Origin of the sequence: Mycobacterium simiae (assembly GCF_010727605.1) — a bacterium.
GTDB classification, from domain to species: domain Bacteria; phylum Actinomycetota; class Actinomycetes; order Mycobacteriales; family Mycobacteriaceae; genus Mycobacterium; species Mycobacterium simiae.
The window spans coordinates 2697200-2753935 of record NZ_AP022568.1 but is presented as its reverse complement, the minus strand read 5'-3'; the positions used below and the strand labels follow the sequence as shown (position 1 = coordinate 2753935).

Below are 56736 nucleotides of genomic sequence, written 5' to 3'. Positions count from 1 at the left end.
CCTGCCAGGTGGTGGCGGTGCGCACCGGCACCGATACCCGGCGCTGGGTGTACCTCGACATCGGCCGCTACGGCGGCCTGGCCGAGACCGAGAACGAATACATCCGATACCAGCTGCGCACCGACCGCGACGGCGATCGGCTCGCCGACGCGGTCATCGCCGGACCGACCTGCGACGGCGACGACGTGCTGTACCGCAGCTATCCGTTGCCCGTCACCCTGGCCCCCGGTGACCGGGTCGAGATCCCGGGCACCGGCGCCTACACCGCCAGCTATGCCTCGGTGTCGTTCAACGGATTTCCAGCACTGCCAACATATTTCGCCGACACACCCGACGTCGCGCCGCGCCGGGAGATCGTCGAGCCGCTGGCCCCGGGATTGACGCGATGTTGGCGGATCACCGAGGTCATCTGCGACGTGGACACCGGTTTCCAGCATCTGGTTATCGGCCGTACCCAGCAAGGCGTCACACTATTCAGCGACGACGAACGGCAGAGTACCGAATTCAGCCAGCTCGTCTATCACGAAGCGCTGCTGGTTCCCGCCCTGCTGTTGGCCGGTGCGGTGACTCGGGTCCTCGTCATCGGCTCGGGCGAAGGGGTGGTCAGCCAGCTCGCCGTCGCGGCCGGTGCCGCCCGAGTCGATCACGTCGACATCGATCGCGACGCGGTGCGGCTGTGCGCACAACATCTGCCCTACGGCTACAACGCCGACGAATTGTACAGGGCCGAAAGGGGATTCGGCCCGATCGCGATGCATTATTGCGACGGCTGGGAGTTCGTGGAGCGCGCCGACGCATGCTACGACATTGTGGTCATCGACCTTCCCGACGAGCGAGTCGAACCCGCCCAGCACAATCGCCTCTACGACACGGCATTTTTGCAGCGCTGCCGCGACATTGGTCGCGTTGTGGTCACACAGGCCGGCTGCCCCACGCTGTGGCGCAACGAGTCACTACGCCTAGCGTGGCGACGCTTTCGTGAAACCTTCAGCACCGTAAGTTATTTCGGCAGCGACGAACACGAATGGTCATTTCTCTGCGGGCTGGCCGATGCCGCCGCCGATCCCGTCGCAATGATGGTGGCGCGCTTGCCGTCACTACCCTACCGGCCGCGCAGCATCGACGCCGACACCCTCCGAGCGGCCTGCGTGCCGCCGAAGAGCCTGCGCGCGGGCTAGATCGACCTGCGCGCGATGTCCTGCAGGATGGTCCTCATCTCGTCCCGAGTAGCCTTTCCCGACTCGCTTTCCGCCTTGGCCAGCCTGATCAGCAGCCACCCCGACAGGCCCACGAACCCGGCCAGCAGGGTCTGATAACCCTCGGGGCCCTCATCGAGGTAGCCCTTCGCCCGGCCGATCGCGAAATCCACGTTGTCCGGATCCGTCGTCCACGCCGTCATCACATCGACGGCCACGCGAAGCTGCTCACCCGCTTCAAACATGTTGGTGCATCAGAGGATTGCGACGGCAACCACGATGCCCAACGCGACCTGCGCGGCGGCCACCATGAGCGCCTCGTACTCGAATGCATCGGCATTGAACACCGCGTCCATGTCGATGCCAATCACCAACGTCGCGATCCGCATCATCACGACCTGAGCGACGATCCCGACCAGGCCGAACACTGCCGACCCCGCCAGTCCCTCGAGTAGTTTTCCGGACGACGAGTAGATGGCCAGCACCACGATCAACGCCATGCTCACCATGCCCGCGGCTGAAACGACGATCGCATTGGGCTTGCCGGCGCCCACCATCCGGCGCAGCGGGCCCGGGGTGGTCAGGTCGATGGCATAAAACCCGACCAGCATCAGGATCAGGCCGACCACCGCGTACAAGACGATGGCTCCCGCGCCCCGGCCGAGCACGGACCAGTAGCCGTGATCCCAATAACCCGGATTCAGCGCCACGATGGTTGTTGTCATCCTCGATCAACTCCGTTCACTTGCTCAGCAGTTCACTGCGGGGGAATCCGGTGTGGGACAAAGGCCGCGCCGTCGTCGGTGATCAATCCCGCGGTCTCGCGGATACCGAGACCGGCCGCCGAATCGCCGACGATCCAGGCCCCCAGCGCGGGGCGCATGTCGTCGAACTCCGGCAACGGGTCGAGCAACTGATACACGTAGCCCTCTTCGCCGTACACACCACCGGTCGCGGTCTCCAGACCGGCGCCCACGACGGTGATGTTCGCCCCCTCCCGGCCGAGCTTGGGTTTGCGTACGTACTCGGTCAGCTCGTGCGGATCATCGATGTAGGCGGGCAACAGGTTCGGATGTCCCGGATACATCTCCCACAGCACCGCCAGAATCGCCTTGTTCGACAGCAGGGTCTTCCATAGCGGTTCGATCCACGCCGTCTGCGGCAGGCTGGACACCACGTGTTTGCCGAAGTCGTCATCGAGCACCCACTCCCACGGGTAGAGCTTGAAGACCGCGTCGATCGGGGCCTCTTCCAAATCGACGAAACGCTCCAGGGCGGAGTCCCAGCCGAGGTCCTCGATCACCAGGCCCACGGTCTGAAAACCCGCCTCCGCCGCGGTTTCCTGCATATAGGTGGTGGTGATCTGATCCTCACCGGTGGCTTCCACCCCGGACCAGCTCAGGTGCAATTCGTCGCTGGGCAGCACATCCCGCAGCTGCTTCCAGCGGTCCACCAGTTGCTCGTGCAGTGAGTTCCACTGGTCATCGTCGGGAAAGACGTCCTTGAGCCAATACCATTGCAGGATCGCGGCTTCCAGCAGTGTCGTCGGGGTGTCGGCGTTGTACTCAAGCAGTACCGCCGGCCGGCGCCCGTCGTAACGCAAGTCGAAACGCCCGTAGACATGTGGGTCGGAGCGGCGCCACGACTCGGCGATGGGCTGCCAACTCCATTCCGGCAAACCGAAATCGGCGAACCGTTCCATCAACACCACCTGCTCGACGGCGTTCAGGCACATCGAGTGCAGCAGTTCGACATCGGCTTCCAGCGCCAAGATCTCGTCCATGTCGAACACGTAGTGGACCGATTCGTCCCAATACGGCCGAGCGCGGCCCCTCGCGTCGCGCGCGGGTGTCCCGTATACCAGCCCTTGGGATTCCACGATCGTCTGCCACTTCGGCCGTGGCTGGTGCCTGGCGCGCTTCACGATCCGCTGCTCTTACTCGATGAGCCACCAAGACCGCCGCGCGAGATGGTGGTTCCGGACTTCGTGGTGATGGTGGCGCCCTTGGGTGCGACGGTGGTGCCGCCGCTGGGCCGCGACCCTATCGTCCCGGAACTGCCGTAGTAGTACCGGTATTGGTGTCCACCGAAGAAGAAGAAGCCGTTGAGCCCCGCGGTGTGGCCGGTGCAGTAACTGTCCGGCACGATGATCGGCTGACCGCTCGGATCGTCCTGGACGCATTGCGCGGTGACGGTGGGCGAGGAAAACATCCAATACCCCAGGCCGGCCACCAAACCGACGACACCGACGCCCGCCGCGGCGCCGATCAATATCCGGCGCTGGCGGCGGCGCTTCTCCTCGGCTTCCAGCCGTGCCTGCTCCAGCGCCTTCTGCTTCTTGGCGTACTTGTCTCGCGCGCGCAGCTCGGCCGGTGTCGGAGGTCGCGGCTTGGTCGTCTGAGCATCCTGGAATTCCATGCTGCCGCCGGAGGAAAAGTCTTCGGACCCTTCCTCATGGGTCGGTTCCTCATCCGGCTCGGCCGGGTCGCCGGCGCTGGGCCGCGGTGTCGGCGACTTGTCGTCCGCCGGCTCGCCGCCCTTGGTCGGGTCTTCGTCGGATTCCACTACCGGTCCTTCGGCCCGGACCCCACGCCGCGCGCGGCATCGCCGCCGGTCAGGCGAGCGAACACCTGACGACAAGCGACGGGCCGGAAGGCGGGCACGCGGGCAGTCTGCCACATTTTGCTACGGCTGGGGCGGAGCTCGGCGGGGCTACCGCCACCGCTGGTCGCTAGCCCCACCAACGCTCCAGCACGCGTCCCACTCCGTCGTCGTTGTTACGCGCGGTCACCTCGTCGGCGGCGGCCAGCACGTCGGGATGTGCATTGCCCATCGCCACGCCGCGCCCGGCCCAGCGCAGCATCGGCAGATCATTGGGCATGTCACCGAACGCCACCACCTGGTCGCTGGCGATCTCCAGCGGCGCGGCCACCTCTTCGATGCCGGTGGCCTTGCTGATGCCCAGCGGCACGATCTCCACCAGCCCGTTGTTGGTGGAGTAGGTGATGTCTCCCTCGATGCCGACGTGTTTGGCGAGCTCGGCCGCCATGTCGGCGCTGCGGGCGCCGGCCTGCCGGATCAGCAGCTTGATCGCCGGCGCGCTGAGCAGGTCATCAATCGACACCTCGGTGTTGTCCGGGTTCAGCCACGCATGCTCGTAGCCCGGGGAACTGACGAACTGCGGCGTGGCGGTGTCGTGAGCGCTGCGACCGATGCGCTCCACCGCCAGACCGGCACCCGGGATGACACGCATCGCGAGCTCGGCTAATTCGGCCAAGGTGTCCACCGACAAGGTGCGCGCCGATACCACCCGATCGTGGGCCGGGTCGTAAACGACGGCGCCGTTGGCGCACACCGCCATCGGCGCGAATCCCAGCTCGTCGACGATGGGGCGTATCCACCGTGGCGGGCGCCCGGTTGCCACCACGAAGGTGGCGCCCGCGGCGACGGCGGAGCGCACGGCGTCGCGGGTGCGCGGAGTGATGGCCTCGCTGTCGTCGAACAGGGTGCCGTCGACATCGCACGCGATCAGCGCCGGCCTCGAAGTCGGCCCTGTCATCGAGGTGTCATCGAGCCGTCACTGAGCCGATCCGACCGTCAGCCGCACTCGTCAATGCCGTCCGCTTTGCGACTGTCCGGGCCGGGTCACCCCATCGGTTCCGTATTTCTGCACCCGCTGCTGCAATTCGGCCAGCCGGATCGCCTGCGAGTCATCCCGGGTCGGCGCGCTGCCGCCCAATCGCCGCGGCACCCAGAACTCGCCCTCGGGGTGCGGATACTCCTCTTGCACTTGGTACAGCAGCGCGTTCATGGCCTGGCGCAGCGTCACATTGAGCTGCTCGACCGTCCCGTGCGGCGGGATCGGCCGTCCCGCGGCCACGGTGATCGGAACCTTGTTGCGGAACACTTTCTTTGGATGATCCTTTGGCCAGATCCGGTGGGCCCCCCAGACGATCACCGGGATGATCGGCACCTGGGCTTCCAGCGCCATCCGCGCCGCCCCGGTCTTGAATTCCCGCAGCTCGAAACTGCGGCTGATGGTGGCCTCGGGATGCATGCCGATCAACTCGCCGGCACGCAGCCGCTGCACCGCCGCGGTCAGCGCGTCGTGGCCGTTGCGGCGGTCCACCGGAATGAGCCGGGCGTGCTTGATCACGTAGTCGACGGCCTTCACGTCGGCCATCTCGGCCTTGATCATGAAATACATCCGCCGGCCCCGCTCGCGCGCGGCGAACAGCGCCGGGAGCCAATCCAGGTAGCTGGTGTGGTTTTGCGCGAGCAACGCGCCACCCCGCTGTGGAATGTTCTCGAGTCCGCGGAACGTGAACTTGGTCCCGTTCATCGCGACAAGTGAGGGAACGACTAATTCCCCGAACCGATAGAACGGCTCTGCCATCTCTTCTCCTTCGCCCCCTAAGGCTACTGGCGCGGGCCCCGGTTTGCCGCCCTGGCCGCGGCCTCGTCGGCCTCGATCCGAGCCGCGCCGGTCAACGTCGGCGCTCCGCCGCCGAGCCGATGCGGCACCCAGTATTCTCCCGCGGGGTGCGGGTAGTCCCGCTGCGCCGCGTGCAACAGCTTGGTCATCGATGCGCGCAGCGCGTCATCGGTGCGCGCGACGTCGTCCTCGGCCCGCAGCGGCGGGCCCACGAGGACGGTGATCGGGATGTGGTGGCGGCCTAGGCGTCGGGGATGGTCCTTGGTCCAGATTCGTTGCGCGCCCCAGACGATGACCGGGACGATCGGCACGTCGGCCTCACGTGCCATGCGTGCGGCGCCGGTCTTGAACTCCTTGAGCTCGAAGCTGCGGCTGATCGTGGCCTCCGGATAAACCCCGACGAGTTCGCCCGCGCGTAGCCGTTCCACCGCCTCCGCGTAGGCACTCGCGCCGGCTTTCCTGTCCACCGGGATAGTGCCAGTGCGCTTGATGAGCGAGTTGACCACTCTGACTTGCTGCATCTCGGCCTTGATCATGAATCGCAGCCGGCGGTTGCGCCGGCGCATGGCCAACCCGGCCGGCAGCCAGTCGACGTAGCTGGTGTGGTTGATCGCGACCACCGCCCCGCCGCGTTCGGGAATGTGCTCGATTCCGCCGTAGGTGATTTTGGTTCCGGTGGCCAACACCGCCAGCTGGGCCAGTATCTCGAGGGTGCGGTAGGTCGGCTCCACCATCGGCGACTACTCCGGCGCCCCCGCGGCTTGGGCGCGCCGGGCCGCCCGCGCGGCCGCTTCCTCGGCGTCCAGCCGGGCGGCCTCGGCCAGCGACGGGGCACCGCCGCCCAGCCGGTGCGGCACCCAGAACTCGCCGGCCGGGTGCGGTCCGTACTGCTCTTGGGCTCGTTCCAGCAGATGCTGCATGCGCGAGTGCAGCAGGCCGCGTAACTCCGGCACCTCCAGCGTCGGTTCGATCGGTTCGCCGACGAGCACGGTGATCGGCACCTTGGGCCGGATCAGCTTCCTGGGGTGCCCCTTGGTCCAGATCCGCTGGGCGCCCCACACGATGTGCGGAATGATCGGCACGCCGGCCTCGACGGCCATGCGTGCGGCGCCGCTCTTGCATTCCTTGATCTCGAAGCTGCGGCTGATGGTCGCTTCGGGGTAGACGCCGACGAGTTCGCCGTCCTTGAGGTTTCTGACCGCGGCCTCGTAGGAGGCGGCGCCGTCCTGCCGATCCACCGAAATGTGACGCAGACTGCGCATCAGCGGTCCGGTGACCTTGCTGTCGAATACCTCTTGCTTGGCCATGAACCGCACTTTGCGGCCGAGGCCCTGTTGGTAGGCCGGCAGCCCGGCAAAGGTGAAGTCGAGGTAGCCGGTGTGGTTGATCGCGATGACCGCGCCGCCGGTGGCCGGCAAATTCTCCACGCCCGAGACGGTGATCTTCAGCCCCTGAAGCCGCCAGATCGTGCGAGCGAGGAAGATGACAGTCCCGTATACCGGTTCCACAGGTTCTTAGCGTAGTGCTACCACCGGCGCGCCGGCGAAAGTGGGGAAAACAGACCACCGGCCGGATCGGTCACCGCCGGTGCCGGTACCGGGCCGGCGGTGACGCCGCACGGTAAGCTGCAAGCAATTCCCGAACCCTCTTGAAAGGCATTTGTGCAGGTCACGAGCGTAGGCCACGCCGGATTTCTGATCCGGACCCGGGCAGGCAGCATTTTGTGCGACCCCTGGGTCAACCCGGCCTACTTTGCCTCCTGGTTTCCGTTCCCGGACAACTCGGGCCTGGACTGGGACGCGTTGGGCGACTGTGACTACTTGTACGTCTCGCACCTGCACAAGGATCACTTCGACGCCAGGCTGCTGCGGGACCACGTCAACAAGGACGCGGTAGTACTGCTACCCGACTTTCCGGTCCCCGACCTTCGGAATGCGCTGCAGGAGTTAGGGTTCTGGCGCTTCTTCGAGACCAGCGATTCGGTCAAACACCGGTTGGACGGGCCCCAGGGTGGGCTGGACGTCATGATCATTGCGCTCCGGGCGCCTGCCGACGGACCCATCGGCGACTCGGCTTTGGTCGTATCCGACGGCCGGACAACGGTTTTCAACATGAACGATGCCCGGCCGGTCGACTTGGAGATGCTGGGAACCGAGTTCGGGCACATCGACGTGCACCTGCTGCAGTACTCCGGTGCGATCTGGTACCCGATGGTCTACGACATGCCCGCCCGGGCCAAAGAATCGTTCGGTACCCAGAAACGGCAGCGTCAGATGGACCGCGCCCGTCAATACATCGCGCAGGTGGACGCGACCTGGGTGGTTCCGTCAGCGGGCCCGCCGTGTTTCCTGGATCCAGAGCTGCGTCACCTTAACGACGACCACGGGGACCCGGCCAACATCTTCCCCGATCAAATGGTTTTCCTCGATCAAATGCGCCGTCACGGGCACGATCGCGGCCTGCTGATGATGCCCGGCTCAGTGGCGGATTTCGCTGGCAAGCAACTGAATTCGCTGCAGCATCCGCTGCCCCTCGACGAGGTGGAGGCGATCTTCACCACCGGTAAGGCCACCTACATCGCCGATTATGCCGAGCGCATGGCGCCGGTTCTGGCCGCCGAGCGGCGAAGCTGGGCACCCGCCACGGGCGAGCCGCTGCTGGAACCGATCCGGGCGTTGTTCGAGCCGATCATGCTGCAAAGCGACGAGATCTGCGACGGCATCGGCTACCCCGTCGAACTGGTGATCGGCCCGGAGACCGTGATCTTGGACTTCCCGAAACGAACAGTGCGCGAACGGATCGCTCACGAAAAGGTCCGCTACGGGTTTGAGATAGCACCGGAGTTGGTCCGCACGGTGTTGCGAGATCGCGAACCGGATTGGGTCAACACCATCTTTTTGTCCACGCGGTTCCGGGCCTGGCGGGTCGGCGGCTACAACGAATACCTGTACACCTTCTTCAAGTGTCTTACCGATGAACGGATCGCGTACGCCGACGGCTGGTTCGCGGAATCCCACGACGATTCCGCGTCGATCACTCTGGATGGCTGGGAGATTCAGCGTCGTTGTCCGCACCTCAAGGCGGATCTGTCGAAGTTTGGTGTGGTAGAAGGCAATACACTGACGTGCAATCTGCACGGCTGGCAGTGGCGACTGGAAGATGGTCGCTGCCTGACCACCCGCGGTCACCAGCTGCGAAGCCGTCGTACATGAGCAAGACCTACGACGACGGCGTGGTTCAGCTTGACCGCACGGCGATCACGTTGCGGCGGTATCACTTTCCGGAAGGCACGTCGAAGATCATCGCGCTGGACGCGATCCGCGGATACAAGGCGCAGCCGCTCGGCTGGTTCACCGCCCGCTTCACCTTCTGGGGCGGTACTGACCCGCGTTATTGGCTGCCGCTGGACTTGCACCGGCCCCTCAAGTCGCGATTGATCATCCTGGATGTGCCGGGGACCCGGCCCAGCCCGGCGTTCACCCCAGGACGTCCGGACGAGTTCATCGCGCTGTTCGACGAGCTGCTGGCGCGTTAACGGTCGTCGAGGGCAGCGCGGGCGGCGTTGTATCCCGGGGTGAAGGTGATGCCCGGACCGCCGTGGCAGCCCGCACTGCCCAGGTACAGGCCCTTGATCGGGATAGGCTGGCCGAGAAAGCCTTTCGGGCCGGGCCTGTTGGGACCGATCTGGTTCGCGTTCAACAGCCCGTGGCAGTAGTCGCCGCCGGGTGCGCCGAACATCACACCCATGTGCCGGGGTGTGAATGTGGTGTGCCGGATGATGCTGCGTTCGAAGTTCGGTGCGAGCCGGGTGATCTTGTCGATTACGCGTTGGCCCATCTCCATCTTGGCCTGCCCGTAATCGACCTCGCCCTCGATCGGGAAGAACAGGGCGAAGGCCGACGCGGCGTGCTTACCCGGCGGGGCCAGGTCCGGATCGTTCTGCGAGGGAATCTGCAAGACCACCGTCGGGTTCGCCGGGACGATCCCGCGCCGAGCGTCCTCCCACTGCTGCTGCACCTCCTCCGGTGTGCAGAACAGCCCGATCGACGCCTGCATCGCCGGATCGTTGAGGGCCTCGTAGGGCGGGGCGAAGGCGGGGGCCTCGCTCAGTGCGAAGTGCATCTGCAGGTAGCTGCCGCGATGGTCGATGCGGGCATAACGCTCGCGCAGGTCAGACGGCAACGCGGCGGGATCGATCAGCTCGTTGAGCGTGAGGTCCGGGGCGATCCCCGAGACCACGATGGGGGCCGTCAGCGTCTCGCCGGCTTCGGTGCGCACACCGGTCACCTGCCCGTCGTTGATCAAGATCTCGGTCACCTTGGTGCGCAACCGGAGTTCGCCGCCGTGGCTGACCAGCAGGTCGCACAGATGCGAGGTGAGTGCGCCGATGCCGCCGCGCAGCTTCTTCATCTGCATGGTGTCGCCGTCGGGAACGCCGAGCCCGAACGCGAGCGCGGCGGCGCTGCCCGGGGTGGCGGGGCCCCGATACAGCGTGTTGACCGCCAACACCGTCATCGACCCGCGCAGCGCACCGTGCTTTTCGCGGTCCGGGAGATAACGGTCCAGCACGTCGGTCACCGAAGCGAACAGCATGTCGTCAATTGCCGAGCGTTCGAATTCGCTGGTGGCGCAGGCGTACATTTCGTCGATGCTCTTGGGCGGTGTCCCGGCCTCGAATCGGCCCAGGGCGCGAGTCGGGCCTTGGCTCCAGGCCATCAGGCCCGCCATCCCGTTGACGGCGTCGGCGCCGTGCACCTCGTTGAGGTGGGTGAACAGCTTGATGGGATCGCTGTATTGCACCAGCGGGTCGTCGCCGACACCGCGCACCGCCACCGACATCACGTCGAGGTCGATGGTCGGCAGGGTGTCCAGGCCCAGCTCGTCGACCACCACCTGAGACGTCGGGAATTGCACCGAGCCGGCGATCTCGAACTGGTAGCCGTCGAAAAGCTCGACGGTGGAAGCCATTCCGCCGGCGTAGAGCTTCGGATCCAGGCACACCGTTCGCAGTCCCGCCTTTTGCAACAGGACCGCGGCGGTCAGCCCGTTGTGCCCGGCACCGATAACTATCGCGTCAAAGTCAGTCATGTCCTGCCCTCCGCAAAGGAGGCTCGCACGACCGCAAAGTTTTGTCAATTATGACGAAACTTTGCGGTCCGTTGCCGTCCGCCAGGTATCGGTAATTCCCACCCGCAGCGCCTCCAAGGCGACATGGCACAACCGCGCGAGTTCCCCGAGCGACCGGTCGTCGCCGGTCATCCATACCTCCATCGCGCCGAAAACCGCGGCCGCGACGCAGTGTGCGGTCACCGCGATGCGGACCTGATCGTCGGCCGTGCGAGCAGTGCCGTTCACGATCTGGGTGCGCCGCTGCAACTGTGTGGCAATGGCATCTGCGAAGTCGGCCTGCACCTCCCGGATATGCCGGACGATGCGGACCGGGTCCAGTTCGTCCTGGCGCAGCGCGGCGATTTTGGCTACCGCGTCAACGTCATACGGGAACGAGAAGACGGCGGCCTGTACCGAATCGATGATCGCCTCGTCGGCCGGTCGAGCATCCAGGGCGGCGCGGAACCAATGCAGCCCGGTGTAGTCGGCAAACAGCAGGTCATGCTTGGAACTGAAGTGCCGGTAGAACGTGCGCAGCGACACTCCCGCATCGGCCGCGATCTGTTCGGCCGAAGTGTCCTCCACGCCCTGGGCCAGGAATCGCACCAGGGCCGCTTGCCGCAATGCCTCGCGCGTCCGTTCGCTGCGCGCGGTCTGTGCCGGCCTGACCATGTCAGTAAGGTATCAAGCCGCCCGCACCGGTACCGCACTTGTTGTGTCAATATTGACAAAACTTTGCGTTCGGGGTGAGACTGCGCCCATGGTCTCGCTACTCACTCACGCGGTACTCGGGCTCGCGGTCATCACCTGGATCGTCCGGGCCAACCCAACGGTTTTCGCCCGCCCCACCAACGGCGGCCTCTTTTCACCGATGGAGATCGTCTACTACGTCGTCGGCATCGCGTCGGTCGTGCTCGGCTGGTACTTCAACATCACCTTTGTGCGGGAGTACTCCCAAGGCTCCACCAACCCGCTGTGGGGTGAGCACGGCAGCTGGCTGGAGTACATCCGGTTGATGTTCACCAACCCCGCTGCCAGTTCGGCCAGCCAGGACTACACGATCGCGAATGTGGTGCTGCTGCCTATCTTTACGATCGTCGACGGTTACCGCCGCGGGCTGCGCCACCCCTGGTTGTATTTCGTGTCCAGCCTGTTTACCAGCTTCGCGTTCGCGTTCGCCTTCTACTTCGCGACGATGGAGCGCCAGCGCCGCCACGAACAAGACCGCGCGACCGTAAACGCTTAGGGCTCAAGCACTTCGGTGCCGACGAGAGGCGCCAGCGCTGCGGGGACGCGCACGCTGCCGTCGGGCCGCTGGTGGTTCTCCAGGATGGCGACCAACCACCGGGTGGTGCCCAGCGTGCCGTTGAGCGTGGCCGCGGTCTGCGGCTTGCCGTTCTCGTCGCGGTAGCGCGTGGACAGCCGGCGTGCCTGGAACGTGGTGCAGTTTGATGTCGACGTCAGCTCGCGATAGGTGTGCTGAGTCGGCACCCAGGCTTCGCAGTCGTACTTGCGAGCGGCCGACGACCCCAAATCGCCTGCGGCAACATCGATTACCCGATACGGCACCTCGATGAGGGCGAGCATCTCGCGCTGCCAGCCCAGCAGCCGCTGGTGTTCTGCCTCGGCGTCGGCGGGCGTGCAGTAGACAAAGGCCTCGACCTTGTCGAATTGATGGACCCGGATGATGCCGCGGGTGTCCTTACCGTAGCTGCCGGCCTCCCGGCGAAAACAGGACGACCAGCCCGCGTAGCGCAACGGCCCGCCGGACAGGTCGATGATTTCGTTCCAGTGATAGCCGGCCAGCGGGACCTCCGAGGTTCCCACCAGGTACAGATCGTCGGCCTCAACCCGGTAGATCTCGTCGGCGTGGGCGCCCAAGAACCCCGTGCCGGCCATCACCTCCGGTCGCACCAGCACCGGCGGAATCATCGGCGTGAACCCATGCTCGACGGCCAGCCGCAGCGCCAGCTGCAGTAGGCCCAGCTGCAGCAGCGCACCCTGCCCGGTCAAAAAGTAAAACCGCGAACCGGACACCTTGGCGCCGCGCTGCATGTCGATCAGACCCAGCGACTCACCCAGCTCCAAGTGATCCTTCGGGTTCTCGATCGCAGGGGGCTCGCCCACGACGTCCAGCACGGCGAAGTCGTCCTCGCCACCGGCGGGCACTCCGTCGACGACGACGTTGGAGATTGCCATGTGGGCGGCGGTGAACGCCGTCTCGGCGTCGGCCTGCGCGGCTTCGGCGGCCTTGACCTGCTCGGCGAGCTCCTTCGCGCGCGCCAGCAGGACGGGGCGCTCGTCCGGTGCCGCCGCGCCGACGCTCTTGCTGGCCGACTTCTGCTCGGCGCGCAGCGCGTCCGCGGTCGAGATCGCGGACCGGCGGGCGGCGTCGGCCGCCAGCAGCGCATCCACCAGCGCCGGGTCTTCGCCACGGCTGAGTTGGGAGCGGCGGACGGCGTCGGGGTCTTCCCGGAGCAGCTTGAGGTCGATCACGGCCTGAAGACTACTTTTTGCCCGGCACCGGGCGCGCGCAGTACCCGCGACCGCTCCCCAGGACTCACATCTGTAACTTTTGTCACGACTGCCGGGGGGTGCTGTCAGAATGGAGGCGATGTCGGACGCCCTCCAAACGGAAGTCGCTGCCCCCAGCCCACCCGCCGCCGAGGCGGGGGAACAGCTGGCCAGCTTCCGGTGGCCGCGCACGTTGCAGGCGACCGCGACCCGGCGGGCGCTGCTGCTGTTCGCCCTCGGCGGGCTGTTGATCGCGGGCCTGGTAACCGCACTGCCGGTCGGCGGTCCGGGCCAGGGCCGGCTCGCGGGCTACCTGGACAGCAATCCGGTACCCAGCACCGGAGCCAAGAGCGACGCCACCTTCAACCGCGCGAAGCCGGGCGACTGCCTGATGTGGCCGGACGTCACACCGGAGTCGGCGACCATCGTCAAGTGCTCCGACGATCACAAGTTCGAGGTCGCCGAGTCCATCGACATGCGGACCTTCCCCGGCTCGGAGTACGGGCCCACCGCCGCGCCGCCATCGCCGGCTCGGATTCAGCAGATCAGCCAGGAGCAGTGCGAGGCCGCGGTGCGCCGCTACATGGGCCCCAAGTACGACCCCAACAGCAAGTTCAGTGTCAGCCTGCTGTGGGCGGGTGACCGCGCTTGGCGTCAAGCCGGTGAGCGCCGCATGCTGTGCGGGCTGCAGATGCCCGGCGCCAACAACGAGCAGGCGGCGTTCAAGGGCAAGGTCGCCGACGTTGACCAGTCCAAGGTGTGGCCCGCCGGTACCTGCCTGGGCATCGATACGACCGCCAACCAGCCCATCGACGTCCCCGTCGACTGCAAGGCACCGCACGCGATGGAGGTCACGGGCACGGTCAACCTGGGTGAGAAGTTCCCGGGCGCCCTGCCGGCCGAACCCGAGCAGGACGGCTACATCAAGGACGCCTGCACCAAGATGACCGATGCTTACCTTGCGCCGGTCAAGTTGCGCACCACCACGCTGACGCTGATCTACCCGACCGTGTCGCTGCCGAGTTGGTCGGCGGGTAGCCGCGAAGTTGCCTGCAGCATCGGCGCGACGCTGGGCAACGGCGGCTGGGCCACGCTGGTCAACAGCGCCAAGGGGCAGCTGCTGATCAACGGCCAGGCACCGGTGCCGCCGCCGGACATTCCCGAGGAACGGCTGACGATGCCGCCGATCCCCGTGCAGGTGCCAGCGAGCCCGCCCCAGCAGTCCAACACCCCGCCCGAGATGCCGCCCGGCAACCAGCACCTCCCCCAGCAACAACCCGTCGTGACGCCGCCGCGGGCGCCTGCCGCGCAGGCCCCGGATGCTCAGGCACCGCAGGACGTGCCGCCGCCGCCCGCCGACGCCGGTGCACCCCCGCCGCCGGCCAACCAGGCGCCGCCGCCGATGCCGGATGCCCCCGCCCCGGGCGCGCCGCCTGCACCGCCCGAGCCGGCATCGGGAGGCTAGCCGGGTGGCGGTGCGGATGGCTCCGCGGCGGTTCGACGAGCTGGTCGCCGATGCGCTCGACCTGATCCCGCCGCAGCTGGCGGCCGCCATGGATAACGTCGTCGTGCTCGTGGAAGACCGCAATCCCGACGAGCCTGATCTGCTCGGTTTGTACGAGGGGGTGGCGCTGACCGAACGCGACTCCGATTACGGCGGCTCGCTGCCCGACGCCATCACGATCTATCGCGAAGCGTTGCTGGACATCTGCGACGACGAGGATGCCGTCGTCGAGGAGGTGGCGATTACCGTGATCCACGAAATCGCACACCACTTCGGCATCGACGACGCTCGCCTCGAGGAGCTGGGCTGGGCCTGACGTGCCGGCGAATCGCGGCCGAGAAAACGCCTGCCGGCCGGGCGCGGCAACGCGGTTTTGTCGGGGCCTGGTGTTAGGAACGTCGTATGAGTGCTGACTGCCGCGACTGCCTGGCAGGCCTAGAACACTGCCACGGCACCATCATTCGACACGCACTGCGCCGTTCGGAATGCACGGAACCGGACTGTGCCGGCCCGGAACTGCTGCCGCACACCTTCGTCATCGACTGCGACGCCGTCGGCTGCGCCTGCACGGAATTGGTCGCGCTGGCCGTCTGATCAGCCCATCGGGTCGCTGCTGGAGCGGACCGCATCGACGATCGGCGTGGCCTCGGGCTCGGGGTAAAACGGCGGCGTGAGAGTTCCCCACCGCACGCAGCTCCATCGCCCGTCGGTGATCGGAGCCAAGACCACCGACTCGGCGTTGCCCAGGTGATTGTCGAGCGCAAAGGTGGCGTCCACCCCGGCCAGCACCGCCGATACCAACCGGATCGCCGCGCCATGGCTCACCACGAGGATGTCGCCACGCCAGTCATGGTCGTCCAGATACCGCAGCCGCAGGTCGGTGAGCACCGGGACGTAGCGGTCCAGCACGTCGTTGCCCGTCTCACCGCCGGGCAACGGCACGTCCAGCTCGCCGTGCTGCCACCGCTCGTAAATGGCGTTGAACTCGGCGACCGCCTCATCGTCGTTGCGGTTTTCCAGCCTGCCCACCTGGACCTCGTGGATGCCGGCGACTTCCCGCGGCGTCACCTCGACCTGCTCGCCGATCACCGCGGCCGTCTGCGACGCACGGTTGGCCACCGAATGTGCAAGCAGTCCAGGTCTGGCGAATTCGCGCGCGAAGGCACGCGCCTGATCGCGCCCCGTCGGCGTCAGGTCCGCCCCGGGCGGCCGGGTGTCTAGCCGGCGCTCGACGTTGCCGTATGACTGTCCATGGCGAAGCAGCACCAAACGTCCACTCATTGGCCGGCTTCTCCTGCCCCGACGTCGTCGCCGGGTTTGCCTTCCCGCAGCCGGGCCAGCCAGCGCGCGGCCTCGTCGGGCGGCGGCGGTCCTATCCCGGTGGCGGGGCCGGTCGGCCAGGAACCCAGATACCTCACCTCGACGCAACGACGGCGCAGCGCTTTGAGTGCCTCGGCGACGGCATCATCGTCGATATGGCCGGCGCAGTCCGCGAAGAACAGGTATGTACCGAGTTCCGTTCGGGTGGGCCGAGATTCGATGCGGGTGAGGTCGATATCGCGGATGCCGAATTCGCCCAGCGCGGCGAGCAGCGCGCCCGGTGCGTTTTCGATCCGCAACACCACCGAGGTGCGGTCGGCTCCGGTGCGCACCGGCGGCGGTCCCGGCAAGCCCACCAGGACGAAGCGGGTGCGGGCGTTGCTCTCATCGACCACGCCTTCGGCCAGCGCGGCCAACTTCCAATGCGCGGCGGCCAGCGGCGAGGTCACCGCGGCGTCGGCCTCCCCCTCGGCGACCCGGCGCGCCGCGTCGGCATTCGAGTACGCCGGCCGAAGTTGAACGTCGGGCAGATTCGCGGCCAGCCACCGCCGCACCTGTGCCGCCGCCACAGGAAAGGCCGCCACTGTGCGGACCTCGCCGCTATCGCGGCCGGGCCGAACAACGACGCTGAAGGCCACGTCCAATGTCGTCTCGGCGAAAATCTGCAGGGGCGACCCGATAGCGAGGCTGTCCAGCGTCGGTGTCACCGACCCGTCGATCGAGTTCTCGATCGGCACGCACGCGTAATCGCTCTCGCGATTGCGGACCGCCTCCAACGCTCCCGGCGTGCTGTCGACCGGCAACCGCTGGACCGGACCCAGGTGTTGGTCGGGGATCAGTCCGGCGTCCGTCATCTGCAGTAGCGCCGCCTCCGTGAAGGTCCCTTCGGGCCCGAGGTAAGTAATGGCCACCACGCCCACAACCCTAGTGGGGTCGATGTAAATCGGACCTTGCTTCGCCTCAGGTCGTAAGTTAACTTAGGCTTACCTAATTGATGAGGAGAACGATGTCTTCGCTGACCAGTGCCGCGCCGACGACTGCCGAACGCATCCGCAGTGCATGTGCACGGGCCGGAGGCGCCCTGTTGGCCATCGAGCGCGAGGACCCGGCGCCCACCCCGGTTCATCACCTGCTGCAGGACGGCACGTTCGCGGTGGCGCTTCCCGTCGGCAGCGTGTCGGACAGGCGGATGGGCGGATCACAGGCGCTGCTCGAGCTGACCGACTACGCGCCGCTGCCCCTGCGCGAGCCAGTGCGCTCGCTGGTGTGGGTTCGCGGCCGCCTGCAGCCGGTGCCGTCAGCCCAGATCACCAGCACCCTCGACGTCATCGCCAGCGAGTGCCCGCACGCGGCCCTGCTGCAAGTCGATACCCCCAGATGTCCGCCGGCCGATCCGGGCGAGGACCGGTACACCCTGCTGCGGCTCGAGATTGCTTCCGTCGTGGTCACCGACGCCACGGGCGCCGAGCCGGTCAGTGTCGACGATCTGCTCGCGGCGCGACCCGACCCGTTCTGTGAGATCGAGTCGACATTGCTCTGGCACCTGGACAGCGCACATGGCGACGTAGTGGCGCGCCTGGTGTCCCGGTTGCCCGCACCGCTGCGGCGCGGGCACGTTCGGCCGCTAGGCCTAGACCGTTACGGCGTGCGATTCCGCGTCGAAGGACACAATGGCGACCATGACATCCGGCTGCCCTTTCACAAACCGGTCCATGACATGACCGGGCTGCGCCAGGCCATTCGAGTGCTCATGGGCTGTCCCTTCATCAACGGCCTGCGCGCCCGCCAGTAGTTGTCGCGCGTTGCGCGCATTGCATGCCCCCGTGCGCGGGCACTCCCGCGTACGTTAACCAGGTGAACGGCGGCCGACCACCCGATCCCAACCGGCATCCGGGAGCCAACCCGCCGACGCGGCATCCCGAACCGCCGCCGGTGATCCCGCGTCGGCCCACCCAGCCATCGGCGTCCGATCACACGCTGCCGCTGCCGCGCGTCGCGCCATCGGGCAAGCCTCCGCATTCCCCCGGCCCAACCCCATCGCCGCCACCGAGGCCACCGCTTCCGAGAAAACCCCAACCTCGCGTCCAGCGACCCGCCGTGCCCGCACCGCAACCCCGCGTGGTCCGTAACCGGCGGACGCGTCGCTGGGTCCGGCGCATCACGTCAGCTTTGGTGCTCGCCGTGCTGCTGGCCGGCATCGGCGTCGTGGGCGGTGGCATCTGGCTGGACAACACGTTGCATCGCAAACCCGTGCTAACCGACTACGCCGATCGCGCCGTCGCCGGTCGGGGGACCAACTGGTTGCTGGTCGGCTCGGACAGTCGCGACGGTCTCACCGCCGCGCAGCAACAAGACCTGTCCACCGGCGGCGACATCGGGAGCAGTCGCACCGACTCGATCCTGTTGATCCACATTCCCGCGGTCGGATCGAGCACGCCGACGACCGTGGTGTCGATTCCGCGTGACTCGTTCGTCTCGATTCCGGGGCAGGGGAAGGACAAGATCAACTCGGCCTTTGCGGACGGCGGGGCGGCACTGCTGGCCCAGACCGTCGAGCAGGCCACCGGACTGCGCCTGGACCACTACGCCGAGATTGGCTTCGGGGGGTTTGCGGCCGTGGTCGATGCCCTCGGCGGCGTCAGCATGTGCCTGACCACGCCAACGAAGGATCCGCTGGCCGGCATCGACCTGCCCGCCGGCTGCCAGCAGCTCAACGGCCGCGAAGCGCTGGGGTTTGTCCGGTCCCGCGATACCCCGCGGGCAGATCTGGACCGAATGGTCAATCAGCGGCAGTTCATCTCGGCGCTGTTGCAGCGTGCCGCCAGCCCGTCGGTCTGGCTCAACCCGTGGCGGTGGTACGCCGTCCCGCACGCCGCGGCCGACGCCTTGACCGTCGACCAGGGTGATCACGTGTGGGATCTGGCCCGGCTGGGCTGGGCTCTACACGGGTCGACCACCACGTTGACCGTCCCGATCGCCGACTTCACCAGCAACGGCTCGGGCTCCGTCGTGGTGTGGAACCACCAGTTGGCCGGCGAACTGTTTGACGCGTTGGGCTCCGACCTCCACGTGCCTAGCGCCGTGCTGGAAGGGCAGTCATAGGCCGCACCGGGCAGGCACCCGAACAATAATCTGGTGCAACTAGTTAGGTAAACCTCGTCTCAGCAAATCGACAAACTGCGTTTTATCCCGCATCAGGAAAGGCTTCCCTGACTAAGCTCTGCCTTCGTTGCACCACCGCTTTACTGCCGTTAACCTGCAGCCGTGATAGAACCTGAGGGCCCACAGACAAAATTCCTGGCATTGGTACAGGAACAAATTCTCAACGAATTCACCGCCTCCCAGCAATATATTGCTATTGCCGTGTACTTTTCCAGCGCCGAGTTACCGCAACTGGCGAAGCACTTCTACAGCCAGGCGGTCGAGGAGCGTAACCACGCGATGATGCTGGTGCAGCATCTGCTCGACCGCGACGTGGCTGTCGAGATTCCCAACGTCGGTGCGGTGCGCAATCAGTTCGACAACCCGCGCGACGCGTTGGTGCTGGCGCACGATCAGGAACGCGCCGTCACCGAGCAGATCAGCCGGCTGGCGGCCGTGGCCCGCGACGAGGGCGACTTCCTCGGTGAGCAGTTCACGCAGTGGTTCCTCAAGGAGCAGATCGAAGAGGTCGGGCTGATGAGGACCCTGGTTCGGGTCGCCGAGCGGGCCGCCGCCAACGAGTTCGAGCTGGAGAACTTCGTTGCGCGCGAGGTATCGGCCCCCGCCGTCAGTGCGGGCGCTCCTCCGGCCGCCGGCGGGTACCTGACGTCGAACTAACCGCGCCCGGGGGTCCGGGCGTTGTCCAGCCAGGTCTTGGTGCGACCGGGATGGTTGGTGGCAATCCACGCCACCCCGACATCGCGGCAGAAATCGACGTCGTCATAGCTGTCGACCGTCCAGCAGTACACGGCGCGGCCCTGTGCGGCGGCGCGGTCGGCCAGCTGCGGGTAGTCCTTCAGCGCCGTCACCGAAGGTCCGACGGCGGTCGCACCCACGGCGGTGGCCGCGCTGCTCGTGAGGTAGCGGGCATTGCGGCCGAGCAGCACCGTAGGCAGCAGCGGCGCTGCCCGGCGGATTCGCCATACCGCGGCCGCGGAGAATGACATCACCACCGCTCGCGACCGGGCCGCGGAGGCGGGCGAGGAAATACCGAACCGGTGTAACAGCGCCAGCACCTTGCTTTCCACCAGCGACCCGTACCGGACCGGATGCTTGGTCTCGATGAATAACTTCACCGGTCGACTCCAGTCGAGAACCAGCGAGACTAGGGCGTCGAGCGTCAACAGGCTGGTGTCGCCGTGGGCACCGTCGGGTCGCCAACTGTCGTGCCACGCGCCGTATTCCAGTTCACGCAGCTGGGCGAGCGTCATGGTGCTGACTAAGCCGGCGCCGGTCGACGTGCGGTCAAGCCGTCGGTCGTGCACGCACACCAAGTGGCCGTCCCGGGTCAACCGCACATCGCATTCGACGCCGTCGGCGCCTTCTTTGAGAGCGAGATCGTAGGCGGCCAACGTGTGTTCGGGGCGGGCGGCCGATGCGCCTCGGTGAGCGACGACAAAAGGATGCGCGGCGAGCACCTCGTCGGCCCACGTCATACCCCTATGCTGCCGGTTCCTGCCCCTTCATCTCAACCGGAACACTCGACGGTGCCCCGCCGGCGCCATTGGGCCGATCGGGCGCGACCACCACCCAGCGGTGTGCGGGACGCGCCACGGGCTTGCGTTCGAACCCTTCGAATATTCGGGCGGCCGCGGCCAACGTGGCTGCGGCGAAGAGGTAGCCGAACACCATCAGGACGGTGTTGTTGGCGATGCCTTGCGGGTCGGAGGCGAAGCCGGTGACGATGGCCCAGATCGACACTGCGTAGCTGACAATCCAGGCGATCCACCACTCGAGGATCGGGCGCCGCAGCCGGTTGTAATGCTCTTCGAGGGCAGCCAGCTCGATGACGTAGACCGGAGCCCACAACAGGTTGGCGACCGGCACAATGCAGCCCGCCCACAACGCGCGGGTGGGGCGCGGGTCGGGCATGCCGTAATGCGAGAACACTGCCGCGCGTCGGGCGATCAGCCACTGAATCAACAACACCGCGGACGCGATCCACACCCCGGCCGCCGCGACGCTGGCTAGATAGCCCAGGTAGTCGGCGACGGTTGCCACGATGGAATTCAGCAGGGTCTTGCGATTGATCACGAGCAGGATGTAGCGCAGCACGTACACCAATGCCGCTCCGCCTAGCACCAGCACGCTGATGAACAGCCACAGGCGCAGGGTCGCCGCCGACGGACCTTCCCGCGCTGGGGTAGCGCCCGGGGCGGCAGCCTGCTCGACACGGTCGGCCAACCCCCAGCGCGGGATGACCGTGTAGCGGGGCGTCGGCCCGAGTGGCTGTCGTCCTCGCCGCGCGGGCGGCGCGGCGCCGGGGCGTACCGCGATCCACCGGAACCCGGGCGGCAGCCGTGGCGGTGCCGGCGGGCGCGGGGGTTGTGGCGGTCCGCCGGGCGTACTCCATCGGGGATCGGCGACTGACCCGTCCGCCAGGGGCGCCATCAGCGCGCCGCGGCAGCGGGGGCACCACTCGCGCCGGCGCTCGCGCACGTTCCACCGAGTGCCGCACTTGGAGCACACCTGGATCACCGGGCCAGCCTAGCGCTGCGACGATGCGGCGGGCGGGCACGCACGCCGCTGAGGAGCGGCGCCATCCCCCCCGCGCTGCGACGATGCGGCGGGCGGGCCCGCACGCCGCTGAGGAGCGGCGCCATCCACCCCGCGCTGCGACGATGCGGCGGGCGGGCACGCACGCCCGCGCCCACGGTGACTGCCGCCCGGCGCAGGTGTTACGCACGTCACAGCTACTTTGTCACTATCCACAGTTTCCACAGGTTTATCCACATATCAGCCAGGGGTAGTCAGGCAATCAATCAGCAACTTGCGGTTAACCATGCCCGTATTTGTGGATAACACTGGCGCGTTTTTTGTGCGTCATCGACAGGCCACTACTCGCGGAGCAACGCAGTGCGCCACCTGTTTTCCGAGCGCCAGCCACCATGACCGTGCCCTCGGCGGGGATGGCCCGATCGGCCGCGGTGCGGCATCGCCGTAAATTCGCAGCTCAGCGGATTTGTTTGCGGTCCATTTTCAAACCCCATCACAAGCGGTTATGATCGCCATCACGAAACGTGTTGTGACTCACCTCACTGCTGTGGGTGACTGATTTGCGAAAGGCGATTAATGGCGACGCATTCGTTCGGTCCCGGTGCTCCGGCCCCGTCGAACTCGTATTCCGGATCGCCTGCCTGGAATCACAGTTATAGCGTCGCCGCCCTACGCGCCGGATTGATCGCGCTGGTGCTGCTCGCGGTCCTCGCCCTCATCGTCTTGTCTTGATCATTCGGTCTTGAAACCCCACCGAGCGGGTATCCGGTTTTCCGGCCCGTAGGGGTCGTCCTTGCGGGGCGCGCGGTCATGGAGCAGGGTTGATTACGCTGAGCCTGCCGCGCGGCGGACTCCGCGCGAAGGTGCGTGAAGACGATCATCGAGGAAAGGAAAGCCGTGGCTGAATACACCCTGCCCGATCTGGACTGGGACTACGCAGCGCTGGAACCGCACATCTCCGGGCAGATCAACGAGATCCACCACACCAAGCACCATGCGACGTACGTCAAGGGTTTGAACGACGCCATTGCCAAGCTTGAAGAGGCGCGGGCCAACGACGACCATGCCGCGATCTTCTTGAACGAGAAGAATCTGGCATTCCACCTCGGTGGCCACGTCAACCACTCCATCTGGTGGAAAAACCTGTCCCCGAACGGCGGAGACAAGCCGACCGGAGATCTCGCCGCCGCCATCGACGACGCCTTCGGTTCGTTCGACAAGTTCCGCGCACAGTTCAGCGCCGCCGCCAACGGCTTGCAGGGCTCGGGCTGGGCGGTACTCGGCTACGACACCCTGGGCGACCGACTGCTGACCTTCCAGCTTTACGACCAGCAGGCCAACGTCCCGCTGGGCATCATCCCGCTGCTGCAGGTCGACATGTGGGAGCACGCCTTCTACCTGCAGTACAAGAACGTCAAGGCGGACTACGTCAAGGCGTTCTGGAACGTCGTCAACTGGGCGGACGTGCAGTCGCGGTACCAGGCCGCCACGTCCAAGACCAAGGGCCTGATTTTCGGCTGAGTTCACCTCGAACGGCGGGGGCGTCGTGCGCCTAGGCGCGGCGCCCCTGCCGTTTGTTCGGCCCCGGATTGGGCACTCCGAGAACATGTTCGCGAAGAGCCGTGTCGGGTTGCACGCTACCGAACCCACAGGCATGCTTAATTACTCGAGTTACCAGTGTGGTTAATCGGACGGAGGCGTCGCGCGGAGGTCGAAAATGGAGACTGGTTCTGACCGGCCCATTGGGGTTTCCCCTTTCCATGCTCGTGGTGCACTAAAAGGGTTCGTGATCTCCGGCCGCTGGCCTGACTCGACCAAGGAATGGGCACAGCTGCTGATGGTCGCCGTCCGGGTGGCATCCTTACCCGGATTGCTTTCCACCACAACAGTATTCGGCGCCCGCGAGGAATTACCCGACGAGCCCGAGCCCGACACCGTCGGCCTGGTACTGGCCGAGGGCACCGTGTTCGGTGAATCCGCAATCCAGCCAGGCTATTTCGCCGATCATCAGCCGCCAGCCCTGCTGATGCTGCACCCGCCGTCGGAGACCACACCGTCGTTGCCGGAGTGTAATGGCGCGGCCTCGGGCTGTGTCCTGTTGCCGGGCCTGCCTTATCTCGGCTTAGAGCATCGCGCGGCGTGGGTCGAGGCGGAAGCCGATGGCACTATCACCTCGATGGTGAGCCGCGTCGGGGTCGATCCCATCAGCCATCCCGACACCGCAATTCTGGCCATGCTGCTTGCGGCATAGGGTGATTCGAACATCTTCGTTCGACCGTCGGATCCGAAAATACGGGTCGCCGAACACTGGGCGCAGCATGGCAAGGTCCCGATCCCACCGCTAACCTGGGGTCGTTAGCGAAGGGGAGTAGCCCCGAATCGTCGTGTCGACATACTGGCGAAAGCCCGGCCGGCGAGCCGATCTCCGATCGGCGGGCGAGACCTTCGACCGTGTCCGATGACCACGCTGGTTGTCGACGACGTGTCGAAAGGTCATTGCATGCTCGCCGCGGCGCTGCTGAGCCTTGGAGTCGTCTTTCTCGCCGAACTCGGTGACAGGTCTCAGCTCATCACCATGAGCTACGCGTTGCGATTCCGGTGGTGGGTGGTGCTGTCCGGGGTCGCTATCGCAGCGGGCGTGGCCCATGGCATCTCCGTCACAGTCGGCCACTTCCTGGGTGCCGCACTGCCGGAGCGCCCGATGGCATTCGCCTCCGCGATTGCGTTCCTGATCTTCGCCGTGTGGGCCTGGCGGGAGGGCACCGGCGACGACGGCGAATCGGCAGCCAGCACACCCGAACCTCGCTTCGCGTTGCTGACCGTGGTGTCATCCTTCGCGCTCGCCGAACTAAGCGACAAGACCACGCTGGCGACGGTGACGTTGGCCAGCGAGCATGACTGGCTGGGTGTTTGGGCTGGTAGCACGCTCGGCATGGTCGCCGCCGATGCACTGGCGATCGGTGTGGGGAGGTTGTTGCACCGCCGCCTTCCCCAGCACCTGCTGCGCGCGTCGTCCGGCGCCCTATTCGCGTTGTTCGGCTTGTGGATCCTGTTCGACAGCGCGCTCGGGAAACGCTCGGTGGCCATCGCGGTCACCGCGGCAGTAACACTCGCCGCCGTCACCGTGGCGTCGGCGCAAACACTGCGACGGCGCCGGTCCGAAGCCTCGGTCAGCGGGAGGTCCTCGGAAACCATGTAGCTGGTACGGCGACGACGCCACGCCCCTCCAACCGAGCCGGGCCGCGGCCCCCAGAGAAACCTCCGCGGGCCATCGGGTGCAGCCGCGGCCCTATACCGCAAAGTCCACCCCGTTTGCAGCAAAGCTTTCGTTTTGGCGACATGCGTTGTCGATTGGTTGCGAGAACGTCGCCCGATACCATCGGACGGCCTAGCCCACCGGTTGTGGCACGTCCGAGCGCTAGCGCGCACTAGCGCCCTGTTTTCTGCGGATAACCTGTGAGTTTCGTTCGCATTGTGGACACTGCCGTGATTTAGTTGGAGGCTCTTCCTGTGGGGAAATAGCGAGCGTCCGTGCCTCGTCCAGCGAAGCCGGTCCGGTTTGCACCTGGTTGACGACACCAACACTCGCTACCATGATCAGCAAATACACATAGGTAAACAGTTAACTTCTACAGCCCAGTGGGGGTCATATCGATGAGCACGACATTCGCCGCCCGCCTGAACCGCTTATTCGACACGGTGTATCCACCCGGACGCGGCCCGCACACTTCGGCGGAGGTGATTGCGGCACTGAAAGCGGAAGGCATCACGATGTCGGCTCCCTACCTGTCGCAGCTACGCTCCGGCAACCGCACGAACCCGTCGTCGGCCACGATGGCGGCACTGGCCAACTTCTTCCGAATCAAGCCGGCCTACTTCACCGACGACGAGTACTACGAAAAACTCGACAAAGAGTTGTCCTGGATGGCCAGCCTGCGTGAGGACGGAGTGCGTCAGATCGCGCTGCGTGCGGTTGGCTTGTCGGCGCAAGCCCAGCAGGACATCGTCGAGCGCGTCGACGAGCTGCGCCGGGCCGAACACCTCGACGCCTAGCCAAACGACGTCGGCCCGCCCTGTTGGGTAGCCACCGCCTCGTTCCGATTAGGGTTGGTTCTCGGATCGCGCGCACGCTGCGGCGATAAGCCACGAGATACCGGGAGGCGGCCGGCCATGGGCCTGTTTCGCAAGCGAAAGAGTCGCGCGACGCGGCGTGCCGAGGCCCGGGCGATCAAGGCCCGGGCCAAGCTGGAAGCCAAGCTCAGCGCCAAAAATCAGGCCCGGCGGTTCAAGGACGAACGACGTGCGGCCGAGAAGGCCCTCAAGGCGCAAATCAAATCGCAGCGCGACAGCGACCGGACAGCACTAAAGGTCGCCGAGGCCGAGCTCAAAGCCGCCCGGGAGGGCAAGCTGTTGTCGCCAACCCGGATTCGCCGAGTGCTGACGGTGACGCGGCTGCTGGCCCCCATCCTGGCGCCTATCATCTACCGGGCAGCTATCGCCGCGCGCGGGTTGATCGACCAACGTCGCGCGGACCAACTGGGCGTTCCGCTGGCTCAGATCGGACAGTTCTCCGGGCACGGCGCCCAGCTGTCGGCGCGGATTGCCGGTGCGGAGAAGTCACTGCGGACCGTGCAAGAACGCAAGCCGAAAGACGCCGAGACCAAGCAGTTCGTCGCCGCCATCTCCGAGCGTCTTGCCGACCTGTCGGCGGCCGTCACGGCGGCCGAGCACATGCCCGCGGCGCGCCGCCGAGCCGCGCACTCGGCGATCTCAGCTCAGCTCGACGGCATCGAGGCGGACCTGATGGCTCGCCTCGGCTTGAGCCGAAAGTAGCTGCGAGTATGCCTTTTCCCGTCGCATGCCTAGCACGTGCCCCGATGTGCGTCGCCGCCGCGGCGGCACTCTACATCGGTGCCGTGGGCTTTACCCCGCCAGCGTGGGCGCACGTCCATGCCAGCAGCGACACCGCGACCCGGGGGGCCATGGCGCTGGTGACGTTTGAGGTGCCCAACGAATCAGACCGGGGTGCCGCCACCACGGCCCTGACCGTCCTGCTCCCCGACGTCGCATCCGCGCGCATCGAAGCCATGCCAGGCTGGGCGGCCAAGCTGGACCGCGACGCGTCCGCCGGCACTGTGCGCTCGGTGACCTGGACGGCCGCCCCCAACGGCGGCATCGGCGTTGACCAGTTCGCGTTGTTTCGGATTGCAGTGAAGTTGCCCGACGCCGACACCGTCAGCTTCCCGGCCACCCAGACCTATGCCGACGGCTCGGTGGTGAAGTGGGATCAGCCGCCGCTGCCCGGGGGCGGCGAGCCCGAACATCCCGCACCCATGCTGAGCCTCAGCGCGGGGCCCGCAAACCATCACCATCATTCCGACATGCCAACCGCACACGCCGGCATGGGCACGTCGGGAGACAGCATCGCTCGGATCCTCGGCGGCGCCGCGCTGGCGGTCGCCGCCATCGGCATGGTGCTCGTGCTGATCCGCCGCCGCACATGAGAAAACTCGTCGTCGCCAAGGCGGGCCTGCTACTCGCCGGCATGCTGACGGTCGCGGCGCTGCTGGCACCGGTTGCATCGGCCCATGCCGTCCGGATCTCCACCGACCCCGCCGATGACGCGGTCCTGACGACGGGTCCCGCACGAGTGACCGCGACCTTCAACGAACGGTTAGAGACCACCTTCGCCGTGATGACGGTCGTCGGGCCGGACGGCAACATCTGGTCTAGCGGCGACACCACCGTGCAAGGCGCGATCGTGGGCATGGGGCTGCGACCACTCGGACCGGTAGGCCGCTACACCGTGAACTACCGCGTGACCTCGGCGGACGGCCACGTCGTGTCCGGATCCTGGTCGTTTCGGCTGACCGTCGCTGGTACCGGGACGCCGGGGCCCCGCCCGGCGAATGGGGAAGCCGCCGATGATGGCCCCGTATGGCCGATGGTCGGTCTCGTCGTGCTGATTGTCGCCGCCGGCCTGCTGTGGTTTCGGCGGCGCACGCGCTGACCGGTTGGGTCGAAAAGTCGCCACCACTCGTCCTGGCATGATGGGTTCGAAGTAATTTTTGGTGGCGCTAGGAATGGCCGAGAGAAAGCTGTAAAGGAGCGGCCGCATGGCAGACCCTCAAGATTCACCCAGTCCCGGGCCCGACGGCGCGGTGCCGCCGCCAGCGAAACAGCCCCCCGCCAAGGCCGCCAAGACTCCTGCCAAGAAGACCCCGGCGAAAAAGGCCGCCGCGAAAAAGGCTCCGGCTAAGAAAGCGCCCGCCAAGAAAGTCCCCGCCAAGAAGGCGCCACCGCCCAAGGCGCCCGCCGCCAGCTCCTCCCCCACGCCGCCGCAACCGCCGGAAGCGCCGCGTCACCAGCAGCCCCAGCCCGCCGTCGAGATTACCGCTGCCGCCAAAGATGCTGCCGCGCAGGCGAAATCAACGGTTGACCGCGCTAACGACCCGGTCCCGGCTGACCTCCCCCGGTCGATTGGTGCGCAGTCGGCACTGCCAGTGGCGGTGGCAGTTGCGCTGAGTTTGCTTGCGATCCTGCTGATCCGCCAACTCCGGCGGCACTGATGGGCGTCGCTTTCACCGCCACTGCGGATCTCGTCGATAGCATCGGCGCCGACGTCCGCAGCTGCGATGTTCAGTTCCGCCAGTTCGGCGGGCACACCCGATTCGCCGGGCCGATCAGCACCGTCCGATGCTTTCAGGACAATGCCCTGCTGAAATCCATACTGTCACAACCCAATGAGGGCGGAGTACTGGTGGTAGACGGAGGCGGTTCGTTGCACACCGCGCTGGTCGGCGACCTCATCGCAGAACTCGCCCGCTCCAACGGCTGGGCTGGATTGATCGTCAACGGCGCGGTCCGTGACGCCGCGGCCCTGCGTGGCCTCGACATCGGCATCAAGGCGTTGGGTACCAATCCCCGCAAAAGCACCAAAACCGGTGACGGCGAACGCGATATAGAGATCACCCTCGGTGGAGTGACATTCGTGCCCGGCGAGATCGCCTACAGCGACGACGACGGCATCGTCGTGGTCTAACTCGTGGCTGGTCAAGCCGGGACGCGGACCCGTTTCTTCGAGAACCGCAGGTTCTCGTCGGCGACCTTGCCGCGTCGGATCATGCGCATGTCGAAGAAGTAGTTCTGTTTGAGCCGCCACGGCGCCCGTGATCCCGACTTGGGGAGCAGGTGCATGGATCGCTGGAAGTAACCGGGATTGAAATCCATGAACGGTTGCTCGTCGACGGCGTCGCCTGGATGTTGCGGTTCGACGGTGTCAAAACCGTTGTCGTCCATGTAGTTCAGCAATCGGCAGACGAACTCGGAGACCAGATCGGCCTTTAGCGTCCAAGATGCGTTGGTGTAGCCGAAGGTGATCGCGAAGTTCGGCACCCCGGAGAACATCAGACCCTTGTAGGTCATCAACGAGGTCAGGTCGAAGGGTTCGCCGTTTCGGGTCGGCTGCACCCCGCCGAGCAATTGCATGTTCAAACCCGTTGCGGTGACGATGATGTCGGCTTGCAGCTCCTCGCCGGAGTCGAGCTTGATCCCAGTCTTGGTGAGCCGGTCGATCGTATCGGTGATGACGTCGGCCTTGCCGTGCCGGATGGTCCGGAAGAAATCACCATCGGGCGCTAGGCACAGCCGCTGGTCCCAGACGTTGTATCGGGGCCCGAAATGCTTCTCGACGTCGTAGCCCTCCGGCAGCCGTCGCTTTGCCATTGTCATCAACAAATTTCGCATGTACGCCGGCCGTTTCCGGGCCAGCTGATACTGGAAAGTGCTGAAGGCGATGGCCTTCCAGCGGTTGGCCATGTGGGCAAGACGCTCCGGCAGCAGCCGATTGGTCCGCACGGCGAAGGGGTCGACGCCGGGCAGCGATCCGATGTAGGTCGGCGAGCGCTGCAGCATCGTGACATGGCCGGAGCCCGAATTAACCAGGGCGGGAATCAAAGTGATCGCGGTGGCGCCCGACCCGATCACGATGATCTTCTTGCCCGCATAGTCGAGATCCTCGGGCCAGTGCTGCGGATGGACGATGGTGCCCTCGAACTCGTCGGCGCCAGGGAACGTCGGTGAGTATCCCTCGTCGTAGTTGTAGTAGCCGGTGCACGCGAACAAAAAGGAGCAGGTGATCTCGCGCTGCTGGCCGTCGTGTTCGACGGTGAGGGTCCACAAGTTATCGGCGTCGGACCAATCGGCGGCCACCACACGATGCCGGTAGCGGATGTGTTGATCGATCTTGTTCTCGACGGCGGTTTCCTTGATGTAGGCCTTGATGTCGGCGCCGTCGGCGATCGATTTCGCCGAGTGCCACGGCTTGAACCGGAAGCCCAGGGTGAACATGTCCGAGTCGGATCGGATGCCGGGGTATTTGAACAGGTCCCAGGTGCCGCCCAGATCGTCGCGGCGCTCCAGGATGGCGTAGCTCTTGGACGGGCACCGCTCCTGCAGGTGCCATGCCGCACTCACACCGGAGATGCCGGCGCCCACGATGACGACGTCGAGGTGCTCAGTCATAACGGCCACGCTATCAACAGTGTGTCGAGCTAGTCAACACTCTGTCGAGATTCCCAACGATGTGTAAAGTAGCTGTCGTGACGACTGTCGGCCAAAGCCGTGCCCTGCGCGGACGGCGCGCCCTGCGCCCGTCCGGTGACGATCGCGAGCAGGCCATCCTGGCGACCGCCGAGCGGTTACTCCAAGAGCGGTCTCTCGCCGACATCTCGGTCGATGACCTGGCCAGGGGCGCCGGGCTGTCGCGGCCGACGTTCTACTTCTATTTCAAGTCCAAAGAGGCGGTGCTGTTGTCGCTGCTCGAGCCGGTGATCGCCCGCGCCGACTCCGAGTTCGATGGGGCCATCCAGCGGCTTCCGACCGACCCCCGGCGGGTGTGGCGCAACGGCATCAAGGCGTTTTTCACGGCCTTCAGCACGCACCGCGCGTTGGCCCGCGCCGCGACGGAAGCCCTGGCCACCAACACCGAACTGCGCACCACCTGGCTGGGATTTATGCAGAAATGGATCGACCAGACGGCCGCCATGATCACTGCCGAACGCGAACGCGGCGCCGCGCCGCACACCATCCCGGCCGTGGACCTCGCGACCGCGCTCAACCAGATGAATGAGCGGACGATGATGGCCGCGCTCTCAGCCGAGACGCCGGCGGTCGACGAGGAACGGGTCGTCGATACCCTCGCCCACATCTGGGTCAGCAGCATCTACGGCGACTTGGGCTAGTTGTCGGACCCGCCTGCGAACATAGGTTCGTGCGGTGTGACGCGTCCATCCTGCACGCGGACCTGGACTCGTTCTACGCGTCCGTAGAACAGCGCGACGACCCGACCTTGCGAGGCCGCCCGGTGATTGTCGGCGGTGGGGTCGTGCTAGCCGCCAGCTATGAGGCGAAGGCGTACGGCGTGCGCACGGCGATGGGCGGCCGGCAAGCCCGGCGGCTGTGCCCGGGCGCCATCGTCGTGCCGCCGCGTATGTCGGCGTACTCGCGGGCCAGCGAGGCGGTGTTCGAGGTATTTCGCCAGGCCACTCCAATCGTCGAGGCGCTGTCGGTGGACGAGGCCTTTCTGGACGTCGGCGGCTTGCGGCGGGTGTCGGGTACCCCGGTCCAAATCGCGGAGCGGTTGCGTGCCGATGTGCGCGACCAGGTCCGTTTGCCCATCACCGTCGGAATCGCGCGCACCAAGTTCCTCGCCAAGATCGCCAGCCAGGAAGCCAAACCCGACGGCCTGCTGTTGGTGCCGCCGGATGAGGAGCTCGCTTTTTTGCGACCGCTCCCAGTGCGCCGGCTGTGGGGCGTCGGCGCGGTGACCGCCGCGAAGTTGCACGCGTATGGACTGGCCACGGTCGCCGACATCGCCGACCTCAGCGAGTCGACGTTGGCCTCGCTGCTCGGCGCCGCGATGGGCAAGCAGTTATACGCGCTCTCGCACAATATCGACCGCCGCCGAGTCGACACGGGCGTGCGCCGCCGGTCCGTAGGTGCCCAGCGGGCACTCGGCCGTGCGGGCAACCGCATGTCGCCCAGTGAACTCGACGCGGTGGTAGTCAACCTGATCGACCGGATCACCGGCCGGATGCGGGCCGCCGGGCGCAGCGGGCGCACCGTCGTGCTGCGGCTGCGGTTCGACGATTTCACCCGGGCTACCCGCTCGCACACATTGCCCTGGGCGACGGCGTCGACGCAGCCGATTCTGGCGGCCGCTCGGCAGCTGGTCGCCGCCGCCGTCCCGCTCATCACGCAGCGGGGATTGACCCTGGTGGGGTTTGCGGTGTCGGGTATCGATCGCACCGGCGCCCAACAGCTGATGCTGCCGTTCGATGGCGAGTCGCCCACCGTGGACGCGGCGGTCGATCAGGTACGTCGTCGCTTCGGCAAATCCGCTCTTACTCGTGGGGTGTTAATCGGCCGTGATTCGGGTACAGAAATGCCGCACCTTCCTGACTGACGCTCTACCGCGCTGACACCAATTCGCTTCTAACGCATCATGTTTGGACCTTAAGAGGTCTGTTTGAAGTGCCGTGGAACCCTCGGCGGGGCCCAGCGCGGCTTGTAACCTTGCAAAGTCCCGACCTAGAAAGTGAGTGATCGAACACGATGCCGCCGCCGGAAAAAGCCCGCGTTCGCGCAGCCCTGCTGCTCGGTTACAGCGCGATACTTGCGTTCTCCGCAGGCTTCGTCAACGCCGTCGCTTTGCTGATCCTCGCATTGCCGGTCGGTAACCTCACCGCGATCACCACCCAGCTGGGCATGAACACGGCCAACCCTTGGCTCTACGAAGGCCATGTCCTGCTCGCGATCCTGTGCGGCTTCCTGGCGGGCGCGACGCTGGCCGGGGCCGTACTGGCACCCACCGACAAGCTGGCCGGCCGCCGTCATGCCGTGGTGCTGTTCACGGAGGCGGCGCTCCTCGTGCTCGCCGCCGCCGGCGTCGAAGAGACCTTCGTCAAGGCGCAGATCGCGTCGCTCGGAATCGAGCAGACCGCGGTCCAGGCGATGTTCGCCGCCGCGGCTCTCGGCCTGCAGAACGCGCTGACCTCGAGTTTCCGCGACATGTCGGTCCGAACCACACACTTCACCGGGACCATCACCGATCTCGGTCTGATGCTCGGCCGCAGCCGCGAACACGGAATCCATCCGTGGAAGGCCGCGATTCTGGTAACCACATTGCTGCTGTTCCTCTGTGGCGGTATCGCCGGGATCGTGTTCGGCGCACACTTCGGCGGATACGCCCTGCTCATTCCCGCCGCGACATGCACGGCGGTGGCCGCGGCCAACGTGCTTCACAGCCGAATCCGCAGCCGCCAACCGGTTCCCGAAACAGCCGAACCGGTACCCGCCTGACCTCAGTTGGACGCGGTCCACTCCAGCAGTTTGGCCGCCGGCCAGGTGTTGACGATCCGGTCGATCGGCACACCGGCATCGAGTGCGCGCTGGGCGCCATAGCCTAGGAAGTCCAATTGGCCCGGCGCGTGTGCGTCCGTGTCGATGCTGAAGACGCAGCCGATTTCCAGTGCCAAATTCAGCAGCCGGGTCGGCGGGTCACGCCGCTCGGGACGGGAGTTGATTTCGACCGCGGTGCCGTGCTCGCGGCAGGCGGTGAAGACCGCTTCGGCGTCGAACTGCGATTCTGGCCGGATGCCACGGTTTCCGGCGACCAGCCGGCCCGTGCAATGCCCGAGCACATCGGTGTGGCCGTTGGAGACAGCGCGCACCATCCGGCGAGTCATCGCCGACGAATCCATCGACAGCTTGGAGTGCACGCTGGCGACGACGACGTCGAGGCGTTCCAGCAGTTCGGGTTCCTGGTCCAGGTTGCCGTCCTCGAGAATGTCCACCTCAATGCCGGACAGAATACGCATGGGGGCGAAGTCGTCGCGCAGTCTGTCGATGACGTCGAGCTGTTTGCGCAACCGCTCCGGTGACAGGCCGTTGGCGATCGTCAGCCGCGGCGAGTGATCCGTCAACGCGCAGTACTCATGGCCCAGCTCCGCCGCGGTGGCCATCATCTCTTCGATCGGTGCCGACCCGTCCGACCAATTGGAGTGCAGATGCAGATCGCCACGCAGCGCGGCGCGCACTTCGCCGCCGCCGAGATCGCCTGCGGCGTCCCGTAATTCGATCAGTGCGTCGGGTACGTGGCCGGCCCAGGCCTGGGCGATGACCTTCGCCGTCTTGGGCCCGATGCCCGGCAACGTCTGCCAGCTGTTGGCTTGACCGTGCCGTTCACGCTCCGCTTCGTCCAGCCCTTCGACGATGTCGGCGGCGTTGCGGTAAGCCATGACGCGCTTGGGGTCGTGGCGGCTCCGGTCTTTGTAGTAGGCGATTTGCCGCAGGGCGGTTGCCGGGTCCATGACTCCAGTGTGCCGCGGGTGACTGCAAGCGCGGCGGAGCCGAGCGCCGCAGGTCACCGCCAAACCACCCCCGCTGACTGCAAGCGCGGCGCAGCCGAGCGCCGCAGGTCACCGCCAAACCACCCCCGCTGACTGCAAGCGCGGCGCAGCCGAGCGCCGCAGGTCACCGCCAAACCACCCCCGCTGACTGCAAGCGCGGCGCAGCCGAGCGCCGCAGGTCACCGCCAAACCAAACCCGCGATGAAGCCCGCGAAAATGACCGCGAGCAACAGCGTCGCGAACGAGTAGAGCAACGCGGACCGGTGGGCGATGTCGACATAGGGGTGGGCGCGATGCTCCTGCGACGTCATGATCTGCCGGTATTTCCAGACCCCGAGAAGGAGCGCGAGCAAAAAGATCAACCCGGCCGCGAGGAGGGTGACTTTGGTGTCGAGTCCGAGGGAGTAACTCATCGCGGGCCTGAGTTTAGTTGCGCTTCATAAAGGTCGACTAACGTCGATCCCATGCGATTCGCCTTCAAGACTTCCCCGCAAAACACCACCTGGGCGGACATGCTCGCCGTGTGGCAGGCCGCCGACGACATCGACCTTTTCGAGTCCGGTTGGACTTTCGACCACTTTTATCCGATTTTCTCCGACAGCACCGGGCCGTGCTTGGAAGGTTGGACGACGCTGACCGCACTGGCTCAGGCCACCAAGCGGTTACGGCTGGGCACCCTGGTCACCGGCATCCACTACCGCCACCCCGCGGTCCTGGCCAACATGGCCGCCGCGCTCGACGTCATCTCCAACGGGCGGCTCGAGCTGGGCATCGGTGCCGGCTGGAACGAGGAGGAGTCGGGTGCCTACGGCATCGAGCTGGGCAGCATCCGGGAACGTTTCGATCGGTTCGAGGAAGCCTGCGAGGTGCTGATCAGCCTGCTCAGCCAGAACACCACCAACTTCGACGGCAAGTACTACCAACTCAAGGACGCGCGCAACGAGCCCAAGGGCCCGCAACGTCCGCACCCGCCGATCTGCATTGGTGGCAGCGGGGAGAAGCGCACGCTGCCGCTCACCGCCCGGTACGCCCAGCACTGGAATTTCGCCGGCGGGACGCCCGAGGAGTTCGCCCGCAAACGCGACGTGCTGGCGGCACGGTGTGCGGACATCGGCCGCGACCCGAAGGAGATCACCATGTCCGCGCACGTCCGGCTGGGTGAGGATCTCGACTACCAGCAGGCCATCGAGACGGCCGGCGCGCTCGGCGCCGAGGGCCTGGATCTGAGCATCATCTACCTGCCGCCGCCGCACACCCCCGCCGTGTTGGAGCCGTTGGCTGAGGCAATCCGTGATTCAGGGTTGTACACCGGTTGATGCGATCGGCCTTGCTGACGGTGGGGTTGTTGGTGCTACTGTGCACACTCCGCCGCAACTAGCAAATTCGGCGCGGCCCGCCAATGGACTGCTTCGGTAGCTAGGCGCCGAAAAGCAGCATTTCCTCCGCAGTGATCAGACGCTCCCGCTTGGCGGGGAACTCACGGCTCTTGACCGGGTGACGAAGCCAAGACCAGGCCATTCGCCCCACCCGCGAACGAGGTACTGGATTCACATGCACAGTGATCACTCCTGCGGTCGATCTTTTCTACCGCGACTCCGCTGTGACGAAGCACACAATGGCCCATTAGACACCCGTCATCCGGCAAACTGTCGCAGGCTCGCCGATCAAATCCCGGCGTGTTTCAGGAGTGACTGCTGTGACTACTGAAGCGGTGCGGCCGTCGGCTTGATCGGCGCCGGAAGGGCGGTTGACCCCATCAAATACCGGTCCACGCCCGCGGCGGCGGCCCGTCCCTCGGCGATCGCCCAGACGATCAAGGACTGACCCCGACCCATGTCGCCGGCAACGAAAACGCCGGGCACCGACGTCTCATAGTCAGCGCCGCGTGCGACGTTGCCCCGCTCGGTGAGCTTCACGTCGAGATCGGTGAGCAGGCCCTCTTTTTCCGGCCCCACAAACCCCATCGCCAACAACACCAGGTCGGTCTCGAGTTCGAAATCGGAACCGTCCACCTTGACGAACTTGCCGTCCTGCATCGTTACTTCGTGCGCCTTGAGCGCGGTCACGTGCCCGTCGGTGCCGACGAACTCCTCGGTGTTGACCGAGAAGACCCGTTCGCCGCCTTCCTCGTGCGCCGAGGAGACCCGGTACATCAGCGGGTAGGTCGGCCATGGCGTGGACTCGGCGCGCGCCTCCGGTGGCCGCGGCATGATCTCGAACTGATGGATCAACGACGCGCCTTGCCGGTGTGCGGTGCCCAGGCAGTCGGCTCCGGTGTCACCACCGCCGATGATGACGACCTTCTTGTCCTTGGCGGTAATCGGCGGCTGCCCGTCGGGGCCCAGCATCGCGCCTTCCAGGTCACCCGATGCTACGCGGTTACCCCAGGGCAGGTACTCCATCGCCAGGTGGATGCCGTCCAGTTCCCGGCCCGGGATCGACAGGTCACGCGACGCGGTGGCGCCGCCCGCCAGGACCACCGCATCGAAGTCGGCGAGCAACTGTTCGGCGGTGATGTCGACCCCGACGTTGACGCCGGCCCGGAACTCGGTTCCCTCCGCGCGCATCTGGTCGAGGCGACGGTCCAGGACACGCTTTTCCATCTTGAATTCCGGAATGCCGTAGCGCAGCAGCCCGCCGATGCGGTCGGCGCGCTCGAAGACGGTAACCCTGTGTCCCGCGCGGGTGAGCTGTTGGGCCGCGGCCAACCCGGCCGGGCCAGAACCGATCACCGCGACGGTCTTTCCGGTCAGCTTGGTCGGCGGCTTTGGCTCCACGAAGCCTTCCTCGAAGGCGTGGTCGATGATCTCCAACTCGATCTGCTTGATGGTGACCGGATCCTGGTTGATCCCCAGCACACATGCCGGCTCACAGGGTGCCGGACACAGCCGCCCGGTGAAGTCCGGGAAGTTGTTGGTGGCGTGCAACCGCTCGATGGCGTCGCGCCACCGACCCCTGCGCACCAAATCGTTCCATTCCGGGATCAGGTTGCCCAACGGACAACCGTTGTGACAGAACGGGATACCGCAGTCCATGCAACGCGAGGCCTGCTCGCGTAACGTGTCATCGTTGAAGTCCTGGTAGACCTCTTTCCAGTCCTTCAAGCGCAGCGGGACCGGTCGCCGTTGCGGCAACTCCCGATGCGTGAACTTCAAAAAGCCGGTTGGATCAGCCATGCGCTGCCGCCATGATCGCTTTGTCGACGTCGATGCCGTCGCGTTCCGCGTGGGCGATCGCCTCCAGCACCTTCTTGTAGTCGCGCGGCATCACCTTGACGAAGTGCCGCTGCTGACTGTGCCAGTCGGCCAGAACCCGCTGGCCGACCGCGGAATCGGTGGCATCGACGTGTGCCTGGATGATGCCGCGCAGGAACTCGACATCGTCGGCATCAAGCGCCTCGAGGTCCACCATCTCGGTGTTCAGATTCTGTGACAGTTGCTCGTTGGGGTCATAGACGTAGGCCACACCGCCGGACATGCCGGCCGCGAAGTTACGTCCGGTGTGCCCGAGGATCACCACCCGGCCTCCGGTCATGTACTCGCAACCGTGATCGCCGACGCCCTCAACCACGGCATGGGCACCGGAGTTGCGGACCGCGAACCGCTCGCCGACCACGCCGCGCAAGAAAGCCTCCCCACTAGTAGCACCGAACAGGATCACGTTGCCGCCGATGATGTTTTCTTCGGCCACGTAGTCCTGCGGCGCGTTGTCGGACGGGCGGACCACGATGCGGCCGCCCGACAAGCCCTTGCCGACGTAGTCGTTGGCGTCGCCATACACCCGCAAGGTGATGCCCTTGGGCACGAAGGCGCCGAAGCTGTTGCCTGCGGACCCGTCAAAGGTGATGTCGATTGTTCCGTCCGGTAGGCCTTGCCCACCGTAGGCCTTCGTCAACTCGTGGCCGAGCATGGTGCCCACCGTGCGGTTCACGTTGCTGATCGTGGTGGAGAACCGGACCGGCTTGCCGGAATCCAATGCCTCCCTGCTCATCACGATCAACTGCTGATCCAGCGCTTTGTCCAGGCCATGGTCCTGGCGTGAACTGCAGTACAGGTCCTGGTTCATGAACGCGGACTCTGGCTCGTGCAGCACCGGAGCGAGATCCAGTTTGTGCGCCTTCCAGTGCGCCCGCGCGAGCGTAGTGTCCAGCGAGCCCACCTGGCCCACAGCTTCGTTGAACGTCCGGAAACCCAACTGCGCCATGTACTCCCGGACCTCTTCGGCGATGAACATGAAGAAGTTCTCGACGAACTCCGGCCTGCCGGTGAAACGCTCACGCAGCACGGGGTTCTGGGTGGCCACACCAACGGGGCAGGTGTCGAGGTGGCATACCCGCATCATGATGCAGCCAGCGACCACCAATGGCGCGGTGGCGAAACCGAATTCCTCGGCGCCCAGCAGCGCGCCGATCATCACGTCGCGGCCGGTCTTGAGTTGCCCGTCCACCTGGACCACGATGCGGTCGCGTAACCCGTTGAGCAGCAAGGTCTGCTGCGTCTCGGCCAGGCCCAACTCCCAGGGAGCGCCGGCGTGCTTCTGCGACGTCAGCGGGGTCGCGCCGGTTCCGCCGTCGTGACCGGAGATCAGCACCACGTCGGCGTGCGCCTTGGACACACCGGCCGCGACCGTGCCGACCCCGTTCTCCGAAACCAGCTTCACGTGAACCCGCGCCTGCGGGTTGGCGTTCTTCAGATCGTGAATCAGCTGTGCCAGATCCTCGATCGAGTAGATGTCGTGGTGCGGCGGCGGCGAGATGAGACCGACACCGGGTGTCGAGTGCCGGACCTCTGCCACCCAGGGGTACACCTTGTGCCCCGGAAGTTGGCCGCCCTCACCGGGTTTGGCGCCCTGGGCCATCTTGATCTGGATGTCGGTGCAGTTGGTCAGGTAGTGCGACGTGACGCCGAACCGTGCCGAAGCGACCTGTTTGATCGCGCTGCGACGCCAGTCGCCGTTGGGGTCAGGCTCGAAACGCTTGACGTCCTCGCCGCCCTCACCGCTGTTGGACCGGCCGCCCAGCCGGTTCATCGCGATGGCGAGCGTCTCGTGCGCCTCGGCGGAGATCGAGCCGTAGCTCATCGCACCGGTGGAGAAGCGTTTGACGATTTCGCTCGCCGGCTCCACCTCATCCAGCGGAACCGGTGGGCGGATATCCCCGCGGAACTTGAGCAGCCCGCGCAGCGAGGCCATCCGCTCGCTCTGGTCGTCGACCAGGCGGGTGTACTCCTTAAAGATCTTGTACTGCCCGGTGCGGGTGGCGTGCTGCAGCTTGAACACCGTCTCCGGATTGAACAGGTGGTACTCACCTTCCCGGCGCCACTGGTAGTCCCCACCGACTTCGAGTTCGCGGTGCGCGCGCTCATCCGGCCGATCCAGGTAGGCCAGCCGGTGCCGGGCCGCCACGTCGGCGGCGACGTCGTCCAAGGTGATGCCGCCCGTCGGGCAGGCCAGCCCGGTGAAGTACTCGTCGAGCACGTCCTCCGAGATTCCGACGGCCTGGAAGAGTTGGGCACCGGTGTAGGACGCCAGCGTCGAAATGCCCATCTTGGACATGACTTTCAGCACGCCCTTGCCGGCGGCCTTGACGTAGTTGTTCAGCGCCTTGTCGCGGTCGATTCCGTCGATCACGCCGCGGTCGAGCATGTCCTCGATCGACTCGAAGGCCAGGTACGGGTTGACTGCGGCCGCACCGCAACCGATCAGCATCGCCATGTGATGCACCTCGCGGGCATCGCCCGACTCGACGACCAGGCCGACGTGCGTGCGGGTCCGATCGCGGACCAGATGGTGGTGCACGCCGGCGACGGCCAGCAGCGACGGAATCGGCGCCATCTGCTCGTTGGAGTCGCGGTCGGAAAGAATGATCACCCGGGCGCCGTCGGCAATCGCGGCGGACGCCTGCGCGCGCACGTCTTCCAGCGCGGCTGCCAGCCCGGCGCCACCGTCGGCGACCGGGTACAGACAGCGAATTACCTTGGAGCGCATGCTATGTGGACGCCCGTTGACTTCATCGTCGGGGTTTAAGTTGACCAGTTTGGCCAGCTCGTGGTTCCGCAGAATCGGCTGCCGCAGCACGATTTGATGGCACGAAAACTCGTCCGGGCTGAGCAGGTCGCGCTCCCCGCCGGTGGTGCCCTGCAGGCTGGTCACCACCTCTTCGCGGATGGCGTCCAGCGGCGGGTTGGTCACCTGGGCGAAGAGCTGGTGGAAGTAGTCGTAAAGCATCCGGGGACGCTGCGAGAGCACCGCAACAGGAGTGTCGGTCCCCATCGACCCGATCGGCTCGGCGCCGGTGCGGACCATGGGAGCCACCAGCAGGTTGAGCTCCTCATAGGTGTACCCAAAAGCCAACTGCCGCATAACAAGTCGATCATGAGCCATCCGGATGTACTCACCCTGCGGCAGCGACTCCAGCGGTACGAGGTTGCGGTCGAGCCACTCCTGGTAGGGATGCTCGGCCGCCAGTTCAGCCTTGATTTCCTCGTCAGCGACGATGCGACCCTGGGTGGTGTCCACCAGGAACATCCGGCCGGGCTGCAGCCGCATGCGCTGCACCACCGTCGAGGGGTCCAGATCCAAGACGCCGGCCTCCGACGCCATCACCACCAAACCGTCCTTGGTAACCCAAATACGCGACGGGCGAAGGCCATTACGGTCGAGCACGGCGCCGACGATGGTGCCGTCGGTGAACGTCATCGACGCCGGGCCGTCCCACGGCTCCATCAGCGATGCGTGGTACTCGTAGAACGCGCGCCGGGCCGGGTCCATCGACTCGTTGCGCTCCCAGGCCTCGGGAATCATCATCAACACGGCGTGCGGCAGGCTGCGACCACCCAGATGCAGCAGTTCCAGCGCCTCGTCGAAGCGGGCGGTGTCCGAAGCGCCCGGGGTGCAGATCGGGAACAACTTCTCCAGATCGTCGACGGATCCGAAGACGTCGGTCTTTATTAGCGCCTCGCGGGCGCGCATCCAGTTCTCGTTCCCGGTGACGGTGTTGATCTCACCGTTGTGGGCGATGCGACGGAACGGATGCGCCAGCGGCCACGACGGGAAGGTGTTGGTGGAGAAGCGGGAGTGCACGATGCCCAGCGCGCTGGTCATCCGATCGTCTTGCAAGTCAAGGTAAAACGCCTTGAGCTGCGGGGTGGTCAGCATGCCCTTGTAGACCATGGTCTGGCCGGACAAGCTCGGGAAGTAGACAGTCTCGCGGCCCGGCCCATCCTGACCGGGGCCCTTGGTCCCGAGCTCGTGCTCGGCGCGCTTGCGCACGACATAGCAGCGGCGCTCCAGCTGCATGTCGGAGGCACCCGCAATGAAGATCTGCCGGAACGTGGGCATGGCATCACGCGACAGCGCACCCAACGAGGAATCGTCGGTGGGGACATTGCGCCAACCCAGGACCGTCAGTCCCTCGGCTTCGGCGATCTTCTCCACCGCGGCGCACGCGGCGGCGGCATCCTTGGACGACTGCGGCAAGAACGCGATCCCGGTGGCGTAGCTGCCCGGTGCTGGAAGTTCGAAGTCGACGACCTCGCGCAGGAACGCGTCGGGGACCTGAATCAGGATGCCCGCGCCGTCACCGCTGCGCGGCTCGGCTCCCTGGGCGCCACGGTGTTCGAGGTTGACCAGCGCGGTGATCGCCTTGTCGACGATGTCGCGGCTGCGGCGGCCGTGCATATCGACGACCATGGCTACCCCGCACGAATCGTGCTCGTACGCGGGGTTGTACAACCCAACGCGCTCGGGCGTCATATGCACCTGCCTCTTCACCAGAACTTGCTGCGCGGCCGTTTGCGGCCATTTTCGGTGGCTCCGACGAGGCCGCACCCGGAGGTTGCGGGCCGGCCCCTTCGGTCTTGTCGATAGGCTGTCTCCCAGGCGGAAAAATGATCCGATATGGGAATCGTCCGTGCGGCGCTGAACGGTGGCGTGTACCCGGTCTCGACAAGTCGTAAAACGATATGACAAAAACCGCCTGACATGCCAACTTCTGCAAGTGTAGCCCGGGAGCTAGCGGCGACGTAAATTCGCTGCCGGCGGTTGGCGATGACCCGCGCAAATGCGCTTCAGCTGCCCGTCGGCCCACCCACGACGGCGCGGACCAGCGCGGGCGGGCCGCTTCGATGTCCGCCCCGTCGGGTTTGCTGTGACGCGCACCGTACCCGGCGACCCGGATGGCCGCGATCACACGCCGCGGACGCCCACACACTTCGGCACAGGGACCGGGACCGGGACCAGGACAGCGCGCGGCAGGCACCGCGTCCGCACCGCCCGTGACCGGTACGGCGGATGTGCCGGACCCGGCGCTGGCACTGGGTCAGGGCCTGCGCAGTTTGCGCGATACTGAAATGACGCGTGCGGAAATGCCGCCCGAGCATCACCCTGCTGTTTGGCCGCCACACAAGACGATCCATCGCCCGGCACCGAGGAAGCCCATGAACGAGCGCGACGAATTCCTGCGGGACCGTCTGCAGCCCGACCGGCCCAGCGCACCCGCACCACCTCCGCCTGGTTCGCCGTCGCGGGGCCCGCGCAACGCCGGGCCGCCGCCCGCGCAACGCCCAACCCCGCCCCCAACCCAGGCGTTCCCACCAGCCCCGGCGCGCCCGGCGGCGTCTCCCCCGGCGCGCCCGGCTGCGTCCTCCCCGCCGCGTCCGGTTGGACTTCCCCCGCAGCGCCCGGCTGCATCTCCTGGGCCTCCCCCGCCTAACCCAGCCGCGTCCGCTGTGCCCCCGCCGCACCGCCCGCCGGCGTCGGCGCCGCCGTTTCACACCTCCGCGCCGCCGCCATCGCTCATCACCCATATGGCGACGACGCGGATACCGGTAGCCGACGCCGCACCCACACCCGGGCCGACCGTCGCGGCCGAACCGCCGGAACGCGGCTGGCGCCGCATGCTGCGTCTGCTGACGTTCGGCCTCGTCAAGCTTGGTCCGTCGCCCGCGCAACTCCGAGATGCCGAATTCGAGGCGACCATCCGCACCGGATTCCGGGCTAACCACAAGGTCGGTGTGGTGGGCAAAGGCGGTGTCGGTAAGACGTCCGTCGCGGCCAGCGTCGGCTCCTTGCTCGCCGAACTCCGCCACCAAGATCACGTCGTGGCGATCGACGCCGATACCGCCTTCGGTCGGTTGAGCAGCCGCATCGACCCGAGCTCGACGAACTCGTTCTGGGAGCTGACCGCGGACAAGAATCTGGAATCGTTCGCCGATGTCGCCGCGCGGGTGGGCCGGAACGCGGTCGGTCTGTATGTGCTCGCGGGGGAGCCGGCGTCTGGACCGCGGCGGGTACTCGATCCCGCGATCTACCGGGAAGCCGCGGCCCGCTTGGACCGCCATTTCACGATCTCGGTGATCGATTGCGGTTCGACGATGGATTCGCCCGTCACCCAAGAAGTTCTGCGCGACCTGGATGCGCTGATCGTCGTGTCGTCACCGTGGGCGGACGGGGCGTCCGCTGCAGCCCGAACCCTGGAGTGGCTGTCGGATCAGGGCATGACGACGTTGCTGCACAACACGATCGTGGTGCTCAACGACTCCGACGGGCACGCTGACAAGCGCACCCGCGCAGTGCTGGTGCGCGAGTTCGTCGAGCACGGTCGGCCGGTCGTGGAGGTGCCGTTCGATCCGCATCTGCGCCCCGGCGGTGTCATCGACGTCAAACACGAGATGGCCCTGGCGACCCGCCGCAAATTCGTGGAGGCCACAGCGATGATCGCCGGGTTCTTCGCAAGTTGCGAGCGGGCCCGGGATTCGCGACCCGGTACGTTCCGCCCGGACGGCGACGTCGACAGCTGATGCGGTTCCTCAGGTCGTCGCGACCCTCGCCGCCGGGTCGGCAATCGCCTCGATCTTGCCGATGAGCGGGCCATTGAGGGTCAGCAGGATCGCCGCGAATAGCCGGCGCTCGGCGAACGCCAGCAGCACCGGTTGGCCGGCCGGACCGCTGACCAACGTGACTCCCGGTCCCAAGTAGCGCATCAGGTTTGTCGCGACGGCCCGCGGCCCGTGGTTGATCTGCGGCGGGGGTGGCGGGTCCCCGAGCAGGGTTCCCACTCCCCAGACCGCGGGATCGAGCACCGCGGTCAGCGCCGCAATGTCTCCGTTGGCGCAGGCGGTGATGAACTTCTCGGCCACCAGCCGGTGTTCGGTGGGGGTTACCTCATTCAGATTTGGTTGTGCCGCAACGAATTTGGCCCGTGCACGGCGCGCCAACTGGCGGCAGGTACCGACCGGACGGCCGACGGTTTCGGCGATCGAGTCAAACGGGAAGCCGAAGACGTCATGCAGAACAAATGCGACCCGTTCGCCCGGATTGAGGCGTTGCAGCACTTCCAGTAACGCGGCCCGGACCTCGTCATCGAGGGTCGCCTGGTCGGCCGGGTCGGGATTGCGCGCCGGCGCCGCGTCGAGGTCCTCCCGTGCCGCGTGGCTCAGCCGCTCGTAGCGTGCTCGCGCCGAACGCACCTGATCGAGGCAGAGCCGGCTGGTGACCACGGTCAGCCAGCCGCGGACATCCTCGATCTCACCGGCGTCGACTCGCGACAATCGCAGAAACGCTTCTTGCGCAACGTCTTCGGCGTCGCCCACGTCTCCGAGCAGCTGGTAGCCCAGATTGACCAGATACGGACGGTGGCGGTGCCAGGCGTCGGCGATCCGGTCGGCTGGCGGCGGGAACTGGTTCATAAAGCATCGACGATCTGCTACCCGGAAAAGTTACACGCTTTGACTGTAACTTTCCCGGCCGGGCGCCCGTCGTAGTTGCAAACCTTCGCTTTTCAGCGGGAGCCGATCGAGAGGCCAACCAGCCCGTGGATCAACGTCTTTCGGGATGGCGCCTGCTGCTCAGGCACGGCGAAGAGCCCCCAGATAGGAGTCGAGATGTCCGAACCGCAGCCGCCGCGCTACCTCAAACCGATGAACAAGGTCATGATGGCGGTCCAACGACTCGGTATACCGACCGGCCCCGCGATGGTGCTCACGGTGCCGGGGCGCAAGTCCGGTCAACCGCGGAGCACCCCGATGACGCCGTTCGAATTTCAGGACGGCCTTTATGTGGTGGCGGGCTACCCTGGCGCCGACTGGGCGGCCAACGCCCGGGCCGCGGGGACCGGCACGCTCCGCCGGGGCCGCCGGTCACGCCGAGTCCGAATCGTCGAGCTCACCGCTGCAGAAGCGCGGCCGGTACTGCGGGTGTTTGCCGTGAAGGTGCCCGTCGGTGTGGCATTCGCGAAACGCGCGGGAATGGTGCGTAATGGAACGGCTGACGAATTCGAAGCATTGGCGGGCCGAGTCGCGGTTTTCCGTTTCGACCCGGCGTAGCGGTTTCCCGCCGTGCGTGTGCCCCAACGGAGGCCTTGTGCACAGCTTGCCGCTGCCGCCGGCCGCTGAGCCGGATTCGGGGGTCATGAGGCTGGGTCAGGCCGACTTCATGTGCTGGCGCACGGGATAGCCGTTGCGCTCGGCCAGTGAGCGCAATTGGTTGAGCGCGAAGCTGCGCGGGCGACCCGATTGGGGAATCACGACGCCGGCCCACAGTCCTTCGGCACCGGGAATCTCGACCGCGTCGCGGGCGCAACGCCACCGGCGCGGGCAGGCACGGCACAGCGCTTTGGCCTCGGCATCCGGCGCTGTCGTCCAGCGATCGGGGTCGTTGGTGCAGGCGCCCAACGGGATGTTGTACACAGTGGTCGCGGTCATCCCTACATTCCTCCAGTAAGCGTTGCAGTTCTGCGCTCTAGTCCGGCCAGAGTATCGACAAAACCGTCGCGATGCAACGGTTAGGTCTGCGCTTTGCGTTGCGGGGCTCGCGCCGATTCGGCTGGCGCCCCGCGCTGGGGCGCCATAAGCGCTGGCCGAAGCGGATTCTATGCAGCCGCGACAACTGTAGCGGGTATACGTTTTTATCCGTGCCGGGGCGGGCCGCAGCCCCTGCCATTACGGCAGAGGTGCGATGGGCAACCATAGCGATGCGATACGATAGCCGGGTGCAACGGTTCGACGGAGTAAGCCCGGAGCGGGCGGAGGTCGTGCCATTTGGCGTCGTGCGGTCCCATCCCCCGGTGCGGCCGGCAGCCGGCCAACTCGCCGGTCGGGACCCCGACACCACGGCGGCCGATCCGGGCGTGGTGCGCGCCGGTGCCGCGGCCGCGGCCCGCCGCCGCGAGCTCGACATCAGCCAACGCAGCCTCGCCGCGGACGGCATCATCAATGCCGGCGCGCTGATCGCGTTCGAAAAGGGGCGCAGCTGGCCGCGCAAGCGCACGCGCACCAAGCTCGAGGAAGTACTGCAGTGGCCCGCGGGAACCATCGAGCGGATCCGCCGCGGCGAACCGGTCGCCGATCACGCCGCCCCGCCCGACGAGCGGTCCGAGGACCGCACCGAAACCGGCGGCGCAGTCTCCTTGGTCGCGCAGGCGGTCGTGGCCGCCGTGGACGGCTGCAGCCTGGCCATCGCCGCCTTGCCGCCGGCCCACGACGCCGGATTCGTCGAACGCGCCGCGCCCATCCTCGCCGATCTACGCCAACTCGAAGCGGTCGCTGTCCGGGCAACCCGGATCAGCCGGATCACACCCGAGTTGATCAAAGCGCTCAGCGCGGTTCGCCGACACCGCGATGAGTTGATGCTGCTCGGGGCGACGGCCCCGGGCGCACCGCTGGGGCAGCGGCTGTATGCGGCCCGGCGCCGGGCGAACCTCACCGCCGAAGAGACCGCCGTGGCCGCCGGGGTCGCCGAAGACATGATCGCCCGTGCGGAAGCCGACGAACCGGTCCCCGCCCACGTCGCGGCGGCGATCGAAACGCTGATCGATCAGATCGGGTGATCATGCCCGCGCGGGGCCAATTTGCTCAAAGCACGAGCGGCACATGCTTTTCCGCGCACGCATCCTTGACCGCCGCCACGATGTCCTGGGTGCGTAACGTCTGCAGGTCCTCCACAGTCACCGATCCCTTGTCCACGCGATGCTGGGCGGCCACCCGGGAGTCACGCAGCCGCTCCGCGCGCTCAACGACGTTGCGGGCGAAGCGACCGTTGTGCATGACGTCGATGCCATGTTCCCCGTTGGGGGCACGGTAGTCGCGCAGCGTTGCGCACGCCGCCCGCAGCGCGTCGGCCGTGGCGGGATCAAGAAGCGTGGCGCGTGGCTTTCCGTACCGGACCGCGATTTCCACCAGCTCGTCGGGCGTGTAGGACTCGAAGCGCAATTTGCGGTTGAACCGGCCCGCCAGACCCGGGTTGACAGTAAGGAACTCGTCGACCTCCTTCTCGTATCCGGCCCCGATGAAGCAGAAGTCGAACCGGTGCACTTCCAGCGCCACCAAGAGCTGGTTGACCGCCTCCATCCCGATCATGTCGGGCCGTCCGTCCTGGTGCCGTTCGACCAACGAGTAGAACTCGTCCATGAACAGGATGCGGCCCAGGGACCGATTGATCAGCTCGTTGGTCTTCGGCCCGGAAGCCCCGATGTGTTCGCCGCAGAAGTCGGCGCGCTTCACTTCGATGATCTCCGGATGGCGCACGATGCCCAACCCGGCGTAGATCTTCCCCAACGCCTCGGCCGTGGTGGTCTTACCGGTACCGGGCGGTCCGACCAGCAACATGTGATTGGTCTGGTTGGCCACCGGCAGGCCCGCGGCCAGGCGCAAGGCACGAACCTCGATCTGGTCCTCTAGTTCGGCGACCGCCCGCTTGACGTCAGCCAGCCCGACCTGGTTGTCGAGCAGGGCGCGGCCCTCCTGCAGGAGTTCGCTGCGCCGCTCCTGGTGCTCCTCTTCCTCCCGCTGCTGCGCCGATCGCTCGGTGGTCACATCCCACTTGTTGGTGCGCGAACGTATGGACTGCTCGTCGGTGACCACCAGCTGCAGTGCGGGGTCGGCCAGCGCTTGCTTGGCCGGCTCGAGCAAGGCACCGTTGATCGTCGCCTTGGACAGCCAGATCTGTGCTTTGGGTTCCTCACCGAGCTGCCGATGCGCCATCCCCCGCACGTAGGCAAGGTCGGCGGCGATCAACGGGAAATCATTGGGATCGATTGCCGTGACGGCTGTTTCGAGATGCTGACGCCGGGCCTCGGTCGGCCCGCCGTAGCCGGTCCGCAGCTCGACGCGGTCGGTCCACTCCAGCGCCACCCGCGCCTGTCCGAGATGGGCCGCGGCGTGCGCGGCCAGCGTGCAGATGGCCGCGGTGACCGCCGACATGATGATCGCCTGCGGTGGCAAGATTGCCGCCGCCACCGAGACGACGTCGGGCCAGCGTTGGGTCGCGAACATCAGGTAGGCCTCGATGTACTGCTTCCACTGATGGTTCTCCCATGTATCCAGCAGCGTCGAATCCGCAAGCAGCGCTTCGGCTTTCTCGTACTGACGATCATCGATCAAGGCGCTGGCCAGCGCCAGGCCGGCATGAGAGGCCTCGGTAACCGAAATGGACAGATAGGGGCCGGCCTTGATCGGAGCCGACAACCGTGCGCCAATTCGGTTGGTCTCCCGGTGCAGCCGGCTTCCGCAGGTGTACAGCTGCTCGATGGTCGACAGTGCCTCGTCCCCCGCGGCGATCCGGCCCAGCCAGGCATCGGCCATCGAAGGGTCGACCTCGGTCGCTTCCCGAAACCGTGCCGCGGCACCGGCGACGTCGGTGTCGAGCAACGCCATCGCCTGATCGAAATACTTGCGTGCGGTGACCGGACTCGTCATGGGGTGTCTATCGCTTCGAGCTCAGGAGTTCGCAATGCCATCGGCTCCGACGATACGTACCGGTTCTCGGCGCGGAACAGCTCCACCTCGACCGAATGCACCTGGCCGGCGGCCGTCACGTCCACCGTGGCCGGCCCCGTCTGGGTGATCAGTACGTTGGCGGTCCCCCGGTAGGCTTCACCGGGCGACCCGACGGAGATCAATGTGTTCGGCCGCGGCGCGGGCGACATGCTGCCGTCGACCACGCTCACCGTGGTGCCCGACGCTGGCTTGGGCTGATCGGTCACCGCGATGTCGGGCATGCGAACACTGGCCCACCGCCGCAGATTTCGAGTATGTACGGTGATCCGCTCCCCCGCGCCCGCCAGCCGGATGATGAACCGCTTGACCAGCGCGTCCTCCGCGGCGATGTGCACTCGGCTGAACTCGCCGGCATCGTCGAACGGCAGCAACATCCGGTTCCCGCCGACGACCTTGCCGAGGAGGACACCCGAGGGTCCGATCGGGATGACGAGCGGGCTCCGCAGAGCACCGCGGCGGATACCACGCAACGCCGGCAGTGGGCCGCACAGATTGGCGGCAACGGCCTGCGCCTGCTCACCCCGCAGGGTGCGCAGCCGCATACTCAACGGCGCTGTCGGGGGTTGGGCGGTGCGCACCGTCACGGTGGCGGTGACGGTGACAGGCCCCGCTTCGGCGCCGAAGAGCGTGACGTTCTGCACGATCCCGTCGACGCGCGCCGACCACGCTTGTGCCAACGTATCGGTGGTGACGTCGCCGGGCGGGTACCAGTAGGTTGTCAGCCAACCGCTGTCACTGCGCACCGACCGCCAGCGCCGGTTCGAGACGTCTAGTGCGGATCGCCCCAGCCGACGCTCCATTTCGACGATGTCGGTCGCGGTGGCTACCTTGGCGCGGATGCCTTGCTGGCGCATGGCCGCACTGATCCGCTGGGCCGCCGCGAGGGTCGCGGTGCCCACCGATGTTCGGCCACGCAACGCCTCCACGTTGTCCAGCGCCGAAATCCTTACGATCAACCACGTTTCGCGCTGTCCCGCGTAGGGCGGCGTGCCGATCAGTGTGTCGTACACCCGCGGGTAGTCACCGGTGCTGCGCCGCCGGGCGCCCGCACTGATCACGCTCAGTGAGCCGACGGTGAGCCCCAGGCTCTGGTGCAACAACGGGGCCAGATCGGTGATATCGAACGCATTGTCGGTCAGCGTCGCTGTCGAACCGGTGAAAAGCGTTGGCGCATGAGCCTTTCCGAGTAGTTGGACCGCGGCTGCGGCCACGCCGTCCTGGTAGCGGATCCCCCCGCCGGCGCGGTCATTGGCCACCGTAAGGGGCTCGGTCCACCAGATGGGCCGGCGTCGCCGGCGCCACAAAATCATCCAGGACCACACCGGCTGGCCCCGCCACCGGATCACGCCGACGGCGATGCCGATCACCAAACCTACTGTCGCCCCCGGATACCCGCCGGCTGCCCACCCGGCCACGGCGGCGATGAAGATCGCGACGATGATCGTCAGCCTCGTCCCGGCTCTCATCGTTCGCGCCGCGCCCGGACCAACAGCGATACCACCGCGATCGCGGCCACCACCACCCCGGCGAACACCAATGCCACGTTGCGGGCGCGGTGATCCGGCGGTGGTGGCGGCGGCAGCGGATGGACTACGCGGCTGGCCGCCCCCGGCGGAAGACGGTCGCCCGCAGGTACATCGAAGGTCAACGCCGCCACCGGGTCGACCACGCCGTAGCCGACCTGGTTGTCCACCCCGCGCGGCGGATTGTGTGCAGTCTGCAGAATCCGGTTGATGATCTGGTGCGCGGACAACGCCGGATACTTGGCCCGCACCAAGGCGGCCACACCGCTGACATACGCCGCAGAAAAGCTGGTGCCCCAGAATGGCATGTTCTTTTCGCCCGGCCGAATCGGCGGGTAGGCATTGGCCGGACCACCCGTTTCCGGCGACAGCCCGATGATCCCGACGCCCGGTGCCGCCGCCGCCACCCACGGCCCGGCCAGACTCTTGTTGATCGGCGCGCCGGTGTTGTCGACCGCACCAACGGAGAGCACATAGTCGGAGAACCAGGACGGCGACGACACCGTCTTGACCTGGTGCCAGTCGCGCGGGTCGGCGGCATTGAGCGGGTCGAAGGTCGGGTTCTGCGCACACCCGTCCTCGCTGTCGTTACCGGCCGCGGCCACGAGGACGGCATCCTTGACGGTGGCGGCGTACCAAACCGCCGCCCCGATCGCGCCCTGATCCAGCGGATCAGCGGCCGAAACACACGCTGTCACACTGATATTGATCACCTTGGCACCCATGTTCGCGGCGTGCACGATGGCGCTTGCCAGCGTGGCAATAGTGCCTGCCTTCTTACGGCCTTCGGAATCGCCGGGGCCCGGATTGACCGGCTCGAAGGCCCGCGAGGACTGCCGGATGGAAATGATGGTCGCGTGCGGCGCGACGCCGACCACACCGTCGGGCGCGCCCGGTGGTGGCGGGGGCACCTCGGGATCGTCGGGTTGGCCCGGCGCCGGGTCACCGGGTCCGTTGGACGGCGCGTCGGGCGGCGGCGGTGGCGGTGGCGGTGCGGCCGGTACCGTCTGCGTGATCGTCACGGGTGACGGAGGTGGCGGCGGCGCGGGCGGCGGCGGCGGGCCGCCCGGCGGCGGAGCGCCTGCGTCGGTCGGCGGTGGACCGGCCGGTGGCGGGAAGGCCGGCGCGCTCGGCATCGGTGCGGGCATCGGAGTGCCTTGCGGGGCGGCTCCGATCACCGACGCCACGACGGTTCCGTGCGCGTCGCAATCGCTGAGGCCGTCGCCCCCCATGATGTAGTCGCCCCCGGCGACCACCGGCAACCGGTGGCTCGGATTGACGCCGGTGTCGATGACTGCTACCGCAACGCCGTTGCCGGTCGAGTACTGCCACGCCTTGCTGACATTGAGCATCGTGAAACCGGGCGCGGGCAGCGCCACGTTGGGATCGGCGACGGTGATTGTCCGTGCGCACGCGAAACTCTGCCGCATCGGCTGTTCGGCAGCCGGCTTGCCGTCGGCCGGGACCCGGCCGGGGTCCACCACTGGGGGCGGAATAGCTTGCGCCGCGGGCAGACCCGCAATCAACGTTACGATCACGGTCGTCAGCGCGGCAGCGCCGACCCGCTGAGCCAATGCAGCAGCGCGCGGCAGCCGAGTCATCGCATGCGCACCCAGGTGAACAACCCGCCGATCCACGCGGCCAAGGGCAGCGCCGCGATAATCGCTACGATCTCCACCCACTCGGCGGTCATCCGCACCAGTGGAGTAAACCTCGTGATCGGCACCAGCAATGCGGACAGCAGGCCCGCGCCGCCGAAGGCGGCCAGCACCAGCGCACCCCACAGTAGCCCGGAGCCCGACGAAGCCGGTTCGTGCACAACGTATTTGATCACCCCGACGCACACCGCCGCGGCCGCTCCACACACCAGCGCGACCGCCTGCCGCTTGTCGGCGAATGCCCGCCCCCGGCTGATGAAAATCACCACAAACAACGCGGCCAGCACCGCGGCTGGGGTGCTCCGGTCTCGTCCCGGCATCAGCGTCGCCCACACCGCGATCGGTAGGGCCAGTCCGGCTCCCGCGCAGATTCCGGTCAGCACGTTGTTGGCGCGAATCGCCGACGCCGCAATCTGGGCGCCGCGCGGGGTGGTGTCCGAGTTCGCTTCCTCGTCGCTGCCCTCGTCGACGGGCGCAACCGCGTCGGCTGGCAGGCCGGCGCTGCGCCGGAACAGGTCTCGCCCGGTGATCGACCCAAAATACGGCGGCCGGATCCGGGCGACCCAGAGCGCGATCGTCGGCGCCATGGTCAACAGCAGAAGCAAGGCCACCAGTGTGCACATCCCGAGCCACTGCGCAGGAACCGGCCACCACATCCGCGCCGCAGCAACCAGACCGCCGAGGGCCAAGACGGTGACCATGGTGGCCGCCACGTTGGCATGTCGCCTTGTGGCAGAAGCCATTCCGCATGTCAACACCGCGCCGGCCAGTGCAGCAATGAACGCGTGGGCGGCGCCGAGGCGCCCCGGCGCACCGGAGGCAAGGCTTACCGTAAGCAACGGCACCGCTATCCAGCCCAGCCCGTCGATCATGTCGAGGCGCCCCGGCCACCATCGCCACACCGTGGCGGCGCCGCCGGCGATCAACAGGCCGGCCGCACCGCTCACAATTGTGGGCATCAGGGCGTCGGTGGAAACACGCTGCCGCACAACCAATCCCAACACGGTGAGGGTGGCCATCGCGAGGATGACGAGCGCGGTGCGCGCCGCGGTTTGCAGGGTGACCGGTTCGAACAGGGCCTTCCCAACCCGGGCCAGACCGGTGGACAGCGACTCGTATTGCGGCTCGAAAGACTCTCCCGCTACCGCGGGAACCAGGGTGAGCGTGGCACCATCCTCGACGCCGAGCTCGTCGAGGGTCTTGGTGACGTCGAGCCGAACGCCGTTGGCCTTGTGTAGTTCGTACCCGATGCCGGACTCTAGCCCGGCGAACCCCCGCCGCTTCAGTTCCTCGTTGAGCAGCTCGACCACGTTGTCAAGGAAGACCTCGATCGGCACCGACGCTGGATAGACCTGCGAAACCAGATGCTCGCCACATACAACCGCAACAGCACAGCGGGCTGGAAATGAAACCTTACCCACGAATGCGGACACTAGCGCGGCCTGTCGGCATCTGGAATGTATTTGTCAGCTAAAGCCGCGGTGATTTCGAATAAGCGCAGCCGGGTCTTTTTCTTCAGCTCGTGCTGCGTATCGATTATCCCGCCTTTGGCGAGGAACGGATCGTACGGCATGAACTCGACTGTCGCGCCGGATTGTGCGAATCGCTCGGTGAGATAAGTGCGCGCCTCGCCATCATATTTATTGCGGCTGTCGTTCAGGATGACCATGCTGCGAGACACGAGTTCGTGATATCCCATCGAGCGCAGCAAGTCGATCGAGCGGGTCACAGGCAGCGAGGTGTCGGCGGTCAGACCGGAGACGAAGACCAGGGTGTCACAGGCGTCCAGCACCGCCTTCATCACCGGGTGCTCGAGGTCGTCCGAGGTATCGACCACGATGACCGTGTGGGTGCGACGCAGCCGCGACAGCACCCCGGCGAACATCGAAGCCACCAGCGGCCGGGGTTGATCCGACGCGCGATTACCGGCCAGTACGTCTAGACCAAGGCTGTTCTGCCCCAAGTGTTCTCGTATATCGGCGTAACCCTGGACATCGGTGTCGTTGAGCACCGCGGCGTAGTCACCCGGTGGCGACTCGTCGATGCGCCCGGCCAGCGTGCCGAAACCGGGCGCGGCGTCGATCGCGACCACGTTCTCGGGACGGCACTCTCGGAAGACCGCGCCGATGCACGCCGTCAGCGTGGTCTTGCCGACCCCGCCCTTGCCCGAGACCACCCCGATCACGTACTGCTTGCGGATGTGGCGCCGGATTCGCTCCTGCAATTCGCGGTAATGCCTTTCGGCGGGCGATTCGCCGAAGTTGACGGCATGAAATGTTGCTTGATAAATGAATTTTCGCCAGCCGCCTCCGGGTGGAATCTTGCGCGGGGCGACCATGTCGGAAATACGTAATGTCCCGGATACCGAATCTTGATTTTGGTAACGCGCGGCGGGGACTTCTCGTCGCGTCGGTCCGCCTTGTTCCGGAGAATTGGATGAGCCCGTCCACGGATTCGTCACGATGCCGATGCTATCATTTTCGTGCTACCTTTCGACTACACGACTTTTCGGTACGAATACCATTCTTGGTCGGCGGGCAGCCGCCGCATCATGTGGCTGATCGCAGATCCGATGTTGTTCTTGGTGCCCGGGGCGATGATCATCCACTGCTTACCCGCGGATGGAACATGTTCGGCGACGAGCCGACCTTCCGGTGTGTCGATGATCGTCACGGCGCCCTGATCGATGTGGGTGCGGGTCGGTCGCCCGCTATCCACCCCCGACTGGATGGCGACGATCGAGGCCTGGGCCGACCGGTCGGTATCGGTAGCCAGCTTCAACAGGTGGAGCTGGTCGGGCTCGAGGCCCTGGCTGGCGAGGAACTCGTGCAGGCGGTGCTGGTCGGTGGCCGTGGCGCGCATCGCGTCAACGTCCAGCGTCACCGGCCGCAGCGGGGCAGGATCGCTTGCGCCGCAAAGCCGTTCGATCTGCGCGCTGAGCGCCTCGCCGGCGGCGCTCTCATTGCTCGCGATGCCGGCGCCGCTGATGCGGACCAGGTCCCCCGATCGCTCGATGGACACCCACCAATGCGCGAACCGGGCGAGCAGCGCGCGGGTGGGCTCGCCGTCGCCGGGCAGCCGGAAGTGGATCATCAGCCCGATGTCGCGACGGGACAACACTGTCAACCATTCGACGATGGTGCCGTCGACGGAATCCGTCTCATCGATTACCCCGGCGGCCCGCAGTTCGGGTGTCACCGGGTGTTGCAGCGCCTTTTGCTTGGGCTCGACGCTGGGCAGGTGGGGCCGCAGCCCCATTTCGGGAGCAACGACCTCGATGCCGGTGAGTACTTGTAGGACCCACAGGCCTTCCAGAGAGGTGGTGAGCACGATGTTCCCTTAAAGCCAAGCGCGGGGCGCACGCTCGCGTGCGCCCCGCCAAGCCGGGACTAGGCGAAGAACAGGCTCGTGTTGTGATCGGTGATTATTGCGTTCTCGTGCACGCTGTTGACCGTGTGCCCGTGCAGACTGACGGTCTGAATCATGTCCTGCAGCCCGTGCAACATCTGTTGCTGCGCGTCGAAGAAGGTGGTTGCGCCGTGGCCCTGGAAGAACTCGGCCAGCTGTTGGGTGATGTGCAGGACGTCGTCGTGGATTTCCATCAACTGCGACGCCTGCGCCGCAATATCGCCGGACAATCCGCTAACGGCTGCGTGGTTGTAAACAATGTGGTCTGCCATGTTCGTTGGTCCTTACTAAATAGGTCGGTGGGTGATTCAGTGAAAAGCCGACTAGGTCGACTGGACGCCGCCGAACACGCCATTGAGGCTGTGGGCTGAATCTGCTTCGTGGTGCTCCATCAGAGTCGCCGTCTGGGCGAGGCCGTGTGCCAGGCGGTTGCCACCCGTCATGATCTGCTGCAAGTCGTGGGCGATTTGACCGGCCGTGTTCAACGACGTCGACCCGGCCTGCCCGGACCATCCTGCGGCGCTGACGATGTTCTCGTGGCCGCTCAGGTACTGATTAGCGATCGCGGCTGCCTCTTCCAGTCGCGCTTCAATGCGTTGCTTCGAACTGCGTAATAGTTCCGGTGTGACAACCGTCGACCCCGCCATGTTTTTCTCCCTCGATTCCTTAGGCTCCCCGACCTGGGATATGGATAGCAGTCTAGACAGGTATTGCGCGTTGTCACTTCAGTTGTCGGCTGCTATACAGGCGTCGAATTACCCTGGCGTGGCGGTCCTAAAACACCTTGTCAAACGGTGCTCGCACCATCGGCCGCGCCGTCGCCGTCGGTATCGGTCAACCGCACGTCCCACCGTCCATCGCCGTCGGTGTCCACATAGCCGGTCACACCAGTCTCATCTGTACACAGCGCCCGGTCGGCGACACCGTTGCCGTCGATGTCCACCAGCCAGTCATCGGGGTGACCCCGCCCGTCGAAGTCGACGAGCGGACCGCCGGTGTGTTCGCTGCCGTCGAGCCCATACCACCGCAGGCTTCCGCCCCGGTCCACGGTGACCGCCCAGGTGCCCGTGCCGTCGTCGGTGAAGTACGCCTCGGGCGTGCCGTCGTTGTCGAGGTCGAGGACGGCGTGGTCGACGACACCGTCGCTGTCGAAATCACTCAGGGCGTCGTCGCGCAGCCCGTCCTGATCGA

57 protein-coding genes and 1 pseudogene (2 of these 58 only partly in view) are annotated in these 56736 nt (G+C 66.3%); 27 read left to right on the top strand and 31 right to left on the bottom strand.

Annotated elements, in window-relative coordinates:
* Positions 1-1178: the 3' portion of a spermine/spermidine synthase domain-containing protein gene (locus tag G6N33_RS27745; protein ID WP_269210871.1), read on the top strand. It extends 745 nt beyond the left edge of the window; the window shows 1178 of its 1923 coding nt (coding positions 746-1923); its start codon lies off the left edge, out of view; its stop codon occupies positions 1176-1178.
* Here G6N33_RS27745 and G6N33_RS12805 read toward each other — a convergent pair.
* The 8 genes from G6N33_RS12805 to G6N33_RS12770 all read right to left on the bottom strand — a co-directional run bounded on the left by G6N33_RS12805 (position 1175) and on the right by G6N33_RS12770 (position 7139).
* Positions 1175-1441: a hypothetical protein gene (locus G6N33_RS12805; RefSeq protein WP_044509023.1), complete on the bottom strand. Its 267-nt coding sequence runs from the start codon at positions 1439-1441 to the stop codon at positions 1175-1177. The two genes, G6N33_RS27745 and G6N33_RS12805, sit on opposite strands and share 4 nt — an antisense overlap.
* 9 nt (positions 1442-1450) lie before the next feature.
* Positions 1451-1921, bottom strand: coding sequence for a DUF350 domain-containing protein (locus tag G6N33_RS12800; RefSeq protein ID WP_044509024.1), 471 nt, complete (start codon positions 1919-1921; stop codon positions 1451-1453).
* Between the two features lie 32 nt (positions 1922-1953).
* The gene (locus G6N33_RS12795) at positions 1954-3120 is read right to left on the bottom strand and encodes a glutathionylspermidine synthase family protein (RefSeq protein ID WP_044509025.1); all 1167 of its coding nucleotides are present in this window, start codon (positions 3118-3120) and stop codon (positions 1954-1956) included.
* Positions 3117-3761 (bottom strand): hypothetical protein, encoded by a 645-nt coding sequence (locus tag G6N33_RS12790; RefSeq protein ID WP_231382514.1) that lies wholly within the window; start codon positions 3759-3761, stop codon positions 3117-3119. Before G6N33_RS12790 ends, G6N33_RS12795 begins: the two co-directional genes overlap by 4 nt.
* 166 nt (positions 3762-3927) lie before the next feature.
* Positions 3928-4755, bottom strand: a complete 828-nt coding sequence (locus G6N33_RS12785; protein WP_044509026.1) for a Cof-type HAD-IIB family hydrolase — start codon at positions 4753-4755, stop codon at positions 3928-3930.
* A 51-nt stretch (positions 4756-4806) separates the two neighbouring features.
* On the bottom strand, positions 4807-5592 hold the full coding sequence (locus tag G6N33_RS12780) for a lysophospholipid acyltransferase family protein (protein WP_044509027.1): 786 nt from the start codon (positions 5590-5592) through the stop codon (positions 4807-4809).
* A gap of 23 nt (positions 5593-5615) precedes the next feature.
* The gene (locus G6N33_RS12775) at positions 5616-6365 is read right to left on the bottom strand and encodes a lysophospholipid acyltransferase family protein (RefSeq protein ID WP_044509028.1); all 750 of its coding nucleotides are present in this window, start codon (positions 6363-6365) and stop codon (positions 5616-5618) included.
* 6 nt (positions 6366-6371) lie between these two features.
* Entirely contained in the window at positions 6372-7139 is a 768-nt protein-coding gene (locus tag G6N33_RS12770; RefSeq protein ID WP_101528146.1) for a lysophospholipid acyltransferase family protein, read from the bottom strand.
* A 153-nt stretch (positions 7140-7292) separates the two neighbouring features.
* On the opposite strand from G6N33_RS12770, the gene G6N33_RS12765 reads away from it, so the two are divergent.
* Positions 7293-8843: an MBL fold metallo-hydrolase gene (locus G6N33_RS12765; RefSeq protein WP_044509031.1), complete on the top strand. Its 1551-nt coding sequence runs from the start codon at positions 7293-7295 to the stop codon at positions 8841-8843.
* Complete coding sequence (locus G6N33_RS12760; protein WP_044509032.1) at positions 8840-9166, top strand: hypothetical protein; 327 nt, start codon at positions 8840-8842, stop codon at positions 9164-9166. The genes G6N33_RS12765 and G6N33_RS12760 overlap by 4 nt, the downstream gene beginning before the upstream one ends.
* Here the strand turns inward: G6N33_RS12760 and G6N33_RS12755 are convergent.
* A complete protein-coding gene (locus G6N33_RS12755) occupies positions 9163-10719 on the bottom strand; it encodes a phytoene desaturase family protein (RefSeq protein WP_044509033.1) in 1557 nt (518 codons plus the stop codon). The genes G6N33_RS12760 and G6N33_RS12755 overlap by 4 nt on opposite strands.
* Positions 10720-10767: 48 nt before the next feature.
* Complete coding sequence (locus G6N33_RS12750; protein ID WP_044509034.1) at positions 10768-11412, bottom strand: TetR/AcrR family transcriptional regulator; 645 nt, start codon at positions 11410-11412, stop codon at positions 10768-10770.
* Between the two features lie 88 nt (positions 11413-11500).
* Here G6N33_RS12750 and G6N33_RS12745 point away from each other — a divergent pair, with 88 nt between their 5' ends.
* Complete coding sequence (locus G6N33_RS12745) at positions 11501-11986, top strand: DUF2834 domain-containing protein (protein WP_101528147.1); 486 nt, start codon at positions 11501-11503, stop codon at positions 11984-11986.
* Here G6N33_RS12745 and serS read toward each other — a convergent pair.
* Positions 11983-13236: a serine--tRNA ligase gene (serS, locus tag G6N33_RS12740; protein WP_101528148.1), complete on the bottom strand. Its 1254-nt coding sequence runs from the start codon at positions 13234-13236 to the stop codon at positions 11983-11985. The genes G6N33_RS12745 and serS overlap by 4 nt on opposite strands.
* 109 nt (positions 13237-13345) lie before the next feature.
* Here serS and G6N33_RS12735 point away from each other — a divergent pair, with 109 nt between their 5' ends.
* The 3 genes from G6N33_RS12735 (at position 13346) to G6N33_RS12725 (ending at position 15352) form a co-directional block, all read left to right on the top strand.
* Complete coding sequence (locus G6N33_RS12735; protein ID WP_101528149.1) at positions 13346-14719, top strand: septum formation family protein; 1374 nt, start codon at positions 13346-13348, stop codon at positions 14717-14719.
* A 4-nt stretch (positions 14720-14723) separates the two neighbouring features.
* Positions 14724-15074 carry a metallopeptidase family protein gene (locus tag G6N33_RS12730; RefSeq protein ID WP_044509038.1) on the top strand — a complete coding sequence of 117 codons (351 nt, stop codon included), beginning with the start codon at positions 14724-14726 and terminating at the stop codon, positions 15072-15074.
* Between the two features lie 86 nt (positions 15075-15160).
* The gene (locus G6N33_RS12725; RefSeq protein ID WP_044509039.1) at positions 15161-15352 is read left to right on the top strand and encodes a hypothetical protein; all 192 of its coding nucleotides are present in this window, start codon (positions 15161-15163) and stop codon (positions 15350-15352) included.
* Here the strand turns inward: G6N33_RS12725 and G6N33_RS12720 are convergent, their stop codons facing one another.
* Positions 15353-16039, bottom strand: a complete 687-nt coding sequence (locus tag G6N33_RS12720) for a histidine phosphatase family protein (protein WP_044509040.1) — start codon at positions 16037-16039, stop codon at positions 15353-15355.
* Positions 16036-16992 carry a prephenate dehydratase gene (gene pheA / locus G6N33_RS12715; RefSeq protein WP_101528154.1) on the bottom strand — a complete coding sequence of 319 codons (957 nt, stop codon included), beginning with the start codon at positions 16990-16992 and terminating at the stop codon, positions 16036-16038. The genes G6N33_RS12720 and pheA overlap by 4 nt, the downstream gene beginning before the upstream one ends.
* Positions 16993-17084: 92 nt before the next feature.
* Between pheA and G6N33_RS12710 the strand changes: the two genes are divergently transcribed.
* The 3 genes from G6N33_RS12710 (at position 17085) to G6N33_RS12700 (ending at position 19897) form a co-directional block, all read left to right on the top strand.
* Positions 17085-17870, top strand: coding sequence for a DUF2470 domain-containing protein (locus G6N33_RS12710; RefSeq protein ID WP_044509042.1), 786 nt, complete (start codon positions 17085-17087; stop codon positions 17868-17870).
* A 62-nt stretch (positions 17871-17932) separates the two neighbouring features.
* The gene (locus G6N33_RS12705) at positions 17933-19180 is read left to right on the top strand and encodes an LCP family protein (protein ID WP_408632776.1); all 1248 of its coding nucleotides are present in this window, start codon (positions 17933-17935) and stop codon (positions 19178-19180) included.
* Between the two features lie 162 nt (positions 19181-19342).
* Positions 19343-19897 carry a ferritin gene (locus G6N33_RS12700; RefSeq protein ID WP_044509043.1) on the top strand — a complete coding sequence of 185 codons (555 nt, stop codon included), beginning with the start codon at positions 19343-19345 and terminating at the stop codon, positions 19895-19897.
* Here the strand turns inward: G6N33_RS12700 and G6N33_RS12695 are convergent.
* The gene (locus tag G6N33_RS12695) at positions 19894-20715 is read right to left on the bottom strand and encodes a glycerophosphodiester phosphodiesterase (protein ID WP_044509044.1); all 822 of its coding nucleotides are present in this window, start codon (positions 20713-20715) and stop codon (positions 19894-19896) included. The genes G6N33_RS12700 and G6N33_RS12695 overlap by 4 nt on opposite strands.
* Before the next feature lie 4 nt (positions 20716-20719).
* A complete protein-coding gene (locus tag G6N33_RS12690; protein ID WP_101528150.1) occupies positions 20720-21757 on the bottom strand; it encodes a DUF4328 domain-containing protein in 1038 nt (345 codons plus the stop codon).
* 594 nt (positions 21758-22351) lie between these two features.
* Between G6N33_RS12690 and G6N33_RS27070 the strand changes: the two genes are divergently transcribed.
* The 10 genes from G6N33_RS27070 (at position 22352) to rraA (ending at position 28817) form a co-directional block, all read left to right on the top strand.
* Positions 22352-22507 carry a hypothetical protein gene (locus G6N33_RS27070; RefSeq protein WP_170310406.1) on the top strand — a complete coding sequence of 52 codons (156 nt, stop codon included), beginning with the start codon at positions 22352-22354 and terminating at the stop codon, positions 22505-22507.
* A gap of 165 nt (positions 22508-22672) precedes the next feature.
* Positions 22673-23296 carry a superoxide dismutase gene (locus tag G6N33_RS12685; RefSeq protein WP_044512563.1) on the top strand — a complete coding sequence of 208 codons (624 nt, stop codon included), beginning with the start codon at positions 22673-22675 and terminating at the stop codon, positions 23294-23296.
* A 196-nt stretch (positions 23297-23492) separates the two neighbouring features.
* The gene (locus G6N33_RS12680; RefSeq protein ID WP_044509045.1) at positions 23493-24026 is read left to right on the top strand and encodes a hypothetical protein; all 534 of its coding nucleotides are present in this window, start codon (positions 23493-23495) and stop codon (positions 24024-24026) included.
* A 249-nt stretch (positions 24027-24275) separates the two neighbouring features.
* Positions 24276-24974 (top strand): TMEM165/GDT1 family protein, encoded by a 699-nt coding sequence (locus G6N33_RS12675; protein ID WP_044512564.1) that lies wholly within the window; start codon positions 24276-24278, stop codon positions 24972-24974.
* Positions 24975-25429: 455 nt separating this feature from the next.
* On the top strand, positions 25430-25828 hold the full coding sequence (locus G6N33_RS12670) for a secretion protein EspR (protein ID WP_044509046.1): 399 nt from the start codon (positions 25430-25432) through the stop codon (positions 25826-25828).
* Positions 25829-25945: 117 nt separating this feature from the next.
* Positions 25946-26608 (top strand): DUF6474 family protein, encoded by a 663-nt coding sequence (locus G6N33_RS12665; protein ID WP_044509047.1) that lies wholly within the window; start codon positions 25946-25948, stop codon positions 26606-26608.
* Between the two features lie 8 nt (positions 26609-26616).
* Positions 26617-27279 carry a YcnI family copper-binding membrane protein gene (locus G6N33_RS12660; RefSeq protein ID WP_044509048.1) on the top strand — a complete coding sequence of 221 codons (663 nt, stop codon included), beginning with the start codon at positions 26617-26619 and terminating at the stop codon, positions 27277-27279.
* Positions 27276-27785: a copper resistance CopC family protein gene (locus tag G6N33_RS12655; protein ID WP_044509049.1), complete on the top strand. Its 510-nt coding sequence runs from the start codon at positions 27276-27278 to the stop codon at positions 27783-27785. Before G6N33_RS12660 ends, G6N33_RS12655 begins: the two co-directional genes overlap by 4 nt.
* Before the next feature lie 106 nt (positions 27786-27891).
* A complete protein-coding gene (locus G6N33_RS12650) occupies positions 27892-28344 on the top strand; it encodes an Rv3852 family protein (protein WP_044509050.1) in 453 nt (150 codons plus the stop codon).
* Positions 28344-28817 carry a ribonuclease E activity regulator RraA gene (gene rraA, locus G6N33_RS12645; RefSeq protein WP_044509051.1) on the top strand — a complete coding sequence of 158 codons (474 nt, stop codon included), beginning with the start codon at positions 28344-28346 and terminating at the stop codon, positions 28815-28817. The genes G6N33_RS12650 and rraA overlap by 1 nt, the downstream gene beginning before the upstream one ends.
* 11 nt (positions 28818-28828) lie before the next feature.
* On the opposite strand, the gene G6N33_RS12640 is transcribed toward rraA, so the two are convergent.
* The gene (locus G6N33_RS12640) at positions 28829-30298 is read right to left on the bottom strand and encodes a flavin-containing monooxygenase (protein ID WP_044509052.1); all 1470 of its coding nucleotides are present in this window, start codon (positions 30296-30298) and stop codon (positions 28829-28831) included.
* Between the two features lie 77 nt (positions 30299-30375).
* Here G6N33_RS12640 and G6N33_RS12635 point away from each other — a divergent pair, with 77 nt between their 5' ends.
* The 3 genes from G6N33_RS12635 (at position 30376) to G6N33_RS12625 (ending at position 33136) form a co-directional block, all read left to right on the top strand.
* Positions 30376-31017: a TetR/AcrR family transcriptional regulator gene (locus tag G6N33_RS12635; RefSeq protein ID WP_044509053.1), complete on the top strand. Its 642-nt coding sequence runs from the start codon at positions 30376-30378 to the stop codon at positions 31015-31017.
* Positions 31018-31046: 29 nt separating this feature from the next.
* Positions 31047-32240 (top strand): DNA polymerase IV, encoded by a 1194-nt coding sequence (dinB, locus tag G6N33_RS12630; protein WP_044509054.1) that lies wholly within the window; start codon positions 31047-31049, stop codon positions 32238-32240.
* 149 nt (positions 32241-32389) lie between these two features.
* Positions 32390-33136, top strand: a complete 747-nt coding sequence (locus tag G6N33_RS12625; protein ID WP_044509055.1) for a YoaK family protein — start codon at positions 32390-32392, stop codon at positions 33134-33136.
* Positions 33137-33138: 2 nt separating this feature from the next.
* Here the strand turns inward: G6N33_RS12625 and G6N33_RS12620 are convergent, their stop codons facing one another.
* Both G6N33_RS12620 and G6N33_RS12615 read right to left on the bottom strand, forming a co-directional pair.
* The gene (locus G6N33_RS12620) at positions 33139-34146 is read right to left on the bottom strand and encodes a PHP domain-containing protein (protein WP_101528151.1); all 1008 of its coding nucleotides are present in this window, start codon (positions 34144-34146) and stop codon (positions 33139-33141) included.
* A 224-nt stretch (positions 34147-34370) separates the two neighbouring features.
* A pseudogene (locus tag G6N33_RS12615) lies at positions 34371-34598 on the bottom strand (hypothetical protein); the annotation flags it as partial.
* Positions 34599-34649: 51 nt separating this feature from the next.
* Here G6N33_RS12615 and G6N33_RS12610 point away from each other — a divergent pair.
* On the top strand, positions 34650-35501 hold the full coding sequence (locus tag G6N33_RS12610) for an LLM class F420-dependent oxidoreductase (protein WP_044509057.1): 852 nt from the start codon (positions 34650-34652) through the stop codon (positions 35499-35501).
* A 384-nt stretch (positions 35502-35885) separates the two neighbouring features.
* On the opposite strand, the gene G6N33_RS12605 is transcribed toward G6N33_RS12610, so the two are convergent.
* Positions 35886-37361, bottom strand: coding sequence for a glutamate synthase subunit beta (locus G6N33_RS12605; protein ID WP_044509058.1), 1476 nt, complete (start codon positions 37359-37361; stop codon positions 35886-35888).
* On the bottom strand, positions 37354-41937 hold the full coding sequence (gene gltB, locus G6N33_RS12600) for a glutamate synthase large subunit (RefSeq protein ID WP_044509059.1): 4584 nt from the start codon (positions 41935-41937) through the stop codon (positions 37354-37356). The genes G6N33_RS12605 and gltB overlap by 8 nt, the downstream gene beginning before the upstream one ends.
* Positions 41938-42620: 683 nt before the next feature.
* Here gltB and G6N33_RS12595 point away from each other — a divergent pair.
* Positions 42621-43982 carry a MinD/ParA family ATP-binding protein gene (locus tag G6N33_RS12595; RefSeq protein ID WP_232069471.1) on the top strand — a complete coding sequence of 454 codons (1362 nt, stop codon included), beginning with the start codon at positions 42621-42623 and terminating at the stop codon, positions 43980-43982.
* Between the two features lie 9 nt (positions 43983-43991).
* Here the strand turns inward: G6N33_RS12595 and sigI are convergent, their stop codons facing one another.
* The gene (gene sigI / locus G6N33_RS12590; protein ID WP_044509061.1) at positions 43992-44870 is read right to left on the bottom strand and encodes an RNA polymerase sigma factor SigI; all 879 of its coding nucleotides are present in this window, start codon (positions 44868-44870) and stop codon (positions 43992-43994) included.
* A 195-nt stretch (positions 44871-45065) separates the two neighbouring features.
* Here sigI and G6N33_RS12585 point away from each other — a divergent pair, with 195 nt between their 5' ends.
* The gene (locus G6N33_RS12585) at positions 45066-45506 is read left to right on the top strand and encodes a nitroreductase family deazaflavin-dependent oxidoreductase (protein WP_044509062.1); all 441 of its coding nucleotides are present in this window, start codon (positions 45066-45068) and stop codon (positions 45504-45506) included.
* Between the two features lie 96 nt (positions 45507-45602).
* Here the strand turns inward: G6N33_RS12585 and G6N33_RS12580 are convergent, their stop codons facing one another.
* A complete protein-coding gene (locus G6N33_RS12580) occupies positions 45603-45884 on the bottom strand; it encodes a WhiB family transcriptional regulator (RefSeq protein ID WP_044509063.1) in 282 nt (93 codons plus the stop codon).
* 287 nt (positions 45885-46171) lie between these two features.
* Here G6N33_RS12580 and G6N33_RS12575 point away from each other — a divergent pair, with 287 nt between their 5' ends.
* Complete coding sequence (locus G6N33_RS12575) at positions 46172-47008, top strand: transcriptional regulator (protein ID WP_331271339.1); 837 nt, start codon at positions 46172-46174, stop codon at positions 47006-47008.
* A gap of 25 nt (positions 47009-47033) precedes the next feature.
* Here G6N33_RS12575 and eccA read toward each other — a convergent pair whose 3' ends face one another.
* The 9 genes from eccA to G6N33_RS12530 all read right to left on the bottom strand — a co-directional run.
* Positions 47034-48875 carry a type VII secretion AAA-ATPase EccA gene (gene eccA / locus G6N33_RS12570; RefSeq protein ID WP_044509064.1) on the bottom strand — a complete coding sequence of 614 codons (1842 nt, stop codon included), beginning with the start codon at positions 48873-48875 and terminating at the stop codon, positions 47034-47036.
* Positions 48872-50422 (bottom strand): type VII secretion protein EccE, encoded by a 1551-nt coding sequence (gene eccE / locus G6N33_RS12565; RefSeq protein WP_101528601.1) that lies wholly within the window; start codon positions 50420-50422, stop codon positions 48872-48874. Before eccE ends, eccA begins: the two co-directional genes overlap by 4 nt.
* Entirely contained in the window at positions 50419-52080 is a 1662-nt protein-coding gene (gene mycP / locus G6N33_RS12560) for a type VII secretion-associated serine protease mycosin (protein WP_101528602.1), read from the bottom strand. Before mycP ends, eccE begins: the two co-directional genes overlap by 4 nt.
* On the bottom strand, positions 52077-53558 hold the full coding sequence (gene eccD, locus G6N33_RS12555; protein ID WP_101528606.1) for a type VII secretion integral membrane protein EccD: 1482 nt from the start codon (positions 53556-53558) through the stop codon (positions 52077-52079). Before eccD ends, mycP begins: the two co-directional genes overlap by 4 nt.
* Before the next feature lie 11 nt (positions 53559-53569).
* Positions 53570-54598 (bottom strand): MinD/ParA family ATP-binding protein, encoded by a 1029-nt coding sequence (locus G6N33_RS12550; protein WP_044509068.1) that lies wholly within the window; start codon positions 54596-54598, stop codon positions 53570-53572.
* A gap of 35 nt (positions 54599-54633) precedes the next feature.
* Positions 54634-55467 (bottom strand): ESX secretion-associated protein EspG, encoded by an 834-nt coding sequence (locus G6N33_RS12545; RefSeq protein WP_044509069.1) that lies wholly within the window; start codon positions 55465-55467, stop codon positions 54634-54636.
* Between the two features lie 59 nt (positions 55468-55526).
* A complete protein-coding gene (locus G6N33_RS12540; protein WP_044509070.1) occupies positions 55527-55817 on the bottom strand; it encodes a WXG100 family type VII secretion target in 291 nt (96 codons plus the stop codon).
* Between the two features lie 51 nt (positions 55818-55868).
* The gene (locus G6N33_RS12535; RefSeq protein ID WP_044509071.1) at positions 55869-56192 is read right to left on the bottom strand and encodes a WXG100 family type VII secretion target; all 324 of its coding nucleotides are present in this window, start codon (positions 56190-56192) and stop codon (positions 55869-55871) included.
* Between the two features lie 140 nt (positions 56193-56332).
* Positions 56333-56736: the 3' portion of a hypothetical protein gene (locus tag G6N33_RS12530; protein ID WP_044509072.1), read on the bottom strand. Its footprint extends 106 nt past the window's final position; 404 of the gene's 510 nt are visible here — the last part of the coding sequence; its start codon lies off the right edge, out of view — the gene reads right to left on this strand; the stop codon is at positions 56333-56335.

Excerpts from the sequence above, each read along its gene's own strand:
- G6N33_RS12805 (WP_044509023.1), bottom strand. The coding sequence starts at position 1,441 with ATGTTTGAAGCGGGTGAGCAGCTTCGCGTGGCCGTCGATGTGATGACG.
- G6N33_RS12800 (WP_044509024.1), bottom strand. The coding sequence starts at position 1,921 with ATGACAACAACCATCGTGGCGCTGAATCCGGGTTATTGGGATCACGGC.
- G6N33_RS12785 (WP_044509026.1), bottom strand. The coding sequence starts at position 4,755 with ATGACAGGGCCGACTTCGAGGCCGGCGCTGATCGCGTGCGATGTCGAC.
- G6N33_RS12780 (WP_044509027.1), bottom strand. The coding sequence starts at position 5,592 with ATGGCAGAGCCGTTCTATCGGTTCGGGGAATTAGTCGTTCCCTCACTT.
- G6N33_RS12775 (WP_044509028.1), bottom strand. The coding sequence starts at position 6,365 with ATGGTGGAGCCGACCTACCGCACCCTCGAGATACTGGCCCAGCTGGCG.
- G6N33_RS12760 (WP_044509032.1), top strand. The coding sequence starts at position 8,840 with ATGAGCAAGACCTACGACGACGGCGTGGTTCAGCTTGACCGCACGGCG.
- G6N33_RS12755 (WP_044509033.1), bottom strand. The coding sequence starts at position 10,719 with ATGACTGACTTTGACGCGATAGTTATCGGTGCCGGGCACAACGGGCTG.
- G6N33_RS12750 (WP_044509034.1), bottom strand. The coding sequence starts at position 11,412 with ATGGTCAGGCCGGCACAGACCGCGCGCAGCGAACGGACGCGCGAGGCA.
- G6N33_RS12745 (WP_101528147.1), top strand. The coding sequence starts at position 11,501 with ATGGTCTCGCTACTCACTCACGCGGTACTCGGGCTCGCGGTCATCACC.
- G6N33_RS12735 (WP_101528149.1), top strand. The coding sequence starts at position 13,346 with ATGGAGGCGATGTCGGACGCCCTCCAAACGGAAGTCGCTGCCCCCAGC.
- G6N33_RS12725 (WP_044509039.1), top strand. The coding sequence starts at position 15,161 with ATGAGTGCTGACTGCCGCGACTGCCTGGCAGGCCTAGAACACTGCCAC.
- G6N33_RS12720 (WP_044509040.1), bottom strand. The coding sequence starts at position 16,039 with ATGAGTGGACGTTTGGTGCTGCTTCGCCATGGACAGTCATACGGCAAC.
- G6N33_RS12710 (WP_044509042.1), top strand. The coding sequence starts at position 17,085 with ATGTCTTCGCTGACCAGTGCCGCGCCGACGACTGCCGAACGCATCCGC.
- G6N33_RS12695 (WP_044509044.1), bottom strand. The coding sequence starts at position 20,715 with ATGACGTGGGCCGACGAGGTGCTCGCCGCGCATCCTTTTGTCGTCGCT.
- G6N33_RS27070 (WP_170310406.1), top strand. The coding sequence starts at position 22,352 with ATGGCGACGCATTCGTTCGGTCCCGGTGCTCCGGCCCCGTCGAACTCG.
- G6N33_RS12680 (WP_044509045.1), top strand. The coding sequence starts at position 23,493 with ATGGAGACTGGTTCTGACCGGCCCATTGGGGTTTCCCCTTTCCATGCT.
- G6N33_RS12675 (WP_044512564.1), top strand. The coding sequence starts at position 24,276 with ATGCTCGCCGCGGCGCTGCTGAGCCTTGGAGTCGTCTTTCTCGCCGAA.
- G6N33_RS12670 (WP_044509046.1), top strand. The coding sequence starts at position 25,430 with ATGAGCACGACATTCGCCGCCCGCCTGAACCGCTTATTCGACACGGTG.
- G6N33_RS12665 (WP_044509047.1), top strand. The coding sequence starts at position 25,946 with ATGGGCCTGTTTCGCAAGCGAAAGAGTCGCGCGACGCGGCGTGCCGAG.
- G6N33_RS12660 (WP_044509048.1), top strand. The coding sequence starts at position 26,617 with ATGCCTTTTCCCGTCGCATGCCTAGCACGTGCCCCGATGTGCGTCGCC.
- G6N33_RS12655 (WP_044509049.1), top strand. The coding sequence starts at position 27,276 with ATGAGAAAACTCGTCGTCGCCAAGGCGGGCCTGCTACTCGCCGGCATG.
- G6N33_RS12650 (WP_044509050.1), top strand. The coding sequence starts at position 27,892 with ATGGCAGACCCTCAAGATTCACCCAGTCCCGGGCCCGACGGCGCGGTG.
- rraA (WP_044509051.1), top strand. The coding sequence starts at position 28,344 with ATGGGCGTCGCTTTCACCGCCACTGCGGATCTCGTCGATAGCATCGGC.
- G6N33_RS12640 (WP_044509052.1), bottom strand. The coding sequence starts at position 30,298 with ATGACTGAGCACCTCGACGTCGTCATCGTGGGCGCCGGCATCTCCGGT.
- G6N33_RS12625 (WP_044509055.1), top strand. The coding sequence starts at position 32,390 with ATGCCGCCGCCGGAAAAAGCCCGCGTTCGCGCAGCCCTGCTGCTCGGT.
- G6N33_RS12620 (WP_101528151.1), bottom strand. The coding sequence starts at position 34,146 with ATGGACCCGGCAACCGCCCTGCGGCAAATCGCCTACTACAAAGACCGG.
- G6N33_RS12610 (WP_044509057.1), top strand. The coding sequence starts at position 34,650 with ATGCGATTCGCCTTCAAGACTTCCCCGCAAAACACCACCTGGGCGGAC.
- G6N33_RS12605 (WP_044509058.1), bottom strand. The coding sequence starts at position 37,361 with ATGGCTGATCCAACCGGCTTTTTGAAGTTCACGCATCGGGAGTTGCCG.
- gltB (WP_044509059.1), bottom strand. The coding sequence starts at position 41,937 with ATGACGCCCGAGCGCGTTGGGTTGTACAACCCCGCGTACGAGCACGAT.
- G6N33_RS12595 (WP_232069471.1), top strand. The coding sequence starts at position 42,621 with ATGAACGAGCGCGACGAATTCCTGCGGGACCGTCTGCAGCCCGACCGG.
- sigI (WP_044509061.1), bottom strand. The coding sequence starts at position 44,870 with ATGAACCAGTTCCCGCCGCCAGCCGACCGGATCGCCGACGCCTGGCAC.
- G6N33_RS12585 (WP_044509062.1), top strand. The coding sequence starts at position 45,066 with ATGTCCGAACCGCAGCCGCCGCGCTACCTCAAACCGATGAACAAGGTC.
- G6N33_RS12580 (WP_044509063.1), bottom strand. The coding sequence starts at position 45,884 with ATGACCGCGACCACTGTGTACAACATCCCGTTGGGCGCCTGCACCAAC.
- eccA (WP_044509064.1), bottom strand. The coding sequence starts at position 48,875 with ATGACGAGTCCGGTCACCGCACGCAAGTATTTCGATCAGGCGATGGCG.
- eccE (WP_101528601.1), bottom strand. The coding sequence starts at position 50,422 with ATGAGAGCCGGGACGAGGCTGACGATCATCGTCGCGATCTTCATCGCC.
- mycP (WP_101528602.1), bottom strand. The coding sequence starts at position 52,080 with ATGACTCGGCTGCCGCGCGCTGCTGCATTGGCTCAGCGGGTCGGCGCT.
- G6N33_RS12540 (WP_044509070.1), bottom strand. The coding sequence starts at position 55,817 with ATGGCAGACCACATTGTTTACAACCACGCAGCCGTTAGCGGATTGTCC.
- G6N33_RS12535 (WP_044509071.1), bottom strand. The coding sequence starts at position 56,192 with ATGGCGGGGTCGACGGTTGTCACACCGGAACTATTACGCAGTTCGAAG.